Below are 57671 nucleotides of genomic sequence, written 5' to 3'. Positions count from 1 at the left end.
TGTCCCCCGGTTCGCGCATGGCCAGCGCGGTACGCAGGACCATCTCCAGCTGGCGGATGTTGCCCGGCCAGTGATAGCCCTCGAGCAAGCGGTTCAAGTCGTCGTGCAGGACCACGTTCGGCGCGTCGAGCCTGGCCAGCAGACGGCCGACCAGTGCGCTGAAATCCTCGCGTTCACGCAGTGCCGGGAGCATCACGCTGATGCCGTTGACGCGGTAGAACAGGTCCTCGCGAAAGTGCTTGTCTTCCACCAGGCGCTTGAGGTCGCGGTGGGTGGCGCAGATCAGCGCGACGTCGATGTCCTGCTCTTCGCCGGCACCCAGTGGCGCCACCTTGCGGTCCTGCAGCACGCGCAGCAATCGGGCCTGCAAGGCCAGCGGCATGTCGCCGATTTCATCGAGGAACAAGGTGCCGCCGTGGGCCTGTTGCAGGCGCCCGACCATGCCGCCCCGGCGCGAACCGGTGAACGCGCCTTCGCGGTAGCCGAACAGTTCCGACTCGATCAGGCCTTCGGGGATCGCCGCGCAATTGACCGCGACGAAAGGTTTGTCGCAACGGCTGCCAGCCATGTGCAAGGCGCGGGCGATGACTTCCTTGCCGGTACCGGTTTCACCCAGCAGCAACACCGGCAACTGGTTGGCCAGGCCTTGGCGGGCCATGCGCAGGGCGCGGGCATAACGGGCATTGCTGCCGGCCAGGGATTCCAGGTCGGGCTGGTTTTTCGACGGTTTCGCGACGGTGCGTGGCGGGCTGCCGACGTTGATCGAGCGTTGCGGCGCACGCAGGGTCTTGTAGAAGAATTCGCCCTTGGCGGTCTGCAGGCTGCCGACGCCGCCCTGATGCAGGCGTGCCAGCAATTGCAGGCCATCGACCCCGAGAAACTCTTCGCAGCGCCGACCGACCAGCGCCGCACGTTCGGCATGCAACAGCTGACAGGCCTGGGCGCTGACCGCGAGAATCTGCCCGCCCAGGCTCACCGCCAACAGGCCCTGCCACGGCGATTCGAGGTACTGGCGGCGACTGTGGAAGGCCAGGACGATTTCGTCCGGATAGCTTGCGTTGAAGACGCGGCTTTCGATCTGGCTGACAGCCATGGCCAGCAGCGCGGTGCTGTCGTGGGCACGGCCCAGCGGGCCTTCGCGAGTCAGGTCGAGCACGCCGAGGATGTCGCCCTGGGGGCAATGGATCGGCACCGAGGTGCAGGAAAAATCACTGAGGCGATCCAGGTAGTGTTCGCCGCAATCGATCAGGGTTGGCCGGGCTTCGACCAGGGCGGTGCCGAGGGCGTTGGTGCCGCGCACCGCTTCGCTCCAGCAGGCGCCGAGGGTGATGTCTTGCAGGCCACTGCCCTTGAGGCGGTCGGCGCGGCCTTCGACGGCGAGGATGGTGGCGTCGGAGTTGGCGAGGATGATCAGCCCTTCCTTGCCCTGGCGTTCGGCCAGGTAATCGATCGCCGGCAACGCCGCATCGATCAGCAGACGATTGCTCGCCAGCAACACCTCGACGCTGGCACTCGATTCCAGCGCCAACTCATGCTTGGCATTGAAATGCACGCCATGGCTGAGGCTGCGCCGCCAGGAAGCATCGATTTCCGCACGCAGGACGCCGTCCGGGACTTCGCCTTCCAGATGCAGTTTTTCCCGGGCCAGCCGGGCTTCGCGATGCAGTTTGGGGGAGTTTGTTTTTATTAGCGTCATCAAGCGCTCCGGGTCGTCCGCCCTTGCGCCTTTTATACGTCGGCGCCCTGCCGCAATCTTTACGTTAACGTAAGGGCGATGGCAAGTGCCGTAGGGCGCTTGTGTTCCGGCAGATGGGACCGCGTTATCGTTCATCGCTGGCAAGCCAGCGCCTACAGGTTCAGCGTCGTACACAAATTTGCGGTTTAGCGCGGACACTGTGGGAGCGGGCTTGCCCGCGATAACGATAGACCAGACACCAAAAATCGCAGATCTGTTAACCCTCTGGACTCACAAAAAACGCCCGCGCGCTATCTTCCGTCAACTCAACAGGCGAGCACGAACAACTGCTCCAACACCCGCAACAATCGATCATCCTCTCCCGCGGCACCCATCACCTGCAGCCCCACCGGCATCCCCCTCACCTGCCCCACCGGCAGGCTGATCGCAGGCAGGCCGGTGAGGTTCCAGGCACTGGTGTAGCTGAGCACCGCGGCGCGCACGTCGATGTCCTGCCCGCCGACCCGGACCTCGCGGGCATCCACCGCTGTCGCGGTGATCGGCACGCTGGGCGAGACCAGCAAGTCATAGCGCTCGAACAGGTTCGCCATCGCCGCTTTGAACCGGGCTTGGGCAGCCTGTGCGCGAATGTATTGCCAGCCCCTGACTTCACGGGACACTTCGAGGCGCTCGCGTACCTCCTGCTCGAACGTGTGCGGTGCATCCCGCATGCGTTCGGCATGCACCTCGAAGGCCTCGGCGCGTTGCAGCACCAACAAGGTGTCTTTCATGGCGGCCGCCAGCGGCTGCAGTTCGGCTGTCTCCTCCAGGGCCTCGCCGAACAGCTGCTGCGCGGCCTGGTAGACCTGCCGATCCAGTTCGGCGTCGACCGGGCCGAAGCTGCCGCTGGTGATCCAGCCGACCCGCAGCGGCCGAGAATATGTCCCCGGCGCACAGGCCCGCCCCGCCACCACTTCGAACAGCAGGCGCGCGTCCTCGATGTGGTTGGCGATCGGGCCTACGTGGTCGAGGCTCGACGCCAGCGGGAACACGCCGTCCAGCGGCACGCTGGCAAACGAGGGCTTGAACCCGACCGCCCCGCACAACGCCGCCGGAATCCGGATCGAGCCGCCGGTGTCGGTGCCCAGCGCCAGCGGCACCATGCCGCTGGCCACTGCCGCGGCGCTGCCGGCGCTGGAGCCGCCGGTGATGCAGGCGGCATCCCACGGGTTGCGCGCCGCGCCCTGCAGCGAACGGTCGCCGGTCGGGCCGTAGGCGAATTCGTGGGTCAGGGTCTTGCCGACAATCACCGCCCCGGCCTCACGCAGTCGTTGCACGCACAGCGCATCGCAGCTCGGCTGGAAGCCTTCGAAATGCGCCGAGCCATAGGTGGTGATGTAGTCGACCGTGTCGATGTTGTCTTTGACCGCCACCGGTATGCCGTGGAGCGGGCCCAGGTCCAGGCCCTGGGCGAACTGTTCGTCGGCCTTGCGCGCCTGGGCCAGTGCCACCGGCGCATCGACCTGGACGAAGGCGTTCAGGGTCGGGTTCAACCGCTCGATGCTGTCCAGGGCCGCTTGCGTCAGCTCGACGCAGGTCAAGCTGCCAGCGCGCAGGCCCTCGGCCAGCGCGACGACCGATTGCGCATAAAAATATCCAAGGTGAGTGGGCTTAGCCAGGCTCATACAAACGACTCCATCAAACCGCTGCGGGTATAGGGGAAGGGGCAACCTGGCGGCCGCCCGGGCGTACCATCAGCATCGCGCTCATGCCGACGGCCGTGGCCACCGCCGCCGCCACGAACATCGACGAGTAGCCGTAGCGCATGGTCAGGTAGCCGGTCAGCATTGGCGCGATGAACGACGCAGTGTTGGCGATGAAATGGGTCATGCCGCTATAGGCGCCAACCCGATTGGACGGCGCGGTGTCGATCACCACGGCCCAGTAGACCGAGTTGGGCAGCGCGTTGAGGGCGTTGGCCAGGGTCATCAGGGCGATCACGCCCCACACCGTCTCGGCCTGCGAGACCAGGATGAAGCACAGCGTGGTCAACAACAGGCTGGTCGCGGCCAGCCAGCTGCGCGCCACCTTGAGGTTGCCGGTGCGGCGCAGCAGCAGGTCGGAGATCTTGCCGCCCAGCAGCACGGTGAAGCAGGCGCCGGTCCACGGAATCATGCCCATGTACCACAGCGACGACAGGTTGTAGTGGAACTCGTCCTGCAGGTACTTGGGGGTCCAGGTCAGCAGCAGGAACGTCACGTAGACGAACGAGAAGTAACCGACCGCGTTGAGCAGCAGGTCCTTGTTCTTGAAGAAATGCCACACCGGCGCAACGCTGCTGGTTGGCGTCGAGGCATTGGCGGCCGCGGCGCGTTCCTGGCGCAGGAAGTCGCGCTCGGCCTTGGACACCCGTGGGTTCTCGTCCGGGGTGTTGGTGAAACGCGTCATGAAGAAAATCAACAGCGCCAGGCTGACCACGCCGAGCACCACGAACATGCTGCGCCAGTCGCCGGTCAGGGTTTGCAGGCCGACCGCCACCGGGGCCGTCAGCAGCGCGCCCAGCGGTGTGCTGAGCAGCCCCACCGAGACTACGAAGCCACGCTCCTTGGGCGTGGCCCAGTTGGCCACGCTCTTGTTGATCACCGAGTAGGCCGGGCCTTCGGCAAAGCCGAACAGCACGCGGATAGTGGCGAAACCGGCCATGGCCGAGCCGCCCATGAAGGCCAGCCCGAGGTCACCGGCAAACGCGGTGGCGATCTCGAAGATCGACCAGGTGGCCCCCGCAATCAACCAGATGCGCTTGGCGCCAAAACGGTCGGCCAGGATGCCGCCGATCAACGCACCGAGGATGTAGCCGTAACCGAAGTAACCCAGCACCTTGCCCCAGTCGGCCTTGTCGAAACCGTACTCGGGAAGAATGCTGGCCGAGGCATAGGAAATCGCGCCGCGATCAATGTAATTGAGCAGCGCCATCAGCATGATCAGGAAGAAAATCTGGTAGCGGAAAGACGGAATAGCGGGGCTGTTCATAGGATCTGACTCTTCAAAAATGATTGGCAGAAGTCAAAAAGTCGGCCGCGTCCGGCGTATTTTTATTGTCTTACCCAAACGTTTGGGTTGACGAAATGTAGTCATGGGAAAAGTTTTAGTCAATCGTTTGGGTAAAGGTTTATTTCCGGGGCGACGCTTCGATTGAGGTAGAATCGCGCGCTGAATAATGGACGGTTGGAAGCCCCCCAGACATGCCGAATCAATCTCGCCCCGCCACCCTGAAGTCCATGGCGACTGCACTGGGGTTGCACGTTTCCACGGTGTCACGGGTGCTCAATGGCGACCCGACCGGGGTTGAGCGAGCGGCATCGGCCGAGGTGGTGGCGCGCATCCGCGCCTTGGCCAAGGAGCTGGACTATCGGCCGAACACCCAGGCCTCCAACCTGAAATTGCGCAAGAGCCAGGAAATCTGCGTGCTCATGCCGCGCCTTACTGACCTGGTGATGGCGACCATTTATGACAGCATCGACAGCGCCGCCGAACAGGCCGGCTACCTCACCTTCGTGTCCAATACCGACGACCAGCAGCCACGCCAGATGGCCCGTGCCGAACACGCCTTGCGCCGCTCGGTGGCCGGGCTGATCGTCGGTGACTCCCACGTCGGTGAAACCCAGCCCCTGCTCGACCTGCTGGCGCGCAAGCACATCCCCTACGTGCTGGTCAGCCGGCAAATTGCCGGACACCTGACGGCGGCCAGCGACGACGAACTGGGCGGCTGGCTGGCGGCCGAGCACCTGTATCGACTGGGCTGTCGCGACGTGGCGATTCTCGCGGGCGAACGGCATGCGTCCACCGGCGCTGATCGCACCCGCGGCTTCATCCGCTACTACCGCGAGCAAGGCCTCAGCCTGCGCCCGGAGTGGATCCTCAATGGTCCTTTTGACAGCCACACCGGCCACCAGCAAGGCGAATACCTGCTGGGACTCAACCCGCGCCCGCAAGCATTTTTTGCGGTCAACGACTTCCTCGCCATTGGCCTGATGGGCGCCGCCCGCGACAAAGGCCTGCAGCCGGGCAAGGACATAGCCGTGGTCGGCTACAACGACATCCCCCTGGCCAACGAACTGATCGTGCCCCTGACCAGCGTGCGCCTGCCGCTGGCACAGATGGGCCGGCATGCGGTTGAGCTGCTGCTCAAGCGCATCAATGGTGAGAGCGTCGAGTCGATCATCCTGACGCCGCAGTTGCAGGTGCGGGCGAGTTCCTCGTTGTCACAGCCTGCGATCTTTTAAGGCGGATCAATCTGATCCAGCACCCGATTCGCCGTGATCTCCGCCAGCATGATGCTGTTGCTGATACCCAGCAGCGCATGGCGCGACCCACCGTCCAGTTGGTCCACTGCATGACAGATGCGCGCACAATCGGAGTTTTTCGCCGGGCTGCTAAACCCGATCACTGATGGGCAGTGACACGAATCAAGTTACCGAGCGACCCCCAAGGCGCACAAGCCGGCGGACTCTGGAGTAACCGTAGGCAACGACGCAAGACGCTGTGGCTTTCGGGACGTAACCTGGTGGGCGTTCAAACATGCTGCAAATTGCTCGCGAAAACCCTGCCAATAGCGACGGAACGCACATCCAACAGCATTCTGTCAGATTCCTGAAAGCTTGAGGGCATCACCAAGACTCCCGAAGCTGAGACCCTCAACGACCTCAATCACTCAGCAAAACTCAACCCCTCCCCCACCCACCCCTCTGCATCACCTCAACAATAATCGGCACCGGCGTCATCAAATGGCTACGCATCATGCTGCTCGCCCGAACGGCATCCCGAGCCAAAATCGCCTCAACCAACGCCGCATGCTCCTGACGCTTCAACGCCAGCGCTTCCTCGGAGAACACCGTTTGCGTCAACCACAAGTGCCGATAGCGCTCAGCCTGGTCGAACAGGTAGGTGCGCGCCTGCAGTAGATGCCGGGAGCCGCAGCCTGCGGCGATGGCGCTGTGGAAGGCCTTGTGGCGTTCGTCCCAGACGTCGAGCACTTTCTCGCGAGTGGTTACGTCCATGACTTTGGACAGGGTGTGGGACTGGGCGAGGATCTGGGCTTCCCAGGCGTCGTCGCCGCGTTCGATGGCCAGCCCGACGATCATGGCTTCGAGGTTGGCGCGGGCGTCGTAGATGTCCTGCATTTCGGCCAGTGACATGGGGGCGACCCGGTAGCCTTTCTGGCTGATGACCACCACCAGGTGTTCGGCCACCAGTTGTGACAGCGCTTCGCGCAGCGGGCCGACCCCCAGGTCGTAACGCTCCTTGAGCCCGCTCATAAGCAGTTTTTCACCGGGCTTGAAGGTGCCGCGGATGATGTCCAGTTTGAGCCGCTCATACCCACTGAACGCGGAGTTGAGCCTGGGGGTGGGGCTGTCCAAGGTGCTGCTCCAAACGTGCCAAACCCCCATCATACCCAAACATCTATCGATCGAAAAACAATCGACGAATATCTACTTTGTCGCTTATTTATTAAAATGTAGACATTTTTATCTTATGCCGATATTTTCCCTCTTGCCAGATCCAGACACACCGCTGGAAGGCGCCCTTCATTCCCTGCTGCCCCGGAGTTGCCATGAACGCCTTTACGCAAATTCAGGACCTTGTGCTGCCATTGCCATCGGAAACCAAGGGTTTCACCCTGTCCCCTTCCAGCCAGTCGCCACGCCTGCTTGAGCTGAAATTCCCCAGGGAAACGGTCGATGCGTTCATCGAGGCGGTGGCGCAATGGCCGGTGCAGGCTTTGGAGTACAAGTCGTTTCTGCGCTTCCGGGTCGCTCAGATCCTTGACGAGTTGTGTGAAGGCACCCTGCGCCCGGTGTTGATCAACACCATCCTCGATCGCGCCACTGGCGGCATGCTGATCACCCCTGAAGGGCTCGACGACGTGTCCCAGGCCGATGACATGGTCAAGTTCTCCTCGGCGGTGGCCCACCTGATCGGCCGCTCCAACTTCGATGCCATGAGCGGCCAGTTCTACGCGCGTTTTGTGGTGGTCAACACGGACAGCTCCGACAGCTACCTGCGCCAGCCCCACCGGGTGATGGAGTTGCACAACGACGGCACCTTCGTCCAGGAGCGTACCGACTACGTGATGATGATGAAGATCGACGAGCAGAACATGGAGGGCGGCAACTCCCTGCTGCTGCACCTGGATGACTGGGAAGACCTGCAGCATTACTACCGCCACCCACTGGCCCGCCGTGAAATGCGCTTCACCGCACCACCGAGCAAGAACGTGCGTGAAGACGTGTTCCACGCCGTGTTCGACAACGATGCGCAAGGCCGCCCGACCATGCGCTACATCGACCAGTTCGTGCAGCCGAGGGATTTCGAGGAAGGCATCTGGCTGAACGCGATGAGCGAATCCCTGGAAGGCAGTTCGCGCAAACTCTCGGTACCGGTACCGGTCGGCAGCTTCGTGCTGGTCAACAACATGTTCTGGCTGCACGGCCGTGACCGCTTCATCGCCCACCAAGGCCTGCGTCGCGAGCTGATGCGCCAGCGTGGTTACATCAGTTACCAGAAAACCTTGTACCAGCGCGGCCAGTAAGGTCTGCCAAGCGTGACGGTGCTACCTATAAAAACCTAATCCAGGCGGTGCAAGCGAATGGCTGTGTACGACTTCATCATCATCGGCGGCGGCATCGTGGGCATGTCCACGGCCATGCAACTGGCGCAGGTTTACCCGGAGGCCAAGATCCTCCTGCTGGAGAAAGAGTCCGGCCTGGCCCGGCACCAGACCGGCCACAACAGTGGCGTGATCCACGCCGGCGTCTACTACACCCCGGGCAGCCTGAAGGCGCGTTTCTGCCTGGAAGGCAACAAGGCCACCAAGGCCTTCTGCAACAAACACGGCATCCCGTACGACGAGTGCGGCAAGCTGCTGGTGGCCACCAACGAGCTGGAAATGGAGCGCATGCGCGCACTGTGGGAGCGCACCGCCGCCAATGGCATCAAGCGTGACTGGCTGACGGCCGCCGAACTACGTGAGCGTGAGCCGAACATCGTCGGCCTGGGCGGTATCTTCGTGCCTTCCAGCGGCATCGTGAACTACGCCAAGGTCACTGAGGCCATGGGCCGCGAGTTCGAGGCTGCCGGGGGTGAGATCCGCTACAACAGCGAAGTGGTCGCCATCGACGAGCGTGCGGACGAGGTGGTGGTGCGCAGCAAAGACCAGCAGCACCGCGGGCGTTTCCTCATCACCTGCTCGGGGCTGATGGCCGACCGTGTGGTGCGCATGCTCGGGGTCACGCCGAACTTCATCATCTGCCCGTTCCGGGGCGAGTATTACCTGCTGCCCAAGCAGCACAACCAGATCGTCAACCACCTGATCTATCCGATCCCGGACCCGTCCATGCCGTTCCTCGGCGTACACCTGACGCGCATGATCGACGGCACCGTCACCGTCGGCCCCAACGCGGTGCTGGCGATGAAGCGCGAAGGCTATCGCAAGACCGATTTCTCGCTGTCGGACATGGTCGAGACCCTAACCACCCCGGGCATTCTCAAGGTGCTGAAGAACAACCTGCGCCCGGGCCTGATCGAGATGAAAAATTCGCTGTTCAAGGGCGGCTACCTCAAGCAGGTGCAGAAGTATTGCCCGGGCATCGACAAGCGCGACCTCACTCCCTACCCCGCCGGTGTGCGCGCCCAGGCGGTGTCGCTGGACGGCAAATTGATCGACGACTTCCTGTTCGTCAACACCGCCCGCAGCGTCAGCGTCTGCAATGCCCCGTCGCCTGCCGCGACCTCCGCCATCCCGATCGGCGCCTACATCGTCGACAAGGTCCGCGAACAGCTGGCCAGCACCGGCGCCAGTTTCGTCAAACCCGCCAACCCGACCCGGTCCGCCACTGGAGCGGCCTGCGTCGCCACCCGATAAGAGGAATCAAGCGTGCAACTCAAGGATCCGCAACTGTTCCGCCAGCAAGCCTATATCGACGGTGCCTGGGTCGATGCCGACAACGGCCAGACCCTCAAGGTCAACAACCCGGCCACCGGTGAGATCATCGGCAGCGTGCCGAAGATGGGCGCCAGCGAGACCCGCCGAGCCATCGAAGCCGCCGACAAGGCGTTGCCGGCCTGGCGAGCCCTGACCGCCAAGGAGCGCGCCAACAAGCTGCGCAAGTGGTTCGACCTGATGCTGGCCAACCAGGAGGACCTGGCCCGCCTGATGACCCTCGAACAGGGCAAGCCGCTGAGCGAATCCCGTGGCGAAATCGCTTACGCCGCCTCCTTCCTGGAGTGGTTCGGTGAAGAAGCCAAACGCGTCTATGGCGACATGATTCCCGGTCACCAGGCCGACAAGCGCCTGATGGTGCTCAAGCAACCGATCGGTGTCACCGCGGCCATCACACCGTGGAACTTCCCGTCGGCGATGATCACCCGCAAGGCCGGCCCGGCCCTGGCCGCCGGTTGCACCATGGTCCTCAAGCCGGCCTCGCAAACCCCCTACTCGGCCCTCGCCCTGGCGGAACTGGCCGAGCGCGCCGGCATTCCCAAAGGCGTGTTCAGCGTGGTCACCGGCAGTGCCGGCGAAGTCGGCGCCGAGCTGACCGGCAACCCGCTGGTGCGCAAACTGAGCTTCACCGGCTCCACCGAGATCGGTCGCCAGCTGATGGTCGAGTGCGCAAAAGACATCAAGAAAGTCTCCCTGGAACTGGGCGGCAACGCGCCCTTCATCGTCTTCGATGACGCCGACCTGGACGCCGCGGTCGAGGGCGCGCTCGTCTCCAAGTATCGCAACAACGGCCAAACCTGTGTCTGCGCCAACCGCCTGTACATCCAAGACGGTGTCTACGACGCCTTCGTCGATAAGCTCACCGCGGCCGTGGCCCGGTTGAACATCGGCAACGGCCTGGAAAACGGCGTCACCACTGGCCCCCTGATCGACGCCAAGGCCATGGCCAAGGTCCAGGAACACATCGACGATGCCGTCAGCAAAGGTGCGCGCGTGGTCGCAGGCGGCAAGCCGCACGCCTTGGGCGGGACCTTCTTCGAGCCGACAGTGCTGGTGGATGTGCCGCGCAACGCCGCCGTCGCCCGGGAAGAAACCTTCGGCCCGCTGGCACCGCTGTTCCGCTTCAAGGACGAAGCCGATGTGATCGCCATGGCCAACGACACCGAGTTCGGCCTGGCGTCCTATTTCTACGCCCGCGACCTGAGCCGAGTGTTCCGGGTCGGTGAAGCGCTGGAGTACGGCATCGTCGGCGTCAACACCGGGATCATCTCCAACGAAGTGGCGCCGTTCGGTGGCATCAAGGCTTCGGGCCTGGGCCGCGAAGGGTCGAAATACGGCATCGAGGACTACCTGGAAATCAAGTACCTGTGCATCGGCCTCTGAGTAACCTGGCCGGGTAACACCTGACGCCCCGCTTGCGGGGCGTCGCTGTTTTCACGGGTTCGGCTCGGTCAACAGCGCGTGGAGCATGCGCGCCATCATCCTCGGCGTGTCCTCCTCGGTGAGGTAGCCGGGTTTTTCCAGGAGTATGGCCCGTGGCAGTACCGACCAGGTCTGGTACACCAGAAACTCGGCCTTTTCCCGGTTCTTCACCTTGATTTCATCGGCGAAGCGTTTCATCAAGGCCGAACTGGCCGTGGCAGTCCAGAGTTGTTTGGCCTTGACCACATCCAGCCGCACCAGCTCGTCATAGTGGGTGGAGCGCACGCTGAAGGCCGGGTCGTAGAGGGTTTTCTTGTGGTGGGCGGCCAGCACGGCGCGCAAGGCCAGCAGAATCCCGTCCATCAGGCTGGTGCCCGGTGGCAGCGCCATGATGTCGGCGTACAGGCCGATGCGCGCTTCAGTGCGGTAGTCATCGAATATCGCCGCGATCAACGACTCCATGGTCGGGAAATACTCATAGATCGAGCTGATCGCCACCCCCGAGTCTTCGGCCAGGCGCATCGCGCTCAAGGCATCGCGCCCCTCGCTTTCGAGAATCTGCCGACCAGCCTGCTTCACGGCCGTGACCAGGGCGATCGAGCGCGCCTGGCGCGGTTCCTTGCGGGGCTGGGCCGGGATATCGACCTGCACGCCCGGCTTGTCAGAGGTGGGTTTGATCATGCTGTGCGCTCCAGAATGCTGCTCAACGCCACTGCGGCAGAACCACAAGCAGCACTCTGGAGTATGACCGAGCCGGCGCGCTTAGTCAGCGAGCCTGGCGAGTGCACGACGCACCGTGGGTGGGATGGGCACCGAGCGGTTGCTGGCGCGGTCGACGTACACATAGACGACATGGGTCGCGGCCGACGCCAGCTGTTCATCGTTGCGAAACAGCGCCAGCTCGTAGCGGGCGCTGCTGGTGCCCAGGCGGGATATTTTCATGCCGACCGTGATCACGTCAGGGAAGCCCATGGACGCAAAATAGTCGCACCCGGAATTGACGATCAAGCCGATCACCGGGCTCCTGGCGATGTCTAGGGTGCCCTGCTCGACCAGGAACGCCGTGATCGCTGACTCGCAATAGGAGTAATAGACCACGTTGTTCACATGCCCATAGGCGTCATTGTCACCGAAGCGCGTCGGCACCTGGCTGAAATGGCGGAACTCGTCCCGGCACGGGCGCCTGGTCTTGTGGCTCATAGGATCTCCCGGTAGATCGCGCGCACATCGGCCAGGCTCAGTTCCCGGGGATTATTGCCTAGCAGGCGCTGTTGTTTCATCGCATCGGTTGCCAGCGCCTCGATGTCGGACTCGACGATGCCCAGGTCACGCAAGCGGGTCGCCAGGCCCATTTCACCAGCAAGGGAGCCGAGGTAGTTGGCCAGGGTCGAGGCTTTTTCCCTATCGTGACCCTGGATGCCAGGCAGGACGATATCGGCCAGTTGCGCATACAGCGGCGCCACCGTCTCGAGGTTGAAGCGCATCACCGGCCCCAGTACCAGGGCGTTGGACAGGCCGTGGGGGATATGGAAACGGGCGCCGAGGGGATACGCCAGGGCGTGCACCGCCGCCACCGGCGCGTTGGCGAAAGCCATGCCCGCCAGGCAGGCACCAAGCAACATGTTCTCCCGCGCCTGCAGGTTGGTACCGTCGACGCAGGCCTGGAACAGGCTGCCGGACAACAGGCGCAGCGCCTCCCGAGCCAGGCAATCGGAGATTGGGTTCTTCAGGTTTTTGGTGGTATAGGCCTCGATGGCATGGACCACGGCATCGATACCGGTCGCCGCCGTGACGTGCGCGGGCAGACCAAGGGTCAGCCCGGCGTCGAGCACCGCCAGGTCAGGCAACAGCATCGGCGAGTAGACCACGTTCTTCTCACCGGCACCGGTGGTCACCACCGACACCGAGGTCACTTCCGAACCGGTCCCCGCAGTGGTCGGCACCAGGATCAGTGGGAGGCGCGGGCCCTTGGCCTGGTCGATGCCATACACCTGGGTCAGGGACTCGCCACTGCGCGCCAGCAGCGCGGCCAGCTTGGCGGCATCCAGCGAACTGCCACCACCGAGCCCCACCACGCAGTCAGCGTTACAGGCTTTGGCCGCATCCACCGCGGCGAGGATCACCGACTCTGGCGGGTCGGCCTGGACCTGGGAAAACACGCTGACAGCGATCTCTTGGCTTTCGAGGCCTTTGAGCACCGCCTCCAGCAGTCCGGCGGCGATAACCCCGGCATCGGTCACCAGCAGCACCGACTTGCAACCCCTGGCACGAACATGCTCGGCGAGCCGGGTCGAGGCACCGCGTTCGATGATCATTGATGGCGTGGTCTGAAATACCATTTTCAACATGGAAGCCTCACGAATAGGTGAAATGCACCGGGTTTTTCTGGCGATTGCAAAGCACTGGTTGCCTCATAAACAGCGGTCTGAGTGGCAGCCCAGTGCCCCGTCGACAGGGCTGAGAGAGACCGAGTGTATGCCAGCAAACCGGCTGTTCCCGACTGAAATCCGCTGCCCCGTGCCGAATCCGGAATGACCTCCACCGGCATCACAAAAGTTCATTTTTTTACTATATATTTCAATAACTTAAGCCATATCCGCAAATACCAGAATCCGGAACAAAACCCGACTCGGCCTCCCCATACTTGAGCCACACCCTCCCCCCGGCCTCGCCGGTTCCCCACTAGTCGAGTAGCGAGCCAGACAATGCCCACTGCACAACTGTCGATAGAACAAAAAACCCAGCAGCTGCTGAACAACCCGGCAGAGTTGGTCAACTATTCCCAGCACGCCTGGAACCATTTGCCCCGCGCGGAAATCGACGCGCTGCAGCTCAATGCCCTCAAGCAACGCTTCGCCGAACTGCGCGAGCGCATCCCGGTCCTCAAGAAACTCGCCGACGCCCAGGGCGTGGACAAGATCGAGCAACTCGACGACGTGGTGCCGCTGCTGTTCGAACACACCGTCTACAAGTCCTACCCGCCATCGTTGCTGGAAAAACGCAGCTTCGCCCAGATCAACAAGTGGCTGGGCAAGCTGGTGACGCCGGAGGTGGCAGAGGCCATCGCCGCGGTCAATGTCAGCGATTGCCAGGGCCTGGACGACTGGTTCGAAACCATGGACGAAGGCGTGCCGCAACTGCGCATCAGCCACACCTCGGGCACGTCCGGCACCCTGTCGTTCCTGCCCCAGGGCGTGCACGAGTGGGACAAGTTCGCGCAACTGCGCAAGATGATGGTGTGGAACATGGACGGCCCGGACACCCCGGAACCCAACCTGCACACCATCTACCCCTACTACCGCAAGGGTTACCTGAGCCATGTGCGCGTCCACGCGGCGATGATTCCGGCGCTGTTGCCCCACGAATCGCATTTCCATGCGGCGTACCCGACCACCCTCAGCACCGACGTGCTGCACCTGGGCGCCAAGCTGCGCGCGGCACAGGCCAAGGGCACCCTCGATCGCCTGGTGATCAGCCCGGAACTGCTGGAAAAGAAAAAGGCGTTCGACCAGTTGCAGGCCGAGATGCCCCAGCACCTGGCCACCTTCTTCGATCACATGTCGACCCAGCTCAAGGGCCAGCGCGTGTACATCGGCGCCACCTGGAACCTGCTCCACAGCATGGCCAAGGCCGGCCTTGAGCGCGGCCTGGAAGGCGTCTTTCACCCTGAGTCGTTCGTGCACACCGCCGGTGGCGGCAAGGGCGTGGTGCAACCCGAAGGCTGGCGCGAAGACGTGCTGCGCTTTACCGGTGCCAAGACCCTCAACGAATCCTATGCCATGTCCGAGATCGTCGGCGGTGCCCATGCCGTTTGCGAAGAGGGCCATTTCCACTTCGCCCCCACCGTCATCCCTTACCTGCTCGACCCGCAGACCAGCAAGCCGCTGCCGCGCCATGGTCGCGTGACGGGCCGTGCGGCGTTCTTCGACCTCGGCGCGGAAATCCGTTGGGGCGGTTTCATCACCGGCGACGAGATCACCGTCGAATGGGACAAGCCCTGCGCCTGTGGTCGGCCGAGTTGCTACGTAGTCGGGCCGATCCAGCGTTACAGCGAACTCAATGGCGGCGACGACAAGATCACCTGCGCCGCCACCGAAGACTCCCATCGCCAGGCGATGGATTTCCTGAACACATTAGAGGGTTAACCCAATGAGCAAACCCATTGCGCCAATGATCATCCGTGGCAAAGTCATCACCGACAACCTGATCGACGTCGGCGGTCGTGGCGGCGACCTGATCTTCCAGACCCCGGATGCGCACAAGTACATCGACCAACTGCCGCTGGGTAACCCGGCGAAGCTGGCCGACCTGTACACGCTCACGTTCAAGGACATCCTCGACTATTGCGAAGCCCTCGGTGAACGCCTGGAATTCCACCAGAACCCCTACCTGCAGGAAGCCTGCGAGCTGTCGTACCTGACGGCGCCGGTCACCCCGAGCATGGTCAAGGGCAGCTACATGGGGCTGCGCCACATGCTCACCCGTGAGTCCGTCACCGAACAGGTGGAGAACTCGGTAGGCGTCAAATACCTGGAAGGCTGGGTCAAGCAGCGCTTGATCGACGGCACCGAGCTGGACGTGCGCTGCTTCGGCGCCCGCACCCTGCATATCGTCGCCGGCAACGCGACCGGCCTGTCGCTGCTGACCATCCTGCGCAACATGGTGCTGCGCAGCGATGCGATCATCAAGGCGCCGTCCAACGACCCGTTCACCGCCCTGGCCATCGCCCGCACCATGGTCGAGATGGCGCCGGACCACCCGCTGACCAAACACCTCAGCGTCGCCTACTGGAAAGGGGGCGACCAGGCCTTCGAAGAACGCCTGTACCAGCCGCAGAACCTGGAGAAAATCGTTGCCTGGGGCGGCTTCAATTCGATGAAGCACGTCACCCGCTACATCCAGCCGGGTCTTGAGCTGATCTCTCTCGACCCGAAACGCAGCGCCAGCATCATCGGCAAGGGCGCTTTCGACAGTGAAGAAACCATGCGCGAGGCCGCCCTGCGCCTAGCCAGCGACATCGGTGCACTGAACCAGAAAGCCTGCGTGTGCGCCCGGGTGGTCTACGTGCAAAGCGGCACCGACGAAGCCGGCCTGGCCAACCTCAACACCTTTGGCCGTTATGTCTACGACGCCATGCAAACCCTGCCCAACACCCTCAGCACCGTGCCCAAGCGCTACGACCAGGGGCTCAAGGCCGAAGTTGACGCCCTGCGCCTGGATGACGAGTGGTACCAGGTGATCGGTGGCCAGGACGGCGAAGGCGCGGTGATCTGCTCGCAGATTCCGGAGTCGGTGTCCTTCGCCGCCCGGCTCGACGACCGCACCGCCAACCTGGTGCCGGTCGACGACCTGCACGAGATGATGGACGCCGTGGACGCCTACACCCAGACCGTCGGCGTCTACCCGGAAAGCATCAAGGACGACCTCAAGGACATCCTGCCGCTGTATGGCGCGCAGCGCATCGTTTCCCTGGGCTACGCGGCAGGGCTGAAATGGGCCGGTCCCCAGGATTCCATCGAGCCACTGCGGCGCATGGGCAAGTGGATCGTCAACCAGATCGCAACGCCGGAAATGACCCCGGCGCCGTGGTTGCGCCCTTCCATCTGACGTCTCCTGTCCCCCGGGCTCTGGCCGGGGGGACGCATCGATTTCTACAGGACCAATCCATGACTACTTGCCTGGGATTTGCCGCCCATGAGGCCCACTCCGCCCTCGCGCCGTTTCGTTTCGAACGCCGGGCCCTGCGCGACGATGACGTCGCCATCGATATCGCCTATTGCGGTGTCTGCCATTCCGATGCCCATCAGGTGCACAACGACTGGAACAACACCGTCTATCCCATCGTGCCCGGCCACGAGATCGTTGGGCATGTGACGGCCGTGGGCCGTAACGTCAGCCGCTTCAAGGTCGGCGACCGGGTCGCCGTCGGTTGCCAGGTCGACAGCTGCCTGCAATGCGCCCCTTGCGCAGAACACCAGGAACAACTCTGCGTCCAGGGTCCGACGCCGACCTATAACGGCAAGGACCGTCACACCGGCGAGGTCACCTACGGTGGATATTCCGAGCACATTGTCGTGCGTGAGCAGTTCGTCCTGCGCATGCCCGAAAGCCTCGACCCGCGCTTCGCCGCGCCACTGCTGTGCGCCGGCATTACCGTATGGAACCCGATGCGCCGCTACGGCGTGGGCCAGGGTTCGAAAGTCGCGGTGGTGGGCCTTGGCGGGCTGGGGCATATGGCGGTGAAGCTGGCGGTGGCCCTCGGTGCCGAGGTGACCGTGATCACCACTTCACCGGGCAAGGCCGACGACGCCCGCGCCCTGGGTGCCACTCACGTACTGCTGTCCAACGATGCGCCAGCGATGTCGGCGGCGGCCAATGGCTTCGAGTTCATCATCGACACCATTCCCAGCCGGCACAACGTCAACCCCTACCTGATGCTGCTGGGGCGCAACGGCGTGCTGGTGCTGGTCGGGGCCATCGAACCCCTGGAACCGATCCACGGTGGCCTGCTGATCCGCAACAACCGCAGCATCGCCGGCTCGCTGATCGGTGGCATCCAGGCGATCCAGGAACTGCTGGATTTCTGCGCCGAACACCAGGTGCTGCCGAGCTGCGAAATGATCGACATCAAGGACATCAACAGGGCCTTCGACCGTCTGCAGAACAACGACGTGAAGTACCGCTTCGTGATCGACATGACCAGCCTGCGCGACGTCGTCCTGTAATGCAGCCCCACGCTGCGGTGCGCATCACCGCAGCGTCTTATTGAGGCAATATACTCGTGGTGGGCGCGGCCATCGTTGACCAACAATCTGCGCCTCTACCGTCACACGGACTGACTCGAGGATCCTCATGAAAGCCATTCAACTCCTGCATCCTGCTGGCCTGGACAACCTGCGCCTGGTCGACATGCCCGCCCCCGGCGCCCCCGCCGCCGGCGAGATCCAAGTGCGCATCCATGCCAGTTCGCTGAATTATCACGACCTCGGCGTCGTCACCGGCCACGCCCGCGCAGCAGACGGTCGCATCCCCATGTCCGACGGCGCCGGCGTGGTCACTGCCGTGGGCGAAGGCGTGACGGAATTCGCCGTGGGCGACCACGTGGTGTCGTGCTTTTTCCCACACTGGCAATCGGGTCGCGACGTGCCCACCACCTTCCAGACCGTACCGGGCGATGGCGTAGACGGCTTTGCCCGCGAGCTGGTCAACCTGCCCACCGAGGCCTTCACGCTGGCGCCCAAGGGCTACAGCCATGAAGAAGCCGCCACGCTGACCACCGCCGGCCTCACGGCCTGGCGGGCACTGGTGGTGGATGGGCGCATCCAGGCCGGCGACACCGTGCTGGTGCTGGGTACCGGTGGCGTGTCGATCGCGGCCCTGCAGATGGCCAGGTCCATGGGCGCGCGGGTGATTGCCACGACCTCGTCAGAGGCCAAGAAAGCGCACCTGCTGGAGCTGGGGGCCGATCAGGTCATCAACTACAAGGACCAACCGGAATGGGGTGATGCAGTGCTGGCCGCCACGGACGGGCGCGGTGCCGACATCGTGGTCGAAGTGGGTGGCCCCGGCACCCTGCCGCAATCAATCCGCGCCTGCGCGGCCGGCGGCCACATTGCGCTGATCGGCGTGCTCACCGGCATCAGCGGCAGCGTTCCAACCCTGGAGTTGATGCGCAAGCAGCAGACCCTGCGCGGCCTGATCGTCGGCAGCCGCGAGCATCAGCGGGACATGGTACGCGCGCTGGAAAACTTCGACTGGCGCCCGGTCATCGACAGCCGCTATCCGCTGGAGCAGATTGCCGAGGCCTTTGCGCACCAGATCAGCGCCAGCCACTTTGGCAAGATCTGCCTGCAGTATTGAAGGGAGATTATTCCGCAGCTGCACCCGATCTACTGTAGGAGTTGGCTTGCCAGCGAAGGCGGCCTACCGGCCGACCTGATTGGGAACCGTACGCATCTCCCCCGCAGGAGCTGCCATTCTGTATGGGACAGGCCATGAGGTTTCAGCGTGAAGTCTTGCGCGGGCTGCGCTCCTCGAGAATGTCTGCCATGCGCTGCTCGATCAGGCCCTTGATCTTTTGATGGGGCAGGATGTAGAAACGCTTTTGCTTGACTGCATCGAGGGTGATCTGCGCGATGTCGGTGGCGCTGAGCTTACCGGCCTGGGTGGCCTTGCGGGTCTGCTCTTGGTACTTTTCTTTCAGCGGATTGGCGGCCGCCAGTTCCGCCGGGCGGTTGCGGCCGGCATCGGCGATGCCCGTCGAGACGAAGGCCGGGCACAGCACCGACACGCCGATCGATGCGTTTTCCTCCTGCAGTTCAAGCTGCAGGCATTCAGACATGGTCACCACGGCGTGCTTGGTTGCGCAATAAATGCCGTTGCCCGGAACCGACAGCAAACCAGCCACCGAGGCTGTATTGACGATGTGGCACTCATCCCCTTGCGCCAGCATGCGCGGCACAAAACTGCGAATGCCATGGGCAACGCCCATCACGTTGATGCCGATCATCCACGCCCAATCCTGCACGGTGGTGGTCCACATCGGGCCACCGACCAAGACTCCGGCGTTGTTGAACAGCAGGTGCGCGGCGCCAAAACGCTCGTAGGTCGTCGCCGCCAGTTGCTCGACCTGGTCAGCCTGGGCGACGTCACAGGTCTTGACCAACACTGGCGTGGCCGAGGGCAGCAACGCGAGGGTGCCCTGCAGGTTCTTCTCATCGATGTCGCTCAACACCAGGCGCATGCCTTCGTTGGCGCAGGCGATCGCCAGTTCGCGACCGAAGCCGCTGGCGGCGCCGGTGATCACGGCGACTTTGTCATGCAGTGCTTTCATGGGGATCTGACCGTCCTGTGGGTTCGAAAAAAGCGCGCGGCATTCGAAGAAATCCATCTACAGCGTGCTGCACAAGTGACCGGCATCCACGACGATCTCACTGCCGGTCATGCCGCGACCGGCGTGCGAGGCGAGCAGCAGCAAGGCGCCGTCCAGATCGGCCGGCGTACAGAAGCGCCGGGTGGGGATACGCGCGCGTAACTTCTCGCCCGCCTCACTGCGCAGGAAATCACTGTTGAGCTCGGTCATCACATAGCCGGGCGCGATAGAGTTGACCCGAATCTCATGCCGCGCCAGTTCCAGGGCCAGGGAGCGGGTCAAGTGGCTCAGGCCAGCCTTCGCCGCAATATAGGGGGTCAGGCTGCCGGCCACGCGGCTGGCGAGGATCGACGTGACGTTGATCAGGCTGCCGCCGCGCTGAACCTCGACCATGCGCCGCGCCACTTCCTGGGCGACGATCCAGGCGCCCTTGAGGTTAGTGTCCACCACCCGGTCCCAATCATCGTCGGTGTACGCCAGCACCGGCAGGCTGTCGCTGACGCCGGCGTTGTTGACCAGGATGTCCAGCGCGCCCATTTCTTCGCCGATCCGCCCCAGGCATTTGATGACCGATGCACGGTCGGTGACGTCCAGGGCGAAGGCCCGGGCGCGACCGCCCTCGCCTTCGATTTGCGCGACCAGGGTGTGCAGTTGCTCGACGCGTCGCGCCGCCACCGCCACTTCGGCGCCGGCCGCCGCCAGGGTGCGGGCGAAATGCCGGCCGAGGCCGCTGGAGGCACCAGTGACCAGGGCGCGCCGGCCGGTGAGATCAAACAGCTGAGTGATTGCAGCTTGCATCAGGAAAACTCCTTGTGTCCTTCGAGGATTTTTTTCGCCAGGCTCATGCGGTGCACCTCGCTTGGGCCGTCGTAGATACGGAACGGCCGGATGTCGCGGAAGATGCGCTCGACCACGGTTTCCCCGGTCACCCCGCGACCACCGAGAATCTGTACGCAGCGATCGACCACGTTCCACAAGGCTTCGGCACTCAGCACCTTGGTCATGCTCGACTCGACATTGCCGCGACCGCCTTCGTCCAACACCCAGGCGCAATGCCAGACGGCCAGGCGGGTGCTGTGCAGCGCCATCTGGTTGTCCGCCAGCATGAAGCCGACGCCCTGGTGCTCGCCCAGGGTCTTGCCAAACGAATCGCGGGTTCTCGCATAGTCGCAGGCGATATCGTGGGCCCGCCGGGCAGCGCCCAACCAACGCATGCAGTGAGTCAGCCGCGCGGGCGCCAGGCGCACTTGTGCATAACGAAAACCCTTGCCGATTTCGCCCAGCACATCGCTGGCGGGAATGCGCACATTCTCGAAACGCAGGACGGAATGACCGCCGGAGAAACAGCTGTCGAGGGTCTTGAGTTGCCGTTCGAGGATGATCCCGGGGGTGTTCATGTCCGCCAGGAACATGGTCGCCGAGCCGTCCTCCATGCGCGCCATTATGATTGCGAAGCCGGCACCGTCAGCCCCGGTGATCAGCCATTTGCGACCGCTGATGAGGTAGTCGTCGCCGTCACGCACGGCGACGGTCTGCAGCATCGACGGATCGGAACCGGCACCCGGCGCCGGCTCGGTCATGGCGAAGCAGGAGCGGATCCGGCCACTGACCAGGGGACGCAGCCAGCGATCTTTCTGCGCCGCGGTGGCCACCTCGTCCATCAGGTGGATGTTGCCTTCGTCCGGTGCGTGGATATTCAATGCGATGGGGCCCAGCGGCGAATAACCCGCCTCCTCGAAGACGATCGCCTTGGCGACGTGGCTCAGGCCTGCGCCGCCCATTTCGCGACTGGCGTGGGGGCACAACAGACCGGCCAGACGGGCCTTTTCCAGCAGCTCCTGGCGCAGGTCTTCGCTGGGGCCGTGAGACGTGTATCGCTCATCGGTTTCCATGGGGATCACCTGCTCGGCGATAAAGGCGCGGGTCTTTGCGCGCAGGTCCAGCAACTCTTGGGGAATGGTGAAGTTCATGGTGGTCCTGGGTTCTATTCAGTTAGGGGCGCTGTTCGGCGAGGGGCGCGAGCTGGGCGTGGATGCGCTCCATTACGGTTTGCCGCTGGCTTGCCTTGGGGAGATCGTAGGGGGTCAGGTTCACGACCCGGACGAACCGGCGCAGGATGCGACCGCCCTGCATGTCGACATCAATGATGTTCAGGCAGGCGTTGTCCTGCTCGAGGGCGGCGGCACAGCCGCGCGCGCCACCCAGGGCCCAGCCCAGCAACAGGCGGTTGACCGCGTCATGGCTGACCAGCATCAAGTGCTGCCAGTCGGGCTCGGAGAGGACTTGCTCGAAGCGGGCGAGGATGCGACTGTCAAAATCGCTCCAGCGTTCGCCGCCCATGAAGCAGCCTTCTGAGTCGGCGAAACTGTCGTAGGCGTAGCTGACCTGCTGCTGCAATTGCCCGGGGGCAATGTCGCGCAGGCGGCCGGCGCGCACTTCCCGCAACTGCGCGCACGCCTGCAGCTCGAGCGGGCGATCGCCCAGCAATAATTCGGCGGTCTGTCGGGCGCGCGGGTAATCGGAACACAGCGCACGGTCGAAACCGATGGGCGCCAGCACCTGCGCCAGCTGGCGCACCTGATCGACTCCAAGCCCGGAGAGCGGCACGCTGCGCGGGTCCAGCGGCTGGCCGTCGGGAGCGAAATAATCGACATGCCCATGACGGACCAGATAGCAACGCCGACGATGTAGGGTTGCTGTGCTCATTCGGCGAGCCCCTTCGGATTGCTGATCGACAGCCGCGCCCGGGTGATCGCCGAGAGCGCCGCGAACAGCTGCTCCTGATCACTCCCCGGCGCATCGAATCGTCCTTGGCGAATGGCCTGGCACAGGGCTTGGCGAGCCTCATCAAGGGATGCCCCGCCAACGTCCGGCAGCGCTGCCAGCAGCAGAGTCTCGGCGGCATCCGCCGCCTCGCCGTCACTGCATTCGCGCCGGGCAATCGCCATGGCATTGGCCACCATCAGCGCCTGATAGCGCAGGTTGGAAGGTAACTGCGGCAATAATTCATCGAGCAGGGTCTGTCGGGCAATCGCCAGCAGCTCTGTGGCATCGGGGCGGATGTTCATCGGCGCAGCCCTCCGGTCAAACGCAACAGGTCCTGTTCCAGTTCAGGAATCAGCCTTCCGGTCAGGGCCAGTTCCAGCGAAGGCTCCTCACCGGACAGATGACGCTGGGCCTGCTGCTGGGCGATGACTGCCCAACGCAAGGTGGCCATGACCTGCCAGAACACCAGCTCGTCACGCTCGATTACGAGCGGCGAGACTTCGCGGTAGCCGCGCAGGAAATGCTCCAGGGTGCCGATACCCCCACCCTCCAGGTCAGGCCGGGCGAAGCGCCAGCAACGGGCGGTGAACCAGCCGATGTCCTGGCGCGGATCGCCCCAACCGGTGAATTCCCAATCCAGTACCGCCTGCAGCCTGCCGGCCTCGGCCAGGTAATTGCCGGTGCGAAAGTCGCCGTGCAGCAGACACAGGTCGGTACTGTCCGGCGAGTGCGATTCACACCAGCGCAGCGCCCACTCCAGCACGGGCTCGTTTACCTCGAGGCGGTCGAGTACGCCACGCTGGGCATCGATGGTGGCTTGCACCGAGACCTGCCGGGGATCGCCCAGGAACTCAAGCCGCGCCTGGGCAGGCGCGATGCGATGGATTCGCGCCAGGTTGGCACCCAGTTCCGCCACCAACTGCGGATCGCCTTCAGCACCCAGCTGACCGGTGAGCCTGTGGCCGGCCGTGATGCCGGACACCCACTGCATGATGAAAAATGCGCGGCCGTGCATCGCGGTGTCATCGCACAGCCAGAGTGGCCGAGGCACCTTGACGCCGGCCTGGTGGACTGCGCTCAACACAGCGAATTCCTCAGCGCGGCTCAGGCTCCCTTGCACCACCGATTGCGCGTCGCTGCGCAGCACCCAGCGCTGGCGTCCGGCATGGGCGCCGCCCTCCACGTTGACGTCGAGCAACCAGTTCTCCTGTATAGCACCGCCAGACAGGCGCTGCTGATGCTCAACGCTGACTCGCTGCGCGCCAGCCTGGCGGCAAAGGAAGGCTTCAAGCCGATTTTTCTTTAGCTGTTCTTCGGCCTGCGGCTTTGTCGCCGCGGCTGCATTCGGTCCACTCATGTGTCGCCGCACCTGATTTTTGTTGGATGTGTAGATAACAGTCATGGAGCAATTGCCGGGCCAGTTTCCCCGTGCATCGCTCTCCCCCTTATGCAGTGGGGCCTGCAGCCATTCTTGGCAGAGTCGCAAGACCTGCTTGCGAGCACCGAACTTGCAATATTGAAACAACTGAATTCATATATGACACCCAACTGAAACATACGAGCCCAGTCGCCATGCCGCCTCGCCTCCCCCGGATCATCGTGCTGATCAGCCACCTGCAGCGACCCCTGCAGCAGAGCCGCCTGGCCCGCGTGGTGACCAGCGTGCTGCCTGACTACTCAGGCGAAACCAACATCCGCGTGCTCGACACCACCGTCGAGGAGTCGCTGCAACTGGCCCGCGAGCTGGAGCAGAACGGCGAAGTCGAGGTGTTCGTCTGCGCTGGCGCCACCGCCGCCTACCTGCGCCGGCACCTGACCCGACCGGTGCTATCGATGCGCGTGGGCGGCGCCGATCTACTGTGGGCTTTGGAACAGGCGCGACTGCATTCACCGCAGATCGCCGTCATCAGCCATGCGCGAATCAACGCCGACCTCGACTCGCTGGCGGCGCTGTTCACCGTGCAGATCCACCAGGGGTGCTACATCACCCTCGACGAGGCCAGGCAGGCAGTAGAGCGCGCTCGCCACCTGGGTTGCCAGACAGTGATCGGCTCATCCACCGTGGTTGAACTGGCGGAGCAGGTCGGTTTGCACGGTGTGCTTTCAATCAGCCAGACCACCGTGCGCAAAGCCCTGGAAGAAGCCCTTGGCATCCTGCACAGCCAGCGCAGCGAACTGGCCAAGCGCCGGCACCTGGACGCCGTGTTGCAGCACATTCCCTCCGGCGTTGCAGCCGTGGACAACCAGGGCATCGTGCAAGCGCTGAACCCCGCATTCGAAGCGTTGTTGGGCATGCCCGCCAGCCGCCTGCTCGGGCGTCCCCTGCAAGAGTTCTGCCCGCAACTGGCACTGGACGAAGTGCTGCGCAGCGGCGTCGGAGAAGAGAACTCGGTCATTCAACTGGGTCAGAATCTGCTGGTCTGCAATATCCTGCCCATCCTCGAAGACGGCCAGCGCACCGGGCTGGTGTTGACGTGCCAGGACACCTCGGCGGTCCAACGCGCCGACCAGCGCATCCGCTCGACCCATCGCCCCGGCGGGTTTTCGGCCAGGTACCGCCTCGAGCAGATCAGCGGCAAAAGCCCGGCCACCCGCCAATTGCTCAAGCTGGCGCAACGGTATGGGGCCACCTCATCGACGGTGCTGATCACCGGTGAAAGCGGTACCGGCAAGGAGTTGCTGGCCCAAGGCATGCACAATGTCAGCAACCGCCAGGGCGGCCCGTTCGTGGCGATCAATTGCGCGGCCTTTCCCGAATCGCTGCTGGAAAGTGAGCTGTTCGGCTACCAGGAAGGCGCCTTCAGCGGATCGCGCAAAGGCGGTAAACCCGGCCTGATCGAAGCGGCCCATGGCGGCACGATGTTCCTCGACGAAATTGGCGACATGCCGGTGTCCTTGCAGACCCGCCTGCTGCGCGTCCTGCAGGAGCGCGAAGTGCTGCGCCTGGGCGCCACCGAGCCGATCAGCATTGACATCCGCATCATCGCCGCCACCCATCAAGACCTGCCGCAAGCTATCGAAGCCGGACGTTTTCGCAGCGACCTCTACTATCGCCTGAACATCCTGCGCCTGCAGACGGTGCCGCTACGCGAGCGCAGCGAAGACATCGGCGACATCGCCCGGGCCATCTTGCGCCGCCTGAATGGCGAGCATCGTGTGCCACCCTTGCAGGAGCGCCTGCTGGAATCGCTGCTGCCCCACCTCATGGCGTATCACTGGCCCGGCAATATCCGCGAACTGGAAAACATCCTGGAACGTGCCGCGCTGTCGGCCGAGGATCTGTTGCGCGGCACGGCGATCGAGGGAGCGAGCCTGGCTCTGGTGATTCCCGAACTGCGCAACAGCCGGGCACTGCCCCCAACGGTGCCCGTCACCGACCTGAAAAGCATCGCCAAGGAAAAGGAAAGGCAATACGTCCTCGACATGCTCCAGGCCTGTGACGGCAACCTGGCGCAAACTGCCAGTCGCCTGGGCATCAGTCGCTCCACGCTGTGGCGGCGTCTGCAATAGACGCTGCCCGGGTTACTGGAACACTTCGAAGAGCCCGGCAGCGCCCATGCCGCCGCCGACGCACATGGTCACCACCACATACTTCACCCCGCGGCGCCGGCCTTCCAGCAGAGCATGCCCGACCATCCGCGCGCCACTCATGCCGTACGGGTGGCCGATGGCGATGGAGCCGCCATTGACGTTCAGCCGGCCGTCGTCGATGCCCAGGGTGTCGCGGCAGTACAGGACCTGGCAGGCAAAGGCCTCATTGAGCTCCCACAGGCCGATGTCGTCGACCTTCAGGCCGTGTTGCTTGAGCAGCTTGGGCACCGCCAGCACCGGGCCGATGCCCATTTCTTCCGGGGCCAGGCCGGCCACGGCAATCCCGCGATACAGGCCCAACGGCTTGAGGTTGCGCTGCTCGGCGAGGCGCGCATCCATCAACACGCAGGCGCTGGCGCCGTCGGACAATTGGCTGGCGTTGCCGGCGGTGATGCACCCGCCGTCGATCACCGGCTTGAGGTTGACCAGGTCTTCCAGGCGGGTTTGAGGACGGTTGCCTTCATCGGCCTTGAGGGTGACTTCTTGCAGCGTCGTCTCGCCGGTGACTTTGTCGATTACCTGGCGAAGGCTGGTGACCGGGATGATTTCACTGTCGAACCGCCCGGCCTGCTGCGCCGCCGCGGTGCGCATCTGCGATTGCAGGGCGTAGGCATCCTGGGCCTCGCGGCTGATCCCGTAGCGCCTGGCGACCAGTTCAGCGGTTTGCAACATGGGCATGTAGGCGTGCAGCGCGTTGCGTTCCACCCGCGGATCGCGCTCCTCAAAGGCCCACGCCATGTGGCGATTCTGTACGGCGCTGATGTTTTCCTGGCCGGCACCGATCGCAGCCGGCATGCCGTCGACCATGATCTGCTTGGCGGCGGTGGCGATGGCCATCAGGCCCGAGGCGCACTGGCGGTCCAGGGTCTGCCCGCTGACTGACAGCGGCAAGCCCGCGGCCAGGGCGGCCATGCGCGCGAGGTTCTGGCCCGCCGTGCCGCTGGTCAGTGCGGTGCCGAGCACCAGGTCTTCGATCTCCTGGGCTTCGATTCCCGCGCGCACCACAGCCTCGCGGATCGCGTGACCGGCCAAGGTGGGCGACTTGATGGTGTTGTACGCGCCACGGAACGCCTTGGCGATCGGCGTACGGGCCGTGGAGAGAATGACGGCTTCTTTCATGCTTGAGGTCCTCAGCTATCAGTTGCGGCGGCCACCCTGAAGTGGCCGCCAAAGGTCAGTTGCGTTCGATGCGGGCCTGGTCGCTGGCAACCAGGCGCTCCAGCAATGGCGCTGGCTGGAACCACATTTCGCCGTAGGTACCGAGTGCCTCTCGGTAATGGCGAATGCGCTCGAGTACATGGGCCAGCCCCAGCCCTTGCGCGTAGTGCAGCGGGCCACCGCGCCAGGCCGGAAAGCCGTAGCCGTTGATCCAGACCAGGTCGATGTCGCTGCTGCGCTGGGCGATGCCTTCGTCGAGCAGCTGGATGCCTTCGTTGACCAGCATCAACAGGCAGCGGTCGTGGATTTCCTGATCGCTGATGGCGCGGCGCTGGATGCCCAGTTCGCCGGCGATCTGCTCGGCCAATGCCAGCACTTGCGGGTCTTCCTTGCGCTCGCGGCCTTCGTAGAGGTAATAGCCGCTGCGGGTCTTCTGGCCAAAACGGCCGAGGCCGTAGAGCGCGTCGGCGAGCTTGCAATAACCCGGGTCGTGGGCGATGAGCTCACGGCGCGATTCACGCACCAGAAAGCTGACATCGATGCCGGCCAGGTCGTGCATGGCCAACACGCCCATGGCCAGGCCAAGGTCGGTGAGCACCTTGTCGATCTGCGCAGGCGATGCACCTTCGAGCAGCAGGCGGTGCGCTTCGCGGGAATAGGGTTCGAGCATGCGGTTGCCGATGAAGCCGAAGCACACCCCGGAGACCACCGGGATCTTGCCGATGCGCTTGGCGATTTTCAGTGTGGTGGCCAGGACGTCTGGGGCCGTGGCGGTGCCGCGTACTACTTCGAGCAACCGCATGACGTTGGCCGGGCTGAAGAAGTGCAGGCCGACCACGTCCTCGGGCCTGCGGGTGACGGCGGCAATGGCGTCGACATCCAGGGTCGAGGTATTGCTCGCCAGGATCGCGCCGGCCTTGCACACCTCGTCCAGGGTGCGAAACACCTGCTGCTTGATCGACAGGTTCTCGAACACCGCTTCGATCACGAGGTCAGCGTCGGCGATATCTGCGTAGTCGAGGGTGCCGTGGATCAGCGCCAAGCGCTGATCCATCTGCGCTGCGGTGAGCTTGCCGCGCTGCACGCTGGTTTCGTAGTTTTTGCCAATCAGCTCAAGACCACGTGCCAGGGCATCGGCCTTGAGCTCCAGAAGGGTTACCGCCATGCCCGCATTGGCAAAGTTCATCGCGATCCCGCCACCCATGGTGCCGGCGCCGATCACTGCGACCCGGTTGATCGGCCGGATCGGCGTTCCCGCGTCCAGCCCCGGCAGCTTGCCGATTTCACGCTCGGCGAAAAACACATGGCGCAGCGCCTCGGATTCGCTGGACGCCTCGGCCTCCTTGAACAGTTCGCTCTCCCTGGCCAGGCCTTCGGCCAAGGGCAGGCGGCAGGCCGCCTCGATCGCCGCCACGACGCGTTGTGGCGCGCTCTGGCCCTTCCAACGACTCTGGTTCGCTGTGCGGTAGTCGGCAAAATAGTTCACCGGCAGGGTTGCTCCCGGATTCGCGTGCGGCCAGCCCGGACGCGCCGGCGCCTGCCGGGCAATCAAGTCATTGGCAAGGCTGCGCGCGGTATCGAGCAGGCTGTCAGCGTCTGGTGCCACGCGCTCGATCAGGCCAAGCGCCAGAGCCTTGGCCGCCGTGATCGGCTGGCCCGAAACGATCATCTCCAGCGCGGCCTCGGCGCCGATCAGACGCGGCAGCCGCTGGGTGCCACCGGCGCCGGGCAGCAAGCCGAGCTTGATTTCCGGTAGGCCCAGGCGTGCCCCGGCCTCCGCCACGCGGTAGCCGCAGGCCAAGGCGAGTTCCAGCCCGCCCCCCAACGCCAGTCCTCCGATGGCGGCGATCAAAGGCTTGTCCAGTTCGGTGAGGCGCACCAGCAGGCTCGACAGGTCCGGCCGGGCAAACGACGCGGCGCTGCCAAACTCGGAAATGTCGGCGCCCGCGCTGAACACCAGCCCCTCGCCGTGGAGGACAATCGCTCTCACGCTGGCGTCCGCGGCGGCACGTTCGCAAGCTTCAAGCAGTTGCTCGCGCAGGGCTTGGCCGAGGGCGTTGACCGGGGCACTGGTGAGGCCGATCAGGGCCAGGGAATCTTCACGACGGTAATGGATCAGGTTTTTCATGGATATTTTCTCAATCGGATAAAGCAGTGGAAAACGCAAGACAGGGCGGTCTCCCTTAGCTCAACGCGCTTTCCCGAATCAGCTTCTTGTTGATCTTGCCGACGCTGGTCTTGGGGATCTCGGCGACGAACTTGAACTGCTTGGGGATCGCCCATTTGTTGATGCGGCCGCGCTCGACAAACCCTTGCAGGTGCGTCTCGAGGATCTTGCGATCCAGGTAGTGGCCGGGCTCACACACCACCAGGGCCAGGGGCCGTTCGCCCCATTGCTCGTCGGCGATGCCGACCACTGCGACGGACGTGACCGAGGCGTGTTCGCTGATCAGGTTCTCCAGCTCCAGGGAACTGATCCACTCGCCGCCCGTCTTGATCACGTCCTTGATCCGGTCCTTGATCTCCACCCCGCCCTGAGGGTCGATGGACGCCAGGTCGCCGGTGTGCAGCCAACCGCCCTGCCACAGCTCGGCGCCCTTTTGCGGGTCCTTCAGATAGCCCTGGGTCAGCCAGGGTGCACGCACCACGATCTCGCCCAAGGACTCGCCATCGTGGGGCACGCTGTTGCTGCTGGCATCGACGATTTTCAAGTCGACCATCGCGATCGGCATGCCGGTCTTGATGCGCGCGGGCAGTTGCGCTGGCATCGGTTGCTCGAGCGCCTGCGCCCGCAGGTAGGTCGAGCAGAGCATCGGGCAGGTCTCGGACATGCCGTAGCCGCTGTGCACGCCCATGCCTCGGGCGGACGCCTGGGCAGCGATGGCCAGGGTCAGCGCACTGCCACCCAGGAGCATTTTCCAGCCCTCGAAGTCGGTCTGCGCCGCTTCCTCGCAGCCGAGGATCATCTGCAGGATGGTCGGCACGCAGTGGGAAAAGGTCACCTTCTCTTCGCGAAACAACCGCACCAGGCTGTTGGGCTCGTAACGTCCGGGGTAGACCTGCTTGATGCCCAACAGGGTCGCGACATAGGGCACGCCCCAGGCATGCACGTGGAACATCGGCGTGATCGGCATGTAAACGTCGTCGGAACGCAGCAGAGCGAAGCTTTGGTTGGCGCCCAAGGTGCCCACGGCATTCAGGGTATGCAGGACCAGTTGGCGATGGGTGAAATACACGCCCTTGGGGTCGCCGGTGGTGCCCGTGGTGTAGAACAGAGTCGCTACCGAGTTCTCATCGAAGTCAGGGAAGTCGTAATGGCAGGCGGCCTGGGCGAGCAGGCTTTCGTACTCCCCCAGTACAGGCAGCTCGGTGCCGGTCGCCGCGTCGTCAGTCAGCCTGATAAAGCCTTTCACGGTGTTCAGGCCGCCCTGGATCTGCTCGATCATCGGCAGGAAGTCGTCATGCACCAGCACCAGGTCGTCCTCGGCGTGGTTCATGGTGTAGAGCACCTGCTCTGGCGACAGGCGAATGTTCACCGTGTGCAGCACCGCGCCGATCATCGGCACGGCAAAGAAACTTTCCAGGTAGCGGTGGCTGTCCCAGTCGAGCATGGCCACGGTGTCCCCGGCCTTGACCCCGGCCGCCGTCAGCGCATTGGCCAGGCGATGGATGCGCTCGATCAGGGTCTTGTAGCTGTAGCGCAGCTTGTCGGCGTAGACAATCTCGTTGTCGGGTTGGTAGCGCTCACCCGACAGCAACAGTCGCTTGATCAACAGCGGGTAGCTGTAGGCGCCATCTGCCGGGGGAATTATTTTTGTCTTGAGCATGGTCGTGAATTCCTGGTTCAAAACTGCGCCGCATCCAGCAGGTAAAGGCTTTCGCTACCGGCCTTGACCGAAGCGCTCAACGAGTGGATTCGCGGCAGCAGCCGGGCGAAGTAGAAACGTGCGGTGCCGAGCTTGCCGGCATAAAAATCGTCTTCACCCTGCTGGCCCATGGCGGCCTTGGCCATCAATGCCCACATGTAGGCGTAGGCGGTGTAGCCGAACACTTGCAGGTACTCGACCGAGGCGGCGCCGATTTCATTCGGGTTGCCCTGGGCGCGATCGAGCAGCCAGGCGGTCAATTCGTCGAGGGTGTCTACCGCGGCGTTCAGCGGTTGGGTGAACTCGCCGAGATCAGCGCTGGCGTTGGCGGTGAAGTTGCGAACTTCCGATGCGAACAGGCGGTAGAGCGCCCCGCCGCTGCCGACGATCTTGCGCCCGGCCAGGTCCAGGGACTGGATGCCGTTGGTGCCTTCGTAGATCTGCGTGATGCGCACGTCGCGCACCAGCTGTTCCTGGCCCCACTCGCGGATGTAGCCATGGCCGCCGAAAATCATCTGCCCGTGCAGGGTGGTTTCCAGCGCCATGTCGGTGAGAAAGGACTTGGCGATCGGCGTCAGCAAGGCCACCAGTTCCTGGGCGCGGGTGCGGGCGGTCGGGTCTTCGCTGTACTTGGCGATGTCCAGTTGCAGGGCCACGTAGCTGGAGAATGCGCGACCGCCTTCGTTCAGGGCTTTCATGGTCAACAGCATGCGGCGCACATCGGGGTGCACGATGATCGGGTCGGCGGCCTTTTCCGTACCTGGGGCGCCGCCCGGTGCACGGCTTTGCAGGCGCTCGCGGGCATACTCGACGGCGCTCTGGTAGGAACGTTCGCCTTGGGCCAGGCCCTGGATACCCACGCCCAGGCGCTCGTAGTTCATCATGGTGAACATCGCCGCCAGGCCCTTGTTCGGTGCGTCGACGATCCAGCCGGTGGCGCCGTCGAAATTCATCACGCAAGTGGCGGAAGCCTTGATGCCCATCTTGTGTTCGATGGAACCGCAGGACAGTGAATTGCGTTCGCCCAGGGCGCCGTCGGCATTGACCAGCACTTTCGGCACCAGGAACAGCGAGATGCCTTTCGGCCCGGCGGGTGCATCGGGCAATCTCGCCAGCACCAGGTGAATGATGTTTTCGGTCAGGTCGTGTTCGCCGCCGGAGATGAAGATCTTGCTGCCGCTGACCTTGTAGCTGCCGTCGGCCTGGGGTTCGGCCTTGGTACGAATAAGGCCCAGGTCGGTGCCGGCGTGGGCCTCGGTCAGGCACATCGAACCGCTCCAGGTGCCGGCGTACATGTTCGGCAGGTAGCGTTCCTTGAGTTCCTCGCTGGCGTGGGCCTTGATCGACAGGCAGGCACCGGCGGTCAGCATCGGGTAGGTGCCGAACGACAGGTTGGCCGAGGCCACCATCTCTTCGACCTGGGCGGAAATCGCCTTGGGCATGCCCATGCCACCGTATTGCGCTTCACCGCCGACACCGACCCAACCGCCTTCGGCGAAGACCTGGTAGGCCTGGGCAAAACCCTCAGGGGCGGTCACCGATCCGTTGTTCCAGGAACAACCCTGTTCGTCGCCACTGCGGCGCAATGGGGCGATGTCGTTCGCGCTGATCTTGCCGGCCTCCTCAAGGATGGCGGCGGCGGTTTCTTCATCGATCGCCTCGGCCAGGCCAGGTAATCCGGCCCAGAGCCGGGACACCTGGAAAACCTCGTTGAGTACGAAGCGCATGTCGCGCAGGGGAGCTTTGTAGTCAGCCATAGTGCTTACTCGGAAGTGGCCAGGGCATGGGGCATGCCCGGGCGTTCAGGGGATGGGGATAAAGCGGCTTGCGTGGCACGGGCGTGCGCGACCGGCACCCGCTCACGCAGCAGGAAGTACGACAGGGCAGGAATCAGGATCAGCGCGCCGAGCATGTTCCACAGGAACATGAAGGTCAGCAGGATGCCCATGTCGGCCTGGAACTTGATCGGCGACCAGACCCAGCACACCACGCCGGCCGCCAGGGTGATACCGACCAGCCCGACCACCCGGCCGGTGAACGACACGGCGTTGCGGTAGGCCTGGGACAGCGGCAGGCCTTGGCGCTGGTGGTGCAGCTGGACGCTGAGCAGGTACAGGGCGTAGTCGACGCCGATGCCCACGCCGAGGGCGATCACCGGCAAGGTCGCGACTTTCACGCCGATGCCCATGACCACCATCAAGGCCTCACAGAGGATCGAGGTCAGCACCAGCGGCAGCAGCGCCACCAGCGTGGCGCGCCAACTGCGGAAGGTGATCAGGCAAAACAGCGTCACCGCCGCATAGACGTAGAACAGCATGGTGCGGTTGGCCTCGCGCACCACGATGTTGGTCGCCGCTTCGATCCCGGCACTGCCGGCCGCCAGCAGGAACTGGCGATCCGGGCTGCTGTTTTCCTTGGCAAACTTGTCAGCAATCGCCACCACGGCGTCGAGGGTCTCGGCCTTGTGATCCTTGAGGAAGGCAATCACCGGCATCAACGAGCAGTTGTTGTTGAACAGCTCCGGCGAGTTGACCGAGGCCTGCTGCGCGGCGTAGTTGAGCACGTCCTGGTTGCGCTGGATGCTGTTGAGCTTGGGGTTGCCTTCATAGGTGCCGGCGGTGATCTGGCGTACCGCGTTGACCAGCGAAGACGTCGCCTGCACCCCCGGTGATTGCTGCAGCTCCCAGGCCAGGCGGTCGGCGAGGACCAGGGTCTGGTAACTCAGGCAGCCTTCCGCCGGGGTCTTGATCATCACCGCGAACAGGTCGCTGGACAGTGCGTAGTGGCTGGTGATGTAGGCGTTGTCGCGGTTGTAGCGCGAGTCGGCACGTAACTCCGGTGCGCCGCTGTCGAGGTCGCCGATTTTCAGTTGCAGGCTAACCATGAAACCGCCGATGCCCATCAGCGCCGCGACCAACACCGCGCCGGTCGCCCACTTGCGGGTGGTGAAGCGGTCGAGCCAATCCCAGAGTTTGCCAAAGCCCTTGTGGCCGTCGGCACGGGTGTCGATTTTCAGCGCGCGCTCGGCGGCCTTGCGCCCTACCCCGATGTAGGACAGCGCCACCGGCATCAGCAACAAGGAGGTGAAAATCAGCACGGCGACACCGATGCTGGCGGTAATCGCCAGGTCCTGGATCACCGGAATGTCGATCAGCATCAGCACGGCGAAACCTACCGCGTCAGCCAGCAACGCAGTAACGCCAGCGATGAACAGACGACGGAAGGTGTAGCGCGCGGCGATCAGCTTGTGCGTGCCACGGGCGATGTCCTGCATGATGCCGTTCATCTTCTGCGCCGCGTGGGACACGCCGATGGCGAAGATCAAAAACGGCACCAGCACCGAATACGGGTCGATGGCATAACCCAGCCAGGCAACGATGCCCAGCTGCCAGACCACCGCAATCAGCGAACAGCCGACCACCAGCAGGGTGCTGCGCACGCAACGGGTGTAGGCGTAGATGATGACCAGGGAAGTGACCACGGCCAGGCCGAAGAACATCATCACCTGGAGCAGGCCATCGATCAGGTCGCCCATCAACTTGGCGAAACCGATCACCCGGACCTTGTACGGGCCCTTGCCCTCGGCGCCGGATTTGCGTGCGGCGCTGTCGCCGGCGTATTCGATCTTGTCGCGCAATTGCTCTTCGAGCATCTGCGAAAACTGGTGGTAGTTGATGCTCTGGCCGGTGGCCGAGGCCTTGTCCAGCAGCGGCACGATCAGCATGCTTGACTTGAAATCGCTGGCCACCAGGCTGCCGACGATGCCGGCCCGACCGATGTTCTGGCGCAGACGCTCGATGTCCCCGGGCGAGCCGCGGTAGGTATCGGGCATCACCGGCCCACCCTGGAAACCTTCCTGGGTGACTTCCGTCCAGCGCACTCCGGGACTCCACAGCGACTTCATCCAGGAGCGGTCGACGCCTTCGGTGAGGAACAACTGGTCGTTGACCTGCTTGAGCACCTCCAGGTAACCGGGGTCGAAGATATCGCCCTGGGTGTTCTCCACCACCACCCGCACCGAGTTGCCCAATCCACGCAGCGACTGGCGATTCTCCAGGTAATTCTGGATGTATGGCTGGCTCTGGGGAATCATCTTCTCGAAGCTGGGGCGCAGCTCCAGGCGGGTCACGGCCATGTAGCCCAGCATCACCGTGGCCATGGCCATCAGCAGCATGAACAGCGGCCGATAGTTGAACACCAGCCTTTCCAGCAGGTTGCCGGAGCGGCGGTCGAAATCACGCAGTTCGCGGATCACCGGCATGGCGTCTTGTTTGATATTGCCCATGTCTGGGTTCTCGCTCTTAGGGTTCGAGGGCTGGATCGGCGGCCAGCGTCTGGGCGCCACGGCTGCCCACCACCACCAGCGAACCATTGGCGGCCAGGGTGGCCCCGGCTACGGGTGGCAAATCCTGGTGCGGCATTAACTGCAGCCGGTCGCCCGTCTGGCTGGCCAGCGCGTGTCCGGCCTGAGTGAACAGGTGGTATTGGCCATGGCCGTCGACGAGTGCGGCGGTGATGCTGACGTGCAGGCCACTGTCCAGTGCGGTCCAGTGCTGCCCGCCATCGGTACTGCGCAGCACGTTGCCGCGCAGGCCGTAGACCAGCACCTCGTCAGGCTTGCCGACCACACCGAAGAAGCTGCCCTGGTAAGGCGTCGGCACGGCGGCGAAGCGCTGAGAGTGGTCATTCCATTTGAGCAACAGGCCCTGTTCGCCGGCGATGTACAGCGCATCCCCGGTGGAGGCGATGGCATTGAGGTGGAAGCCTTTCGGGTTGTCGGTGCGATCCTGGAACGGCGTCCAGCTCTGGCCACCGTCCTCGGTGCGCAGGATCAGGTTGAACACACCGACCACATAGCCGACTTTGTCATTGGCGAACCAGACGTCGAGCAGCGGTTTGTCCGCGCCCTGCTCCACCAGGCGCTGGCCTTCGGCGACCAGCAGCGGCCATTGCACGTTGCCCGGTTCGGCACTGGCCAACGCCGAGTAATGCCTGACCAGCAATTCACCGATCTGGCGGCCGTCGAGCTGTTTGCTCCACGTCGCGCCGGCATCGCTGCTGTGCAACACGACGCCGTCGTTACCCACCGCCCAACCCTGACTGGCGGTCGGAAAAAACACCGCGGTCAGATCGCTGCTCAGCGGCACGCCCGCCTGCAACCAGTGCTGACCGGCGTCATCGGAATAAAGAATATGGCCACGCTGGCCAACGGTGACCAGGCGCTCACCGGCCCGGGCGATGTCGATCAAGGGGCTGCGCACGGCCAGGGCACTGGGCTTGGCGGGCAGGTCCAGCACATCGACATAAGCGCCCGCCCGGGCGACACCCTGCACCAGAGCCAACAGCGTACACAGCAGCGCCAGCACTAAATTTCTCATGGAACCCATACCGCACCTTCAAGGTAAACGACGCCGCGATGCACTCAAGGTGCAGCCCGGCGTCGGAGTCGGTAACCCCAGACGAACGGCACTCAAGCCGCCCGGACTCTTGTTGCCTGACGCTTAGCGGATACCTGACCCTGCCAGCGCATCCGGCGCCCACTGCGCCTTCGATAGAGGCTCGATGTACTTGATGCCGCCGTAGGTGCCCGTGATGCCGTTGATGTTGTAGGAGCCACCCACCAGGTCGTAGATCATGAACGGCGAGACATCGGGGATCTTCTTGTCGTAGCTCTGGCTGAGGAAGGCGAAGGAACCCCGGTAGAGCTTGCCGCTCGAGTCGTACTGGTCAGAGGCCAGAGCGATCCAGCTGTCTTCATCCAGGTAGATGCGGCGCTTCTGGTAGATGTGCCGGGCACCGGACTTGAGCGTGCCCTCCACCACCCACACGCGGTGTTTCTCCCAACGCACGAAGTCAGATGCGATGTGGTTGGGGGTGGTCAGCTGCTTGACGTCCACGGCGTAGGTCAGCTTGTAGGTGTTGTAGGGCACGAGCATTTCCTGCTTGCCCACCAGTTTCCAGTCGAAGCGATCCAGCGCACCGTTGAAGACGAACACATCGTCGTAAGTGCCCGCACCACCCGTACCCGGGTTGGGCGTGTCATAGGCCAGGTCGGGCGCCAGCTTGACTCGACGCTGGCCCGGCAGGTACTGCCAGCTGCGGCGCGGCTGCTCCAATGGGTTGGCGGTATCCTTGAGCATGATCGCCTCGCCCGCCCGGCGCGCGGGGCCGGTGTAGTACAGCTTCATCTGAAAGAAAACGTCCGTGCTCTTGAACGGCTTCGACATTTCGTCGTAGATCGGATAGCTGGAGAACGATAGCGCGGTGGTGGACAGGCTCGGCACACCCGCCGAGTCGACGTTCCAGGAGTCGTACTTGACGTTGCGATTGCCGCCGACGCGCAGCAGGTGGTTCCACATCGCCTCGCTGCCCGAGGTCGGGATCGGGAACGGCACGCCGGGCAACAGGTTATCGATGGACAAGCCGCCGTTGATGGACTGGGTGCCGGTGGCATTTTTTACGCTGTTGTCCAGCACCGCCTGCGGCAGGGCGACGGTGCGGTGGGTCGGGTATACGTTGATGTGATAGGTGGAATAACGCTTGGCCAGCTCGGCCGTGGTGGCCGTCAGCAGGTCCTTGTATTTGTCGACGTTCTTGCCATCGATGACCAGCAGCGGCTTCTCGTCGGCAAATGGATCCGGGCGCATGCCATCGCCCGCCTTGAAGCCGGCTGGCGCGGTGGTCAGCCCGCCTGTGTAGGCCGGAATCGAGCCATCGGCATTGGCCGCCATCTCGGCGCCGACAGGGGTCAGGCTGGTGCCCAACTTCGCCGCTTCCTTGGTCGATACGGCCGCCTGGGCCTGACCGGCAATGACCGCCGCCAGGGATGCTGCCAGCACGCTGTTTAGCATTCTCATCTGAATTCTCTCCACTTGTTGTTGTATTTCGAGCGTCAATCAGAAGGTGGTCTTGAACGAGGCCGTGACCATCCCGCGGTCTTTCAGCAGCGGCGCCAGGCCGGACTGCGAAGTGATCTGGCCGGGAATGCAGCGGTACTGCCCACCGCTGCCGGGGGTGTTGTTGTCGAAGCCGGTTTCACAGGTATTGAAGGGGCCAAAGGAGTCCACGTACTTGAGGTCGAACTTGTACTTTTGATACACGTCCGCGGCGACGCCGATGGCGTAGCTGCCAGCGTCCTCGCTGCCACCGAGCTGCACGGCCGAGTTGCCCTTGAGGCCGACGTTGTAGGACATGGGCATGGACATATCGACACCCGGGAACACCTGGAACCAGGTCGGAGTGAAGTTGGTGGAGATGGAGTAGGCATTGGTGTCGACCTTGTCGACCCCCTGGTAGCTGGAGTTGCCCTTGAACGACTGCTTGCCCTTGTCGACGCTGACCAGATGGGTCATCGCGCCTTCGACAGCCAGCGAGGACGAGTCCCACAACGGGGTACTGCCAAAGCTCACCAGGCCGTTGAGTACCACGTGGAAAGTCTTGCCGCGGGCGGTGCCGGTGTCGCCTCGGGTTGGCACGGCACTGATCAGGTTGTCGCCGTTGACCAGGCCCTGTTCCGCCTGCGCACTCAAGGTCGGGTTGATGGTGGTGAAGTTGCTCAGCAGCGGCATGTTCTCGCGGTAGTTCACATCAAGGCCGACGCTGACCGGGCCCACGGCCTTGGACAGGCTGATGCCGTAGATGTCGATGTCATCGGCGTACGCAGCCAGGTATTCAGCGCCGTCGAGACCCGGCAGGCCTGGCGTCTGCAGGTTGGGCGCATTGATCAGCACCACCGGCATCGGGTCCGAGGTCTTGCGGTAGTAGAAGCCCAGGGTGCCATCCAGCCACTGCGGGCTCCACTTGGCCATCAGCCCGAAGTCACCAGTGTTGTGCGGCTTGAGGTCATGCCCGCGCGGCGTACCGTAGAACGCCCCGGCCCCGTTCAACGCCGTCGGCACCGGCAGCCAGAACACTTCCCCGCCTTCGCCGAACATGTCGTAGCCGCCCATGTAGGTGCCACCCTCGGGCAGACGGGTGTTGCGGAACTCCAGGAAGTATTGCGCGCCCAAGGTCAGCTCAGGGTTGACTGTGAACGACATGGACAGCTGGTTGCGCGGCAGGAACAGCTCTTTGGTCTCGGTGCCGGGCACGTTGTACAACTTGGCCAGGTCCAGGGCCGACTGACCGTAGTTGATGCCGTTGGCCGCGTTGAACAGGGTCTCGCCCCAGTACATGTTGTGCCGCCCGAGCTTGGCGCTGAACATCGACTCCTCGCCGACCTCGGTGCTGTAGAACACAAAGGCATCGAGAATCTCGCCGGAGGGACCGTTGTAATAACGATCTGTGTAGCCGCTCAGGCCATGCTTGCGGGCCGTGTGGCCGTTCAGCGAATCGCCGGGCTGGATCGCCCCGGACTGCCGCGCCGCGACCAGGTTGCCAGCATTGTCCGCCTGCCCTGGAAAAGGGTTGGAATTGGAGCCGACATTGTCATAGGCATGGTCGTACCAGCTCGCGGTACTGACCCGAAAACCCATCTGGCGTTGATAGACCACGTCCAGCTCGGTCAGCAGGTCGACCCGCTGGGTCACCGCACTGCCGACACTGAAATTCTTGTCACCGTCGTTGTAGTTGGAGGCGCTGGCAATCTTCGAATTCTCGCCTTCCACCCGTTGACCGTAACTGGTCTTCAGGGTGTTATCGAAACGCACGGCCCAATTCTCACTATCACCGAATTCAAAGGCCTGGGCAGCCGGCATGGACGCGAACAATGTGGCGCTGGCCAGCAGGCTCAGATGCAGCGGACAGGGTCTTGTCGTGGTGTGCATTGCGTTGTCTCCGTTTTTTGTTGTTTTTGTTTTTTGGCGCTAACAACGGGCTCGCATCCGGTCCTGGTGCCGCTGCGAGTTTTCTTCAGGCGGTTTGATTCAGGCGTTTTCGACTAGCGATCGAGCGTGCGGATAAAGTCTTCGGCCTGCGGCCACTCGCCGTATCCGGCGGCAGGATTGAGATGGCCGACGGCACCGAGGTTGACCAGTTGACCGCCCCATTGCGCGGCCATCCGGGTCACGGCTTCGAGGCTTGCAAGGTGGTCGTTGGTACTGGCCGCGACGATCGCCGGGAACGGCAGAGGTCCGTTTGGCAACGGGTCCCAGCCATTGGCCCGCAGGTTCTCCGGGGTTGGATAACCGGCTGGCCAGTTGGCCTCGAGGTCCGGCGGCGCGGCCAGCAAGGCGCCCTTGATCGGACGGTCATGACGGGCGGCCCAGTGCACCACCATCAGCACACCGGCGCTGTGGGCCACCAGGATCACCGGGCCGGAAATTTTCTCCAGTTCGCTCTGGATCGCTTCCACCCGAGCCGCCAGGCTGAGCTTGTTGTCTTCCAGTGGCGGCACCGAGCGGACGTTGTCCAGCTTCGCTTCAAGCAAGGTTTGCCAATGCGCTGGCACGTGTTCGCGCAGGCCGGGAACTATCAAAATCGTGGTGTCATTCATCGCGTTTTTTACCCTCGAACAATCCATCGAGCGGGTCCGCCAACATTCCGAACCCTGCCAGCAGCACAGTAGGATTCGCCTTGTCGGCGCGCGTTACATTTGGCGTCAGCCACTTCCCTTTTGGTGACAGCGCCGCAGAATCGCCCCGGGAGATTTACCGCGCCCGGAGCTTTTCATTTCGCGATCAAGTCTCTATAACTGGCAGGGAACCGCGACAGCGAGAGCGCATTTGTCACCACCTGGAATGTAGTCACGCCATGCCCGTACAAGCACGAACCGCCGTACTGACCAACTATCTGGACGTCGCTCGCCACCTACGGCTGAACGCGGTCGCCCTGTTGGCCGAAGTCGGCTTGAGCCCCGCGATGCTGAGCGATCAGAGCCAACGTATCCCGGCCACCGCCAGCATCATCCTGCTGGAAAAATCGGCGCGCCTGAGCGGTTGCGAAACCCTCGGCCTACGCATGGCCGAGCTGCGTCAACTGGCGGATTTTGGCGAAGTGAGCCTGCTGCTCAGTCATCAGAGCACCCTGCGCGATGCGCTGGATGTGATCGTGCATTACCGGCGGCTGATCAACGAGTCACTGGCGATCTACATCGAGGAAACCGGCAACACGGTGATCATTCGCGAAGAGCTGGTGACCGACATGGGCACTAACAACCGCCAGTCCATCGAACTGGCCATCGCCGTGATGCACCGCTTCTGCGCCGCCCTGCTCGGCACACACTGGCACCCGATCACGGTCTGTTTCACCCATGACGCGCCGGCGGACCTCTCGGTGCATCGCCGCATCTTCGGCTGCAAGCTGGAGTTCGGCTGCGAGTTCAACGGCATCGTCTGTCCCGCCGCCAACCTCGACACCACCATCCCCCTGGCCAATGCGGCCATGGCCCGCCATGCGCAACGCTACATGGATTCGCTGCTGGGCAAGGACGATCACTCCGTGGCGTTCGAGGTGCGCAAATCCATTTACCTTCTGCTCCCCATGGGCCGCGCGACCATCGCGCAGATTGCCCAGAGCCAGGGCATGAACGTACGCACCCTGCAGCGCCGCCTGGGCGAAGAAGACGCCAGTTTCAGCGAGTTGATCAGCAGCGTGCGCCGCGACCTGGTGGTGCGCTACCTGGAGAACCCCGGCTACTCGTTGGGACGGATCGCCGACATGCTCGGCTACTCCATGCCCAACTCCTTCACGCGCTGGTTCATCTCCCAGTTCAACATGCCGCCGGCTGCGTGGCGCAGTGAACGCAAGATTGTGCCGCGCAAGGAGGCTTGATACCTGGCCTGGTGTTTGTCAACGGAGTACATATCCGTTGCTGCGGTAACGGCCGCTTATGGTTCCGCTCTTACAGCGGGTCACCTCGCTCCGGTCCTGCTCCGTGGGGGCAAGAAAATCAAAAGCCAGAGCAACGGCCAAAGTGAGGCGCCCTATGGGCCGACCTGATCTCAAGTGAACGCATTCCCCTGTAGGAGCTGGCTTGCCAGCGAAGGTCGTCAACGATGACGCGCTCTGTCTGAGTGACCGCGTTGTCCAGACGCTTTTCGCGAGCAAGCTCGCTCCTACAAGTAGCTCCTACAGTGGATCGGGTACGGCCGCGAGAGATGGACCGTACAAAAAAAACGGTCATCTGCTGGAAAGACGACCGCAAAAAGGAGCAAATCCCGGGACGTTCGCCTACAAGCCCCAACGCATCAACAACAGCACCAACACGACGAGAAAGACCGTCTCCCCCACCATCAGCAAAATGGGCTTGATCCCCACCGCCGCAAGCTCCCTGAGCTGAGTCTTCATACCCAGCGCGCTGATGGCAATGACCAGGCACCAGCGCGAAAGATCATTGGTCAAACCCTGCACAGCCGGAGCAATCCAGCCAGTACTGTTGAGGCACGCAAGCATCAAAAAGCCCACCGCAAACCAAGGCAACAACGGCGGTCGTTTACCCGTCGGATCAACACCCTGCCTGCGGGCAATCATCGCCGCGCAAACGATCACCGGCAGCAGCATGGCCACTCGCATCAACTTGACCACAGTGGCCGTATCGCCGGTCTCGGTCGACAGGCTGTAGCCGGCGCCCACCACCTGGGCCACATCGTGAATGGTGGCGCCAAGAAACACCCCGGCCGACTGCGGATCGAGCTCAAGCCAGTTGGCGATCATCGGGTAAAGAATCATGGCCAGGGTCGACAGCGCCGACACACCGATCACCGTGAACAGCGTGGCCCGCTCTTTCTGCGGATGATGGGGAAAGGACGCCGCCAATGCCAAGGCCGCGGAGGCGCCGCAAATGGCCGTGGCGCCGCCGGTGAGCATGCCAAACAGGCGCTGGAAGCCCATGGCCCTGGCCGCCACCATCGACACGAGGATGGTCACCACCACTGAGATCACCACCAGGGCCGCCGGTTTCCAGCCCAGCGCGGCGATCTGTTCGAGGGTGATGCGCATGCCTAGCAACGCCACGCCGATGCGCAGCACCGTGCGTGAGGTGAACTCGATACCGATCTTGCACTTGCCGTCGGCGGCGAGAAAATTCACCGCCATGCCGAGCAGCAACGCGAACAGCATCACCGGCGCGCCATAGTGCTCGGAAAGGAAACTCGCCGCCGCGGCAACGATCAGGCTGACGATGAAACCGGGGATCAGTTCCTGCACACGGCTTTGAACATCAGCCAGGGCAATGGCACTCATGAGGCGGGTTCCTTGCAAGCGATGACGATGAACACCTGGCCGTCGACCACCTCGACCGGGTAGCTGCCGACCTTCACGCTGCTCGAATTCAGCAGGTAGCCGCTCGCCAGGTCGAAGCGCAGGCCGTGGGCAAGGCACTGGATGACCCGGCCCTCCAGCCGACCACCACAGAGTGATGCCCCCTGATGCGGACAGCTGTCGTCGATGGCGTAGAGTTGGCCGGCGACATTGAACAGCGCCAGGCTGCGGCCCTCAGGCTCGAACAGCGTGCGCAGGCCTGGTGCCGGGACTTTCTCAGGCGGTACCGCGATGCGCCGACTCATGCCGATTGACTCCCGGCCGCGTCCTGCTCAAGGGTCTGCTCCATCGCCCGCAACAGCACCTCGGCCGGCTGTGCACCGGACAGCGCCTGGCGACGGTTGAAGATGAAATACGGCACGCCCCTGGCGCTCATACCGCCATCGTTGTAGGGGAAGCGAGCGCCCTCCAGACAGTCGGCCAGGGCCGCACGCGAGTAACCACAGGACTCGGCGATCGACAGCAGGGTGGCACTGTTCCCGAGGTCCTCGCCTTGATGAAAATAGGCGGAGAACAGCCGCTCCAGCAAGGCATCGCGCTGCGCCACGCTGCCCAGTTCAGCGGCACGCTCCAGCAGACGATGGGCATCGGCGGTGTTGGGCATGGTGCTGATGCCATTGAAGTCGATGCTCACGCCGACGCTGGCCGCGGCCTGGCGGACTTGCGCCTGGCGCGCTTGCACCGCCTCGGCACTGCCCAGTCGCTGGCGGTAGAACTCGACAAAAGGCACGCCCTGCGCCGGCAGGTGCGGCAGCAGCTGTACGCCATGCCAGGCCAGCTCCACCTCGACTTGCGGGTGGCGGGCACGCAACTGCGTGAGTGCGCGTTCAAGTTGGCGCTTGCCTATCAGGCACCAGGGGCAAATGAAGTCGAAGAACACATTGATGCGCAATGTCCCCGTCACGACGACACCTCCATCGCGGCTTTGCCCGGCGCCTCTGCGACCTTCCCGCCCTGAACGCTTGCAATGTCGTCGAGATAGTGACAACGGATATAGAAAAAAACCGCCGCTGCCGCGATGCTCATCAGCGGTATCAACTGGAAGGCGCCATGCAGGCCGATCAGGTCAGACACCCGGCCGGTGAGGAAAGGCCCCGGGGCCAGGCCGATCAGATTGTTGACCAGGGTCAGGGTGGCAAACGCGGTGCCATGCACTTTGTAGTGGGTCAGGTTGGCGATCGTGGCAATGGTCGGGCCGTTGATGCCCGTCACCAACAGCATCGCCAGGCCGATCAGCACCAACTGCAGCGTGCCAACGGGCTGCATCAGGGCCAGCGACATCAACAGGCAACTGCCCAGGCAGAACACCATGGACATCTCGATCTTGCGCAACGGCGATTGCCGGCTCAGGCGATCACTGAGCATGCCGCACAGAATCGCTCCGACACCGCAGCACAACACCATGACGCCCGCCATGACGCCCGCCTTGCCCTCGCCCATCGCGTAATAGCGGTTGAAATAGCTCGGCATCCACACAATCATGCTGCCGACCACGAATGTCTGCAGGCCGCTGGCGATGTAGGCAGCGATCACCGAACGCGTTCCGTACAGGGTGCGCAGAGGGCGCTCGGCTGTGGCCTTGTTGGCGATCGTGGCCAGACGCTGCGGGGCAATACGCGCTTCCTTGACGATGATCGGGTACAGCGCCGCCAGCACCAGGCCGAACAGCGCCATGCTGGCGAACGACCAACGCCAGCCCAGCTTCACCGCGATTGCCCCGCCGATGGAGATGCCCAGCACCGAGCCGAACATGGCGCCCGCCATGAAGGCACTGGCGAGGGTCGCCCGCATGCTCTTGGGAAAGACCGACACCACCACGGCGACGCCGACGCTGCCGTAGGCCGCCTCGCCGACGCCGACCAAGAAGCGCGCAAACAGCATTTCCGGGTAGTTCTGGGCCAGTGCACAGCCCAGGGTTGCCAGGCTCCACAGGCCAGCCATCAACGCCAGGCTCTTGACCCGGCCAAAGCGGTCGGCCAGCAGCGACAGGGGAATCGTCAGCAGGCCGACCATCAGCGCGACGATGCCGCTGAGCAGGCCGAGCTGGCCGTCGCTCAGGGTCCACTCGTTCTTGAGAATCGGGAACACGGCATTGAGTACCTGCCGTGACATGTAATCGGAAATCAACAGGCCAAAGGTCAGCACAAACACAATCCAGGCGTACCGACGTGGAATGCCAATCGAAGTATCCATTTCATCGGCCACAGTACTGTGATGAAACGCCATGCTGCCTCCTCGGTGTCTAGCACCCGTTTTGTTATTGTTTTTTGGTCTTGCTCACGCACTCAGCCGAACCGAGGCAGGCCGCCATTGGCCGCCTGCCCCGCACAGCGGATCAGCCGCGTTGTGGTACGCCCTTCTGCCCCTGCTTGCGGTTCGGTGCCATGCCGTTGGCCAACAGGGTTTCTTCAACGGTCTCGTACTGCACGCCGATACGGTAGATGTCGCGCGCCTCTTTGCCAGTGGCGATTTCACGACCCAGCTCGTGGGCGATGCGCACCGTCTGCTTGACCTGCTCGACGGAAGAGAAGCGCTTGCCGTGCTGGTCGATGATGGTGTCTTCGTTGCCCAGGCGTGGGTGCAAGCCCATGGCCATGGCGATGGTGTTGAGTGGCAGCACGTTCTTGAGCAACGACTCGGCCGTCAGGGTGCAACGGTCCGGCACACGGTTGATGAAGTTCATCAGGTTCATCGGGTTCGGGCCATCGAAACCGCCACCGATGCCGATCCAGGTCAGGTTCAGCGGGCCCTTGTAGATGCCCTTGCGCACCAGGCGCTCCAGGGTTTCATAGGCATGAATACCGGTCAGCTGGAAGTGCGGCTGGATATTGCTCGCCTGCAGGCGCTTGAGGTGCTCGGCGACAAAGGCAGGCCCGGCCGGCACGGTCATTTCGCTGTAGGCGGCATAGGTGGCCGGCTCCAGCAGCGAGGTGCCTTCGATGCCTTCCGGGAACAACAGCTCGGTGATGGTCATCTGGATGGTGTTGATGGCGATGGTGACCTGGTCCGGCTTGGGCATCAGGTCCGCGAGCATGTGCCGGGTGTCGTCGGACAGCCACAGGGCTTCGGCACCGTCACCTTCAGGGGCAAAGGAAATCGAGCCGCCGACCTGGATGATCATGTCCGGCACGGCTTCACGCACACCGGCGATCAACTCGTTGAACTTGGACAGGCGCTTGGAGCCTTTGCCGTCCAGCTCGCGGACATGCAAGTGCAACACGGTGGCGCCGGCTTCATAGCAGTCGACTGCCGCCTGCACGTGCTCGTCCATGGTCAGCGGAATGTCTTCCGGGAAGTCGCCAGGCATCCATTGTGGAGCGTAAGGGGCGACGGTAATCACCACTTTTTCCATGGTGTCCGGGTGCAGGGAATCGTCGAAAAACTGCATGGTTATCTCCTGTTTTTGTTTTTGCCTGCCCGACAGGCTGTACGGAGCAGGCCTTGGCGTGGGTGCAGGTGGAGTGGCTCAGTAGGTCTTTTCGCCAATGATCCCGGCGCGTTCCATCTTGCGATGACAGGGCGGGTAATCCATCACGGCGTAATGCTGGGTGCTGCGGTTGTCCCAGATCGCGATGCTGTTAGGCTTCCAACGCCAGCGCACCTGGTACTCCGGAATGCTGGCTTGGCTGGTCAGGTAGCGCAGCAGCTCGGAGGAACCCTGGCTGAAATCCTGGCCGACACGCACCCGCTCGGCGGTGTGGAAGTTGGTGAAGTGGGTGGTGAACGAATTGACGAACAGCACCTGTTCACCAGTTTCGGGATGGATGCGCACCACCGGGTGCTCGGCGTCCGGGTACCTGGCCTTGAGCGCGAGGCGTTTTTCGATCGGCATCGCCGCGCCAAAGGTCGCCTCGATGCTGTGCCGGGCGCGCAGGCCTTCGATCCTGGCTTTCACGTCGTTGGGCAGATGCTTGTAGGCCTCGACCATGTTGGCCCACATGGTGTCGCCACCCACCGGCGGGCACTCCAGGCAGCGCAGCACGGCCCCCAGCGGCGGCGCCTCGCGCCAGGTGGCGTCGGTGTGCCAGGAGTTCTCGTAGCGGTCGACCGGGCTGTCCGGATTCTTGTAGACCTGCACCAGCCCGGGATACTCGGGGTGGCTGCCGACCACCGGGTGGTCCTCCAGTTCGCCAAAGCGCTGGGCAAAGGCCACATGCTCGGCCCGACTGATGTCCTGGTCACGCAGGAACAGCACGCGGTGCTTGAGCAACTGCGCGCGGATCTCGGCGAACAGGCCGTCGTCATGGACGGCATCGGCGAGGTTCACGCCGATCAGTTCGGCGCCAATGCTGCAGGTGAGTTGTTCGACTTGCATGGCGGCAGACCTCCTTAGATGACGAAGATCGATGAACCGGTGGTCTTGCGCGACTCCAGATCACGGTGCGCCTGCACGGCGTCGAGCAAACCGTAATGCTGGTTGATCTCGATCTTGATCTTGCCGCTGCCGACCAGACCGAAGATCTCACCGGCCAGCTCAGCCTTCTCGGCCGGGTCGGCGATGTAGTCGGCCAGTGCCGGACGGGTCATGAACAGTGAGCCTTTCATCGCTAACTGTGCCGGGCTGAAGGGCGGAATCGGGCCGGATGCGGTACCGACGCAAACCATCAGGCCGCGACGTTTGAGGGAGTCCAGCGAGCCCTCGAAGGTGCTCTTGCCGACGCTGTCGAACACTACGTTGACGCCGACGCCGTCGGTCAATTCACGCACGCGCCTGGCCACATCTTCATGGCTGTAATTGATCACGTGATCGCAACCATGAGCCCGGGCGAGCTCTGCCTTGGCCTCGCTGGACACGGTGCCGATCACGTTCAGGCCGAGCAATTTTGCCCACTGCGAAACGATCAGGCCGACACCACCGGCGGCCGCGTGCAGCAGGATGCTGTCACCGGCCTTGAAGTCATAGATGCGCCGCATCAGGTAGGCCGAGGTCAGCCCGCGCATGGTCATGGCCGCGGCGTTCTCGAAGGAAATACTTTCCGGCAGTTTGATCAGTGGCGCAGCCGGGATCAGACGTTCGGTGCTGTAGGCGCCAAGGGTATTGGTGAAGCCGGTATAGGTTACCCGGTCCCCGACCACCACATTGCTCACGCCCTCGCCCACGGCTTCCACTACACCGGAGGCTTCAACGCCGATGCCATTGGGCATCGGGATCGGATAGGTGCCATTGCGAAAGTAGGTGTCGGCATAGTTGAGGCCGACCGCCACGTGGCGCAGTCGAACCTCACCGGGACCTGGATCACCGACCTCGACCTCTTCAAAACGAAGAACCTCGGGACCACCGGTTTCGTAAAATCGTACGACTTGAGCCATGCTTTTTTTCTCCAATCAGCGTTCTGGGTGCACTGCGGCGATTACGTGATTGGAATGTAAGCTTCAGGCTGCCTGAACGCATCTCATCGAACGACAGCGCCGTCACATTTGGTGACAGGCGCTGGTGCTCGACTGGTAGCCACGTAAATTTGGCAAACGGTATACCATAATACAAGGCATCTAAAGGGTCTCGCTGGGGTCGCCTCTGTCATCGATTGCTAAATCACTGACGCTCAATGAGAAGCAGACACCCCGCACCTGGGGATACTGGTTGGCTCATCGAACAGTCTCGCGACACGTCTAGACCGATGCCTTTGCGCCCTGATGGGGGCTATCGGTTGCATCTCAGAAAAACAATCAAAGAGAGCGCAGCATGAAGTTCAGTTTTATCGATACCGGCAAGCCCACCCGACGGCGCGTTTTGCGCGATGCCTTGGCCCTGGTCGTGGCCGCCTCCCCCTTGGCCAGCCTCGCCCGGGCAGCCGACGAAAACGCCGAGGACGTGACATTCGCGGCGGGTCCACGGCCGCTGGTGCAGTATCCGCAAAAACGCCCCTTGACCCTGGTAACCACTCGCCCGCCGCACCTGGAAACGCCCTTCACGGTGTTCAACGAAGGGCCGATCACGCCCAACGACGCCTTTTTCGTGCGTTACCACCTGGCCAATTTCCCCACCAGCATCGATCCAGACAGCTACCGGCTGACGGTCAAGGGCGCGGTCGACACTCCGTTGTCACTGTCCCTGGTCGAGCTCAAGGCGCTGGCGGAGCCGGTGGAAGTGGTGGCGGTCAATCAATGTTCGGGCAACAGCCGCGGCTTCTCGATGCCCCGGGTGTTCGGCGCGCAGTTGGGCAACGGCTCGATGGGCAATGCACGCTGGGTGGGCGTGCCGCTCAAGGCCGTACTGGAGAAAGCGGGGGTGAAGGCCGACGCCAGACAAGTGACCTTCCGCGGCCTCGACAAGCCGGTGCTGCCAAGCACCCCGGAGTTCATCAAGGCCCTGGACATCGGCCACGCCATGGACGGTGAGCCGATGATCGCCTGGTCGATGAACGGCACCGACCTGCCCTTCCTCAACGGCTACCCGATACGCCTGGTGGTGCCCGGTTATTTCGGCACCTACTGGGTCAAGCACCTGAGCGAGATCGAAGTCGTCGACCATACCTACGACGGTTTTTTCATGGCCAAGGGTTACCGGGTGCCGGACAACGATTGTTTCTGCATCGCCCCCGGCACCACGCCGGCGCAAACCAAACCGATTTCCAAACTGCCGGTACGCAGCTTCATCACCAGCGTCAAACACGGCGATGTGTTGCCGTTGAAAAAAAGCGTGTTGCTCAAGGGCATCGCGTTCGACGGCGGTGCCGGGGTCAACAAGGTCGAACTGTCCATCGACGGTGGAAAAAACTGGCGTGAAGCCACGCTTGGCCAGGACCTCGGCCGTTACTCCTTCCGCGAGTGGACGCTGGCGATCACCTTTACCCGCAAGGGCGCCACCCAACTGATGGTGCGCGCCAGCAACAGCGCGGGCGAGCTCCAACCGCTGCAAGCCGACTGGAACCCAGCCGGCTATCGCCGGCACGTCGTCGAAACCAGCCACGTGACCGTCGCCTGAGGAGAGCCGGATGAAATCCATGAAACTCATGAGCCGCTGGCTGTGCGCGGCGCAAATCTGCCTGGCGGGCATCGCCTGCGCAGCGCCCCTGTCGATCACCCTGCCGCCGGAAACGGCAGCGCTGAAGCCCAGTACCCTGCCGGGCTACCCGCTGGCCCAGCAGAAGTGTTCCACCTGCCATTCCGCCGACTACATCAACTTCCAGCCACCGGGCATGAGCCTGGCGCAGTGGACGGCGGAAGCGGGCAAGATGCAGCACGTGTACGGTGCGCCGATCAGCGATCAGGACGTGACCATTATCGGCGCCTACCTGGCGGCCACCTACGGCAGTGCCAAGGCGAGCGATGCCGATGTGCTGGCCGCCTCGAACCCGGCGGCGGGCCAACCTGCCCCAGCCCCGGTGGCAAAAGTCGACGCCACGACCTTGCTTGAGAACAACGCGTGCCTGTCCTGCCACGCCATCGATCACAAGGTAGTCGGCCCGGCTTATCACGATGTGGCGGCCAAATACGCCAATGACCCCCAGGCCCTGACCAAGCTGACGTCGAGCATCCAGCACGGCGGCAGCGGCAAATGGGGGGACATCCCGATGCCGCCCTTCGCGCAGTTGAGCAACGACGAGCTGAACAGCCTGGCGACCTTCATCCTGCAGCAGTAAACCGGCGCTTGAGCAAGCAGGGCCAAGTCGGCCTGGCCCTGCCTGCGCTCAGTTGATGCCCTGCCCCAGCGTCACGCCATTAACGACTTCGCCATACAGGTTGACCCCATCGCCCTGGTGGTATTTCTCCCGGGTCTTTTCCACGGAGCCATCGACCAGGCGCGGATCCTGGGGGCGCTCGTGACTGTTGATCCAGGCCGCCACATGCCAGGCCTCGTCATCCGACAGCGAACCGCCCTTGCCCAGCGGCATGTTCTGCTTGATGAAGCCCGCCGCCGTGTTGATACGGTGCATGCCAGCACCCCAGTTGTAGGAGTCCTTGCCCCAAAGCGGTGGAAACACGAATGTGCCTGCGGCCTGTTGGCCCTGCCCTTGCGCGCCATGGCAAATGGCGCATTGCTCGGCATAGATTTGTTTCCCTTTCACCAGGTCGAAGCCTTTTTCCGGGGCCGGGATAACCGGATAGAGGCGCCCCGGCAGTTCCTCACCCACAGGCGCCTTGGTTGCGAGCCAATAGGCGTAGGTGCCGAGTGCTTTCATCACATGGCTGTCACTGGCGGGTGCCTTGCCGTTCATGCTGAATTCGAAGCAGCCCTGCATGCGCTCGGTGAACGTATTGACCTTGTTGTTCTTTTTTCGATAGGCGGGGTACATGCCATAGGCCCCCCACAGCGGCGCTGAATCCGCCTTGCGACCTTGATCGAGGTGGCAGTTGCTGCAGTTGAGTCCGTTACCCACGAACTCGGCGGCATTTTTCCGGGTGTCGACAAAGATGTCCCGACCTTCGCGCACCAGCTCGCCAAAGGCGTTGTCGGGCAGTTGCGCTTCCTGGGGCGGCGTAAAAACCCCGGGCCTGACTGGCTCAGCCGGCTCGGCCGCCGCCACAGGTACCTTCGCGACCGTCACCCCGTCGCGTTCTTCGTAGTACGTTTTGGCGGCCAGAAGCGGTACCGCAATCACGATGCCAAGGCAGACCTTCAGTGCATTGTTCATGGCTTGCCCTCCCCGCCCAGGCCGGCGAAATAGGCTGACAGATCCCTGATTTCAGTATCACTGAGGGAGCGCGCGATATGCCCCATCAAATCATTGGGATCATTCTTGCGCGTGCCACTGCGCCAGGCATTGAGCTGTGCCGCGATGTACACGCCCGACTGGTCTAACAGTGGCGGAAAACTTTCTCCCACGCCGCTGTTGCCCACCCCGTGGCAGGCGACACAAGCCGGAATATTGCGACTCCAGTCGCCTTGTTTCACCAACTTCTCAGCGGCGCTGCCCACACTTCCCGTGGGGGCCAAATCAGCACTGGAAGCCGCGATAGCCAAGGCACCGAGATAGCTCGCCACCGCCTTGCCTTCGGGATCGGTCAGCGCCGCTGCGATCGGTTGCATCACGGCATTGCTGCGTTTGCCTGAGCGGAAATCCTCGAGCTGCTTCACCAGGTATCCCGGGGACAAACCCGCCAGCCGGGGAAACCCGGCGCTACCGACGCCCATCCCGTCGGGCCCATGACAGGTGGCGCAAGCCAGGGCGGCGGGTGACTCACCGCCCTGGGTGTAGATTTTCTGTCCCTGGGGATCGGCCTGTGCTGCTGTCGCCAGCAAGAAGACACACAGGCCAACGCGGGTCTTGCGACCGGATCTCTGGGCAAATTTCATGGTTTTCGACTCCTTTCTGCGGCCAATTCAAGTTAATCCTTAACAGGTACGCAGGCCTTCCTCAGCGTACTTCCTCGTTCTCGTCCTGAGGTGATGATTGCAGCGCACATTCCCCTAGCCAGTTCATGAACACCAGCAGTCGCTTGGGCACCGTTCCCAGCGGCGGCTGTACCAGATGATAGTCGTAGTGGCCAGAACAGCCGAAGCCGGCGAGGGGCAGGACCAGCTCGCCGCTGTCCACCCATGACGTGGGGGTCATCTGTGCGGGAGGAGCCTTCCTGCGCGGTCAGGCGAACGGTGTCAGGATCTGGCCCATTGTGGGCTGACCTGACCTTAACTGTTTCCACTTGGAACCGCGAACAGCGCATGAGCCGTGCCGAGACGATCTTTCTCGAAAGCCTGCACCAACGGCTGACCGTTTGAGCCGATGATTTTCTGCGGATAATAGAACGCTTATACGTGAGGATCGCCCGCTGCCTTGCTCGGCACGGCGTATTGCGGTTTGAGATGGCCGTCTTGATCGAGTAGCCAGGCGTCCATGATCTGCCGCACCACGGGACCGGCGACACGACCACCCGCCTCGCCGTTTTCGATCATCACCGAAATCACGATCTGCGGATGTTCGGCCGGGGCGAAACCGACGAACAAGGCGTTGTCTCGATTGCGTTCGCGGGTTTTCGCGCGGTTGTAGCGCTCGCCTTGCTTGATCGCCACCACTTGCGCGGTGCCGCTCTTGCCGGCGATACGGTACTGGGCGCCCGCCGCTGCCGCCCGGGCAATCCCGCGGGCATCGTGCATTACCATCTGCATGCCGTGGTTGACCTGCTCCCAGTCGCGCGGGTCCTTGAGGAGGATGTTCGGCATCGGATGCTCGTCCACCGGCGCCACACCGTCTACGGTCTTGGCCAGGTGCGGGCGGTTCCACACGCCTTTATTGGCAATCAGCGCCGTGGCCTGGGCCAGTTGCAGCGGCGTGACCTGCATATAGCCCTGGCCGATGCCGAGGATCACGGTTTCCCCCGGGAACCATGGCTGACGCCGCGTGGCGCGCTTCCAGGCCTGGGAAGGCATCAAGCCGGGAGACTCTTCGAACATGTCCAGCGAGACCTTTTCCCCGAGGCCGAACATGGCCATGTAGTCATGCAGCCGATCGATGCCCAGCTTGTGCGCCAGGTCGTAGAAGTAGGTGTCGTTGGAGCGCATGATCGCCGCGTCCATGTCCACCCAACCGTCGCCGCTGTGGTTCCAGTTGCGGTACTTGTGGTCGAAGTCCGGGAGTTGGTAATACCCCGGATCGAAGACCCGGGTCTGCGGCGTGACGATGCCGGCGTCGAGCCCGGCAATGGCGACTTCCGGCTTGATGGTCGAGCCCGGCGCGTAGAGCCCGCGCAGCACGCGGTTGAACAGCGGCCGGTCGATGGAATCGCGCAGCGCCGAGTATTCCTTGGAGCTGATACCGGTGACGAACAGGTTCGGATCGAAACTCGGGTTGCTGACCATGGCCAACACTTCCCCGGTGGACGGATCGAGCGCAACCACGGAGCCACGACGATCGCCCAAGGCGTGCTCGGCGGCCTCCTGCAGCTTGACGTCCAGGCTCAGGACGATGCTTTCACCGGGCACCGGATCCGTGTGCTTGAGCACACGCAATACGCGGCCCTGGGCATTGGTCTCGACTTCCTCGTAACCGACGTGGCCGTGCAGTTGCGACTCGTAGAATTTTTCGACCCCGGTCTTGCCGATGGATTGGGTACCTCGATACTCGACGGTATCCAGGACCTTGGACTCTTTCTCGTTGATCCGTCCGACGTAGCCGACCGAATGAGCAAAGTGCTCGCCCAACGGATAATGACGCACGAACTGCGGCTCGACATCGATGCCCGGCAAGCGGAACTCGTTGACCGCCAGTACCGCGATCTGCTCCTCGCTCAGTTCATAGAACAACGTCACCGGCACGAACGGGTGCCGTGCCTGTTTCATCGCCTTGTCGAACTGCGTGCGGTCTTCAGCAGGCAGGTGCAGCAAGCTGACCACTTCGTCCAACTCTTGACTGACATCGGACGCTCGCTCGCGGGTGATGGTCAGGTTGTAGCTGGGCCGGTTGTCCGCCAGGACCACGCCATTACGGTCATAGATCAAGCCCCGGGTAGGGGTGATCGGCAGCACGTGGACGCGGTTGTTTTCGGAAATCGTCGAGTGATAGTCGAATTCCACCACCTGCAGGATGTACAGGCGAACCACCAGCGCGCAGGTGATGGCGACGACGAACAAGGCGCAGGCCATCAGTCTCTTGTTGACCAGACGCGTCTCTTTTTCGTGGTCTTTGATCGGAATCGGTTGGGGCATTTCTATAGCAGCTCTTTGAAAAGAAAACGCCGATCCCTGGGCTTGAAACAGTCCGTTAAAAAAACGAGCTGCACCATAGCAAAAACCGCCGGGTCACTTTCATGTCATTTTCTTTACGTAGGAGCGAGCTTGCTCGCTCCCGCAGAAAAAATGGCCACAAAAACAAAACCCCTACCTGCATACGCAGATAGGGGTTTTGGAATTTAATCTTGACGATGACCTACTCTCACATGGGGAAACCCCACACTACCATCGGCGATGCATCGTTTCACTTCTGAGTTCGGGATGGGATCAGGTGGTTCCAACGCTCTATGGTCGTCAAGAAATTCGGGTACTGAGTCGTGGCCGGTTGGCCTCGCTTCAGCAAATTGGGTATGTGACAGCTTGGTGTTTTGTGAGYATCTCGAACTTTCGGTTCGTTTCGTCTTCACACACCGCAATCTGGYCTCTCTCGAGTTCGCAAATTGCTTGGGTGTTATATGGTCAAGCCTCACGGGCAATTAGTATTGGTTAGCTCAACGCCTCACAGCGCTTACACACCCAACCTATCAACGTCGTAGTCTTCGACGGCCCTTCAGGGGACTCAAGGTCCCAGTGAGATCTCATCTTGAGGCTAGTTTCCCGCTTAGATGCTTTCAGCGGTTATCTATTCCGAACATAGCTACCCGGCAATGCCACTGGCGTGACAACCGGAACACCAGAGGTTCGTCCACTCCGGTCCTCTCGTACTAGGAGCAGCCCCTCTCAAATCTCAAACGTCCACGGCAGATAGGGACCGAACTGTCTCACGACGTTCTAAACCCAGCTCGCGTACCACTTTAAATGGCGAACAGCCATACCCTTGGGACCGGCTTCAGCCCCAGGATGTGATGAGCCGACATCGAGGTGCCAAACACCGCCGTCGATATGAACTCTTGGGCGGTATCAGCCTGTTATCCCCGGAGTACCTTTTATCCGTTGAGCGATGGCCCTTCCATACAGAACCACCGGATCACTAAGACCTACTTTCGTACCTGCTCGACGTGTCTGTCTCGCAGTCAAGCGCGCTTTTGCCTTTATACTCTACGACCGATTTCCGACCGGTCTGAGCGCACCTTCGTACTCCTCCGTTACTCTTTAGGAGGAGACCGCCCCAGTCAAACTACCCACCATACACTGTCCTCGATCCGGATAACGGACCTGAGTTAGAACCTCAAAGTTGCCAGGGTGGTATTTCAAGGATGGCTCCACGCGAACTGGCGTCCACGCTTCAAAGCCTCCCACCTATCCTACACAAGCAAATTCAAAGTCCAGTGCAAAGCTATAGTAAAGGTTCACGGGGTCTTTCCGTCTAGCCGCGGATACACTGCATCTTCACAGCGATTTCAATTTCACTGAGTCTCGGGTGGAGACAGCGCCGCCATCGTTACGCCATTCGTGCAGGTCGGAACTTACCCGACAAGGAATTTCGCTACCTTAGGACCGTTATAGTTACGGCCGCCGTTTACCGGGGCTTCGATCAAGAGCTTCGCGTTAGCTAACCCCATCAATTAACCTTCCGGCACCGGGCAGGCGTCACACCCTATACGTCCACTTTCGTGTTTGCAGAGTGCTGTGTTTTTAATAAACAGTCGCAGCGGCCTGGTATCTTCGACCGGCGTGGGCTTACGGAGCAAGTCCTTCACCCTCACCGGCGCACCTTCTCCCGAAGTTACGGTGCCATTTTGCCTAGTTCCTTCACCCGAGTTCTCTCAAGCGCCTTGGTATTCTCTACCCAACCACCTGTGTCGGTTTGGGGTACGGTTCCTGGTTACCTGAAGCTTAGAAGCTTTTCTTGGAAGCATGGCATCAACCACTTCGTGTTCTAAAAGAACACTCGTCATCAGCTCTCGGCCTTRRAATCCCGGATTTACCTAAGATTCCAGCCTACCACCTTAAACTTGGACAACCAACGCCAAGCTGGCCTAGCCTTCTCCGTCCCTCCATCGCAATAACCAGAAGTACAGGAATATTAACCTGTTTTCCATCGACTACGCTTTTCAGCCTCGCCTTAGGGACCGACTAACCCTGCGTCGATTAACGTTGCGCAGGAAACCTTGGTCTTTCGGCGTGGGTGTTTTTCACACCCATTGTCGTTACTCATGTCAGCATTCGCACTTCTGATACCTCCAGCAAGCTTCTCAACTCACCTTCACAGGCTTACAGAACGCTCCTCTACCGCATCAYCCGAAGRTGATACCCGTAGCTTCGGTGTATGGTTTGAGCCCCGTTACATCTTCCGCGCAGGCCGACTCGACTAGTGAGCTATTACGCTTTCTTTAAAGGGTGGCTGCTTCTAAGCCAACCTCCTAGCTGTCTAAGCCTTCCCACATCGTTTCCCACTTAACCATAACTTTGGGACCTTAGCTGACGGTCTGGGTTGTTTCCCTTTTCACGACGGACGTTAGCACCCGCCGTGTGTCTCCCATGCTCGGCACTTGTAGGTATTCGGAGTTTGCATCGGTTTGGTAAGTCGGGATGACCCCCTAGCCGAAACAGTGCTCTACCCCCTACAGTCTCTT

General features: G+C 62.7%; 45 protein-coding genes, 2 rRNA genes and 1 pseudogene (1 of these 48 running past the window's edge). 12 read left to right on the top strand and 36 right to left on the bottom strand.

The window, feature by feature from the left end:
• From BKX96_RS30090 to BKX96_RS30080, 3 genes are all read right to left on the bottom strand, one after another.
• Positions 1-1696: the 5' portion of a sigma-54-dependent Fis family transcriptional regulator gene (locus tag BKX96_RS30090; protein ID WP_046817789.1), read on the bottom strand. 209 nt of this gene lie to the left of the window's left edge; the window shows 1696 of its 1905 coding nt (coding positions 1-1696); its start codon is at positions 1694-1696; the stop codon falls past the left edge of the window.
• 305 nt (positions 1697-2001) lie between these two features.
• Complete coding sequence (locus BKX96_RS30085) at positions 2002-3360, bottom strand: amidase (protein WP_077186237.1); 1359 nt, start codon at positions 3358-3360, stop codon at positions 2002-2004.
• Positions 3361-3373: 13 nt separating this feature from the next.
• Entirely contained in the window at positions 3374-4705 is a 1332-nt protein-coding gene (locus BKX96_RS30080) for an MFS transporter (RefSeq protein WP_046817787.1), read from the bottom strand.
• A 212-nt stretch (positions 4706-4917) separates the two neighbouring features.
• Between BKX96_RS30080 and BKX96_RS30075 the strand changes: the two genes are divergently transcribed.
• Positions 4918-5958 (top strand): LacI family DNA-binding transcriptional regulator, encoded by a 1041-nt coding sequence (locus BKX96_RS30075; protein WP_077186236.1) that lies wholly within the window; start codon positions 4918-4920, stop codon positions 5956-5958.
• Here BKX96_RS30075 and BKX96_RS33665 read toward each other — a convergent pair.
• Together BKX96_RS33665 and csiR are read right to left on the bottom strand one after the other, a co-directional pair.
• A pseudogene (locus BKX96_RS33665) lies at positions 5955-6065 on the bottom strand (DUF6124 family protein); the annotation flags it as partial. The gene BKX96_RS30075 and the pseudogene BKX96_RS33665 sit on opposite strands and share 4 nt — an antisense overlap.
• Before the next feature lie 331 nt (positions 6066-6396).
• On the bottom strand, positions 6397-7092 hold the full coding sequence (gene csiR, locus BKX96_RS30070; RefSeq protein ID WP_046817900.1) for a DNA-binding transcriptional regulator CsiR: 696 nt from the start codon (positions 7090-7092) through the stop codon (positions 6397-6399).
• A gap of 194 nt (positions 7093-7286) precedes the next feature.
• On the opposite strand from csiR, the gene glaH reads away from it, so the two are divergent.
• From glaH to gabD, 3 genes are all read left to right on the top strand, one after another.
• Positions 7287-8264 carry a glutarate dioxygenase GlaH gene (gene glaH / locus BKX96_RS30065; RefSeq protein ID WP_046817785.1) on the top strand — a complete coding sequence of 326 codons (978 nt, stop codon included), beginning with the start codon at positions 7287-7289 and terminating at the stop codon, positions 8262-8264.
• A gap of 63 nt (positions 8265-8327) precedes the next feature.
• Complete coding sequence (lhgD, locus tag BKX96_RS30060; RefSeq protein WP_077186298.1) at positions 8328-9596, top strand: L-2-hydroxyglutarate dehydrogenase; 1269 nt, start codon at positions 8328-8330, stop codon at positions 9594-9596.
• A 12-nt stretch (positions 9597-9608) separates the two neighbouring features.
• A complete protein-coding gene (gene gabD, locus BKX96_RS30055) occupies positions 9609-11057 on the top strand; it encodes an NADP-dependent succinate-semialdehyde dehydrogenase (protein WP_077186235.1) in 1449 nt (482 codons plus the stop codon).
• Between the two features lie 51 nt (positions 11058-11108).
• Here gabD and BKX96_RS30050 read toward each other — a convergent pair whose 3' ends face one another.
• The 3 genes from BKX96_RS30050 to BKX96_RS30040 form a co-directional block, all read right to left on the bottom strand.
• Complete coding sequence (locus BKX96_RS30050; protein ID WP_046817783.1) at positions 11109-11777, bottom strand: TetR/AcrR family transcriptional regulator; 669 nt, start codon at positions 11775-11777, stop codon at positions 11109-11111.
• 81 nt (positions 11778-11858) lie between these two features.
• A complete protein-coding gene (locus BKX96_RS30045; RefSeq protein ID WP_046817782.1) occupies positions 11859-12296 on the bottom strand; it encodes an acyl-CoA thioesterase in 438 nt (145 codons plus the stop codon).
• Positions 12293-13444, bottom strand: a complete 1152-nt coding sequence (locus BKX96_RS30040) for an iron-containing alcohol dehydrogenase (protein ID WP_077186234.1) — start codon at positions 13442-13444, stop codon at positions 12293-12295. Before BKX96_RS30040 ends, BKX96_RS30045 begins: the two co-directional genes overlap by 4 nt.
• 357 nt (positions 13445-13801) lie before the next feature.
• Between BKX96_RS30040 and BKX96_RS30035 the strand changes: the two genes are divergently transcribed.
• From BKX96_RS30035 to BKX96_RS30020, 4 genes are all read left to right on the top strand, one after another.
• Positions 13802-15241: a phenylacetate--CoA ligase family protein gene (locus tag BKX96_RS30035; protein WP_077186233.1), complete on the top strand. Its 1440-nt coding sequence runs from the start codon at positions 13802-13804 to the stop codon at positions 15239-15241.
• A 4-nt stretch (positions 15242-15245) separates the two neighbouring features.
• The gene (locus BKX96_RS30030) at positions 15246-16703 is read left to right on the top strand and encodes an acyl-CoA reductase (RefSeq protein WP_046817779.1); all 1458 of its coding nucleotides are present in this window, start codon (positions 15246-15248) and stop codon (positions 16701-16703) included.
• Between the two features lie 59 nt (positions 16704-16762).
• Positions 16763-17821, top strand: a complete 1059-nt coding sequence (locus tag BKX96_RS30025) for an NAD(P)-dependent alcohol dehydrogenase (RefSeq protein ID WP_046817778.1) — start codon at positions 16763-16765, stop codon at positions 17819-17821.
• Between the two features lie 127 nt (positions 17822-17948).
• Positions 17949-18956: a zinc-dependent alcohol dehydrogenase family protein gene (locus BKX96_RS30020; RefSeq protein WP_077186232.1), complete on the top strand. Its 1008-nt coding sequence runs from the start codon at positions 17949-17951 to the stop codon at positions 18954-18956.
• Positions 18957-19098: 142 nt separating this feature from the next.
• Here the strand turns inward: BKX96_RS30020 and BKX96_RS30015 are convergent, their stop codons facing one another.
• From BKX96_RS30015 to BKX96_RS29990, 6 genes are read right to left on the bottom strand one after another with little or no spacing between them, the layout of a single operon-like run.
• Positions 19099-19929, bottom strand: coding sequence for an SDR family NAD(P)-dependent oxidoreductase (locus tag BKX96_RS30015; protein WP_046817898.1), 831 nt, complete (start codon positions 19927-19929; stop codon positions 19099-19101).
• 57 nt (positions 19930-19986) lie between these two features.
• Positions 19987-20766 (bottom strand): SDR family NAD(P)-dependent oxidoreductase, encoded by a 780-nt coding sequence (locus BKX96_RS30010; protein WP_077186231.1) that lies wholly within the window; start codon positions 20764-20766, stop codon positions 19987-19989.
• Positions 20766-21938: an acyl-CoA dehydrogenase family protein gene (locus BKX96_RS30005; RefSeq protein ID WP_046817775.1), complete on the bottom strand. Its 1173-nt coding sequence runs from the start codon at positions 21936-21938 to the stop codon at positions 20766-20768. The genes BKX96_RS30010 and BKX96_RS30005 overlap by 1 nt, the downstream gene beginning before the upstream one ends.
• A 22-nt stretch (positions 21939-21960) precedes the next feature.
• Entirely contained in the window at positions 21961-22674 is a 714-nt protein-coding gene (locus tag BKX96_RS30000; protein WP_077186230.1) for a histidine phosphatase family protein, read from the bottom strand.
• On the bottom strand, positions 22671-23036 hold the full coding sequence (locus BKX96_RS29995) for a DUF6285 domain-containing protein (RefSeq protein WP_046817773.1): 366 nt from the start codon (positions 23034-23036) through the stop codon (positions 22671-22673). Before BKX96_RS29995 ends, BKX96_RS30000 begins: the two co-directional genes overlap by 4 nt.
• Entirely contained in the window at positions 23033-24091 is a 1059-nt protein-coding gene (locus BKX96_RS29990) for a phosphotransferase family protein (RefSeq protein WP_046817772.1), read from the bottom strand. The genes BKX96_RS29995 and BKX96_RS29990 overlap by 4 nt, the downstream gene beginning before the upstream one ends.
• Before the next feature lie 215 nt (positions 24092-24306).
• Here BKX96_RS29990 and prpR point away from each other — a divergent pair, with 215 nt between their 5' ends.
• Positions 24307-26244, top strand: a complete 1938-nt coding sequence (prpR, locus tag BKX96_RS29985; RefSeq protein ID WP_077186229.1) for a propionate catabolism operon regulatory protein PrpR — start codon at positions 24307-24309, stop codon at positions 26242-26244.
• Between the two features lie 12 nt (positions 26245-26256).
• On the opposite strand, the gene BKX96_RS29980 is transcribed toward prpR, so the two are convergent.
• The 9 genes from BKX96_RS29980 to BKX96_RS29940 form a co-directional block, all read right to left on the bottom strand.
• Positions 26257-27444, bottom strand: a complete 1188-nt coding sequence (locus tag BKX96_RS29980) for an acetyl-CoA C-acyltransferase (protein ID WP_046817770.1) — start codon at positions 27442-27444, stop codon at positions 26257-26259.
• A gap of 55 nt (positions 27445-27499) precedes the next feature.
• Positions 27500-29611: a 3-hydroxyacyl-CoA dehydrogenase NAD-binding domain-containing protein gene (locus BKX96_RS29975; protein WP_077186228.1), complete on the bottom strand. Its 2112-nt coding sequence runs from the start codon at positions 29609-29611 to the stop codon at positions 27500-27502.
• A 55-nt stretch (positions 29612-29666) separates the two neighbouring features.
• Positions 29667-31310, bottom strand: a complete 1644-nt coding sequence (locus BKX96_RS29970; protein ID WP_077186227.1) for a fatty acid--CoA ligase — start codon at positions 31308-31310, stop codon at positions 29667-29669.
• Between the two features lie 17 nt (positions 31311-31327).
• Positions 31328-33106, bottom strand: a complete 1779-nt coding sequence (locus BKX96_RS29965; protein WP_046817767.1) for an acyl-CoA dehydrogenase C-terminal domain-containing protein — start codon at positions 33104-33106, stop codon at positions 31328-31330.
• Positions 33107-33111: 5 nt separating this feature from the next.
• The gene (locus tag BKX96_RS29960; protein ID WP_077186226.1) at positions 33112-35634 is read right to left on the bottom strand and encodes an efflux RND transporter permease subunit; all 2523 of its coding nucleotides are present in this window, start codon (positions 35632-35634) and stop codon (positions 33112-33114) included.
• Positions 35635-35650: 16 nt separating this feature from the next.
• A complete protein-coding gene (locus BKX96_RS29955; protein WP_077186225.1) occupies positions 35651-36736 on the bottom strand; it encodes a WD40/YVTN/BNR-like repeat-containing protein in 1086 nt (361 codons plus the stop codon).
• A 114-nt stretch (positions 36737-36850) separates the two neighbouring features.
• Positions 36851-38206, bottom strand: coding sequence for a DUF1329 domain-containing protein (locus BKX96_RS29950; protein ID WP_077186224.1), 1356 nt, complete (start codon positions 38204-38206; stop codon positions 36851-36853).
• A 39-nt stretch (positions 38207-38245) separates the two neighbouring features.
• Entirely contained in the window at positions 38246-40114 is a 1869-nt protein-coding gene (locus BKX96_RS29945; protein ID WP_046818018.1) for a DUF1302 domain-containing protein, read from the bottom strand.
• Between the two features lie 113 nt (positions 40115-40227).
• Positions 40228-40782 (bottom strand): RBBP9/YdeN family alpha/beta hydrolase, encoded by a 555-nt coding sequence (locus BKX96_RS29940; protein WP_046818019.1) that lies wholly within the window; start codon positions 40780-40782, stop codon positions 40228-40230.
• Between the two features lie 257 nt (positions 40783-41039).
• On the opposite strand from BKX96_RS29940, the gene BKX96_RS29935 reads away from it, so the two are divergent.
• Complete coding sequence (locus BKX96_RS29935; RefSeq protein ID WP_046818020.1) at positions 41040-42059, top strand: AraC family transcriptional regulator; 1020 nt, start codon at positions 41040-41042, stop codon at positions 42057-42059.
• Between the two features lie 399 nt (positions 42060-42458).
• On the opposite strand, the gene BKX96_RS29930 is transcribed toward BKX96_RS29935, so the two are convergent.
• From BKX96_RS29930 to BKX96_RS29900, 7 genes are all read right to left on the bottom strand, one after another.
• Entirely contained in the window at positions 42459-43469 is a 1011-nt protein-coding gene (locus BKX96_RS29930) for a YeiH family protein (protein ID WP_077186223.1), read from the bottom strand.
• Positions 43466-43792 carry a Rieske (2Fe-2S) protein gene (locus BKX96_RS29925; RefSeq protein WP_046818022.1) on the bottom strand — a complete coding sequence of 109 codons (327 nt, stop codon included), beginning with the start codon at positions 43790-43792 and terminating at the stop codon, positions 43466-43468. The genes BKX96_RS29930 and BKX96_RS29925 overlap by 4 nt, the downstream gene beginning before the upstream one ends.
• Positions 43789-44451 carry a DsbA family oxidoreductase gene (locus BKX96_RS29920; protein ID WP_046818023.1) on the bottom strand — a complete coding sequence of 221 codons (663 nt, stop codon included), beginning with the start codon at positions 44449-44451 and terminating at the stop codon, positions 43789-43791. Before BKX96_RS29920 ends, BKX96_RS29925 begins: the two co-directional genes overlap by 4 nt.
• A complete protein-coding gene (locus BKX96_RS29915) occupies positions 44448-45773 on the bottom strand; it encodes an MFS transporter (RefSeq protein WP_077186222.1) in 1326 nt (441 codons plus the stop codon). Before BKX96_RS29915 ends, BKX96_RS29920 begins: the two co-directional genes overlap by 4 nt.
• A 109-nt stretch (positions 45774-45882) precedes the next feature.
• Positions 45883-46935: a beta-keto acid cleavage family enzyme gene (locus BKX96_RS29910; protein ID WP_046818025.1), complete on the bottom strand. Its 1053-nt coding sequence runs from the start codon at positions 46933-46935 to the stop codon at positions 45883-45885.
• Positions 46936-47013: 78 nt separating this feature from the next.
• Positions 47014-47862, bottom strand: coding sequence for a TauD/TfdA dioxygenase family protein (locus BKX96_RS29905; protein ID WP_046818026.1), 849 nt, complete (start codon positions 47860-47862; stop codon positions 47014-47016).
• Positions 47863-47876: 14 nt separating this feature from the next.
• On the bottom strand, positions 47877-48857 hold the full coding sequence (locus BKX96_RS29900) for a quinone oxidoreductase family protein (RefSeq protein WP_046818027.1): 981 nt from the start codon (positions 48855-48857) through the stop codon (positions 47877-47879).
• Between the two features lie 373 nt (positions 48858-49230).
• Here BKX96_RS29900 and sorA point away from each other — a divergent pair, with 373 nt between their 5' ends.
• Positions 49231-50472 carry a SorA family sulfite dehydrogenase catalytic subunit gene (sorA, locus tag BKX96_RS29895; RefSeq protein WP_077186221.1) on the top strand — a complete coding sequence of 414 codons (1242 nt, stop codon included), beginning with the start codon at positions 49231-49233 and terminating at the stop codon, positions 50470-50472.
• Between the two features lie 10 nt (positions 50473-50482).
• Positions 50483-51130 carry a SorB family sulfite dehydrogenase c-type cytochrome subunit gene (gene sorB, locus BKX96_RS29890; RefSeq protein WP_046818029.1) on the top strand — a complete coding sequence of 216 codons (648 nt, stop codon included), beginning with the start codon at positions 50483-50485 and terminating at the stop codon, positions 51128-51130.
• A 48-nt stretch (positions 51131-51178) separates the two neighbouring features.
• On the opposite strand, the gene BKX96_RS29885 is transcribed toward sorB, so the two are convergent.
• From BKX96_RS29885 to BKX96_RS29860, 6 genes are all read right to left on the bottom strand, one after another.
• Positions 51179-52123, bottom strand: a complete 945-nt coding sequence (locus BKX96_RS29885; protein ID WP_046818030.1) for a c-type cytochrome — start codon at positions 52121-52123, stop codon at positions 51179-51181.
• Complete coding sequence (locus BKX96_RS29880; protein ID WP_046818031.1) at positions 52120-52785, bottom strand: c-type cytochrome; 666 nt, start codon at positions 52783-52785, stop codon at positions 52120-52122. Before BKX96_RS29880 ends, BKX96_RS29885 begins: the two co-directional genes overlap by 4 nt.
• Before the next feature lie 61 nt (positions 52786-52846).
• Positions 52847-53044 (bottom strand): hypothetical protein, encoded by a 198-nt coding sequence (locus BKX96_RS29875; protein WP_256721721.1) that lies wholly within the window; start codon positions 53042-53044, stop codon positions 52847-52849.
• A 194-nt stretch (positions 53045-53238) separates the two neighbouring features.
• Entirely contained in the window at positions 53239-55131 is a 1893-nt protein-coding gene (mrdA, locus tag BKX96_RS29870; protein WP_046818033.1) for a penicillin-binding protein 2, read from the bottom strand.
• A gap of 207 nt (positions 55132-55338) precedes the next feature.
• A 5S ribosomal RNA gene (gene rrf, locus BKX96_RS29865) occupies positions 55339-55454 on the bottom strand.
• A gap of 156 nt (positions 55455-55610) precedes the next feature.
• Positions 55611-57671, bottom strand: a 23S ribosomal RNA gene (locus tag BKX96_RS29860); the annotation flags it as partial.

Source organism: Pseudomonas putida, from assembly GCF_001976065.1.
Classification (GTDB): Bacteria; Pseudomonadota; Gammaproteobacteria; order Pseudomonadales; family Pseudomonadaceae; genus Aquipseudomonas; species Aquipseudomonas serbica.
This window is presented reverse-complemented; position numbering and strand designations above follow the sequence as displayed.

Excerpts from the sequence above, each read along its gene's own strand:
- BKX96_RS29910 (WP_046818025.1), bottom strand. The coding sequence starts at position 46,935 with ATGCAGTTTTTCGACGATTCCCTGCACCCGGACACCATGGAAAAAGTG.
- BKX96_RS30020 (WP_077186232.1), top strand. The coding sequence starts at position 17,949 with ATGAAAGCCATTCAACTCCTGCATCCTGCTGGCCTGGACAACCTGCGC.
- BKX96_RS29905 (WP_046818026.1), bottom strand. The coding sequence starts at position 47,862 with ATGCAAGTCGAACAACTCACCTGCAGCATTGGCGCCGAACTGATCGGC.
- BKX96_RS29940 (WP_046818019.1), bottom strand. The coding sequence starts at position 40,782 with ATGAATGACACCACGATTTTGATAGTTCCCGGCCTGCGCGAACACGTG.
- BKX96_RS29995 (WP_046817773.1), bottom strand. The coding sequence starts at position 23,036 with ATGAACATCCGCCCCGATGCCACAGAGCTGCTGGCGATTGCCCGACAG.
- BKX96_RS29945 (WP_046818018.1), bottom strand. The coding sequence starts at position 40,114 with ATGCACACCACGACAAGACCCTGTCCGCTGCATCTGAGCCTGCTGGCC.
- BKX96_RS29915 (WP_077186222.1), bottom strand. The coding sequence starts at position 45,773 with ATGGCGTTTCATCACAGTACTGTGGCCGATGAAATGGATACTTCGATT.
- BKX96_RS30075 (WP_077186236.1), top strand. The coding sequence starts at position 4,918 with ATGCCGAATCAATCTCGCCCCGCCACCCTGAAGTCCATGGCGACTGCA.
- BKX96_RS30035 (WP_077186233.1), top strand. The coding sequence starts at position 13,802 with ATGCCCACTGCACAACTGTCGATAGAACAAAAAACCCAGCAGCTGCTG.
- BKX96_RS29975 (WP_077186228.1), bottom strand. The coding sequence starts at position 29,611 with ATGAAAAACCTGATCCATTACCGTCGTGAAGATTCCCTGGCCCTGATC.
- BKX96_RS29875 (WP_256721721.1), bottom strand. The coding sequence starts at position 53,044 with ATGACCCCCACGTCATGGGTGGACAGCGGCGAGCTGGTCCTGCCCCTC.
- sorA (WP_077186221.1), top strand. The coding sequence starts at position 49,231 with ATGAAGTTCAGTTTTATCGATACCGGCAAGCCCACCCGACGGCGCGTT.
- BKX96_RS30045 (WP_046817782.1), bottom strand. The coding sequence starts at position 12,296 with ATGAGCCACAAGACCAGGCGCCCGTGCCGGGACGAGTTCCGCCATTTC.
- BKX96_RS29950 (WP_077186224.1), bottom strand. The coding sequence starts at position 38,206 with ATGAGAATGCTAAACAGCGTGCTGGCAGCATCCCTGGCGGCGGTCATT.
- BKX96_RS29990 (WP_046817772.1), bottom strand. The coding sequence starts at position 24,091 with ATGAGTGGACCGAATGCAGCCGCGGCGACAAAGCCGCAGGCCGAAGAA.
- BKX96_RS30085 (WP_077186237.1), bottom strand. The coding sequence starts at position 3,360 with ATGAGCCTGGCTAAGCCCACTCACCTTGGATATTTTTATGCGCAATCG.
- BKX96_RS29955 (WP_077186225.1), bottom strand. The coding sequence starts at position 36,736 with ATGGGTTCCATGAGAAATTTAGTGCTGGCGCTGCTGTGTACGCTGTTG.
- BKX96_RS29925 (WP_046818022.1), bottom strand. The coding sequence starts at position 43,792 with ATGAGTCGGCGCATCGCGGTACCGCCTGAGAAAGTCCCGGCACCAGGC.
- BKX96_RS29980 (WP_046817770.1), bottom strand. The coding sequence starts at position 27,444 with ATGAAAGAAGCCGTCATTCTCTCCACGGCCCGTACGCCGATCGCCAAG.
- BKX96_RS29960 (WP_077186226.1), bottom strand. The coding sequence starts at position 35,634 with ATGGGCAATATCAAACAAGACGCCATGCCGGTGATCCGCGAACTGCGT.
- BKX96_RS29930 (WP_077186223.1), bottom strand. The coding sequence starts at position 43,469 with ATGAGTGCCATTGCCCTGGCTGATGTTCAAAGCCGTGTGCAGGAACTG.
- BKX96_RS30025 (WP_046817778.1), top strand. The coding sequence starts at position 16,763 with ATGACTACTTGCCTGGGATTTGCCGCCCATGAGGCCCACTCCGCCCTC.
- BKX96_RS30040 (WP_077186234.1), bottom strand. The coding sequence starts at position 13,444 with ATGTTGAAAATGGTATTTCAGACCACGCCATCAATGATCATCGAACGC.
- sorB (WP_046818029.1), top strand. The coding sequence starts at position 50,483 with ATGAAATCCATGAAACTCATGAGCCGCTGGCTGTGCGCGGCGCAAATC.
- BKX96_RS30050 (WP_046817783.1), bottom strand. The coding sequence starts at position 11,777 with ATGATCAAACCCACCTCTGACAAGCCGGGCGTGCAGGTCGATATCCCG.
- BKX96_RS29935 (WP_046818020.1), top strand. The coding sequence starts at position 41,040 with ATGCCCGTACAAGCACGAACCGCCGTACTGACCAACTATCTGGACGTC.
- BKX96_RS30015 (WP_046817898.1), bottom strand. The coding sequence starts at position 19,929 with ATGAAAGCACTGCATGACAAAGTCGCCGTGATCACCGGCGCCGCCAGC.
- glaH (WP_046817785.1), top strand. The coding sequence starts at position 7,287 with ATGAACGCCTTTACGCAAATTCAGGACCTTGTGCTGCCATTGCCATCG.
- BKX96_RS29900 (WP_046818027.1), bottom strand. The coding sequence starts at position 48,857 with ATGGCTCAAGTCGTACGATTTTACGAAACCGGTGGTCCCGAGGTTCTT.
- BKX96_RS29970 (WP_077186227.1), bottom strand. The coding sequence starts at position 31,310 with ATGCTCAAGACAAAAATAATTCCCCCGGCAGATGGCGCCTACAGCTAC.
- BKX96_RS30000 (WP_077186230.1), bottom strand. The coding sequence starts at position 22,674 with ATGAGCACAGCAACCCTACATCGTCGGCGTTGCTATCTGGTCCGTCAT.
- BKX96_RS30005 (WP_046817775.1), bottom strand. The coding sequence starts at position 21,938 with ATGAACTTCACCATTCCCCAAGAGTTGCTGGACCTGCGCGCAAAGACC.
- BKX96_RS29880 (WP_046818031.1), bottom strand. The coding sequence starts at position 52,785 with ATGAAATTTGCCCAGAGATCCGGTCGCAAGACCCGCGTTGGCCTGTGT.
- BKX96_RS29965 (WP_046817767.1), bottom strand. The coding sequence starts at position 33,106 with ATGGCTGACTACAAAGCTCCCCTGCGCGACATGCGCTTCGTACTCAAC.
- BKX96_RS30010 (WP_077186231.1), bottom strand. The coding sequence starts at position 20,766 with ATGCAAGCTGCAATCACTCAGCTGTTTGATCTCACCGGCCGGCGCGCC.
- BKX96_RS29885 (WP_046818030.1), bottom strand. The coding sequence starts at position 52,123 with ATGAACAATGCACTGAAGGTCTGCCTTGGCATCGTGATTGCGGTACCG.
- mrdA (WP_046818033.1), bottom strand. The coding sequence starts at position 55,131 with ATGCCCCAACCGATTCCGATCAAAGACCACGAAAAAGAGACGCGTCTG.
- prpR (WP_077186229.1), top strand. The coding sequence starts at position 24,307 with ATGCCGCCTCGCCTCCCCCGGATCATCGTGCTGATCAGCCACCTGCAG.
- BKX96_RS30030 (WP_046817779.1), top strand. The coding sequence starts at position 15,246 with ATGAGCAAACCCATTGCGCCAATGATCATCCGTGGCAAAGTCATCACC.
- BKX96_RS30080 (WP_046817787.1), bottom strand. The coding sequence starts at position 4,705 with ATGAACAGCCCCGCTATTCCGTCTTTCCGCTACCAGATTTTCTTCCTG.